This window comes from Pseudundibacterium arcticum (genome assembly GCF_042646465.1).
Lineage (GTDB): Bacteria > Pseudomonadota > Gammaproteobacteria > Burkholderiales > Burkholderiaceae_D > Undibacterium_A > Undibacterium_A arcticum.
The window spans coordinates 1-45,638 of record NZ_JBHRTP010000089.1 but is presented as its reverse complement, the minus strand read 5'-3'; the positions used below and the strand labels follow the sequence as shown (position 1 = coordinate 45,638).

General features: G+C 57.3%; 40 protein-coding genes. 23 read left to right on the top strand and 17 right to left on the bottom strand.

Annotation, left to right across the window (positions count from 1 at the left end):
• Positions 1 to 563 (bottom strand): PAS domain-containing protein (locus tag ACFOFO_RS23090; RefSeq protein WP_390333014.1); only part of this gene is annotated, 563 nt, incomplete at its 3' end.
• Positions 564 to 1,156: 593 nt separating this feature from the next.
• Between ACFOFO_RS23090 and ACFOFO_RS23085 the strand changes: the two genes are divergently transcribed.
• The 7 genes from ACFOFO_RS23085 (at position 1,157) to ACFOFO_RS23055 (ending at position 12,348) form a co-directional block, all read left to right on the top strand.
• On the top strand, positions 1,157 to 2,419 hold the full coding sequence (locus ACFOFO_RS23085; RefSeq protein WP_390323924.1) for an exonuclease SbcCD subunit D C-terminal domain-containing protein: 1,263 nt from the start codon (positions 1,157 to 1,159) through the stop codon (positions 2,417 to 2,419).
• Complete coding sequence (locus ACFOFO_RS23080; protein WP_390323923.1) at positions 2,416 to 6,282, top strand: AAA family ATPase; 3,867 nt, start codon at positions 2,416 to 2,418, stop codon at positions 6,280 to 6,282. Before ACFOFO_RS23085 ends, ACFOFO_RS23080 begins: the two co-directional genes overlap by 4 nt.
• Positions 6,283 to 6,397: 115 nt before the next feature.
• On the top strand, positions 6,398 to 7,165 hold the full coding sequence (locus tag ACFOFO_RS23075) for a putative phage abortive infection protein (RefSeq protein ID WP_390333012.1): 768 nt from the start codon (positions 6,398 to 6,400) through the stop codon (positions 7,163 to 7,165).
• Positions 7,141 to 8,154, top strand: a complete 1,014-nt coding sequence (locus tag ACFOFO_RS23070; protein WP_390333009.1) for an IS30 family transposase — start codon at positions 7,141 to 7,143, stop codon at positions 8,152 to 8,154. The genes ACFOFO_RS23075 and ACFOFO_RS23070 overlap by 25 nt, the downstream gene beginning before the upstream one ends.
• A 516-nt stretch (positions 8,155 to 8,670) precedes the next feature.
• Positions 8,671 to 9,513 carry a DUF2971 domain-containing protein gene (locus ACFOFO_RS23065; RefSeq protein ID WP_390333007.1) on the top strand — a complete coding sequence of 281 codons (843 nt, stop codon included), beginning with the start codon at positions 8,671 to 8,673 and terminating at the stop codon, positions 9,511 to 9,513.
• Positions 9,514 to 10,115: 602 nt separating this feature from the next.
• Positions 10,116 to 10,886 (top strand): hypothetical protein, encoded by a 771-nt coding sequence (locus tag ACFOFO_RS23060; RefSeq protein WP_390323919.1) that lies wholly within the window; start codon positions 10,116 to 10,118, stop codon positions 10,884 to 10,886.
• Between the two features lie 772 nt (positions 10,887 to 11,658).
• A complete protein-coding gene (locus ACFOFO_RS23055) occupies positions 11,659 to 12,348 on the top strand; it encodes a DUF4197 domain-containing protein (RefSeq protein WP_390323916.1) in 690 nt (229 codons plus the stop codon).
• A gap of 366 nt (positions 12,349 to 12,714) precedes the next feature.
• Here ACFOFO_RS23055 and ACFOFO_RS23050 read toward each other — a convergent pair whose 3' ends face one another.
• A complete protein-coding gene (locus ACFOFO_RS23050) occupies positions 12,715 to 12,930 on the bottom strand; it encodes a VOC family protein (RefSeq protein WP_390323915.1) in 216 nt (71 codons plus the stop codon).
• Positions 12,931 to 13,369: 439 nt separating this feature from the next.
• A complete protein-coding gene (locus ACFOFO_RS23045; RefSeq protein WP_390323913.1) occupies positions 13,370 to 13,987 on the bottom strand; it encodes a TetR/AcrR family transcriptional regulator in 618 nt (205 codons plus the stop codon).
• A 136-nt stretch (positions 13,988 to 14,123) separates the two neighbouring features.
• Between ACFOFO_RS23045 and ACFOFO_RS23040 the strand changes: the two genes are divergently transcribed.
• Positions 14,124 to 15,155 (top strand): MBL fold metallo-hydrolase, encoded by a 1,032-nt coding sequence (locus ACFOFO_RS23040; RefSeq protein WP_390333005.1) that lies wholly within the window; start codon positions 14,124 to 14,126, stop codon positions 15,153 to 15,155.
• Positions 15,156 to 15,777: 622 nt separating this feature from the next.
• Here ACFOFO_RS23040 and ACFOFO_RS23035 read toward each other — a convergent pair.
• From ACFOFO_RS23035 to ACFOFO_RS23025, 3 genes are all read right to left on the bottom strand, one after another.
• Positions 15,778 to 16,314: a peptidylprolyl isomerase gene (locus ACFOFO_RS23035; RefSeq protein WP_390333002.1), complete on the bottom strand. Its 537-nt coding sequence runs from the start codon at positions 16,312 to 16,314 to the stop codon at positions 15,778 to 15,780.
• Between the two features lie 404 nt (positions 16,315 to 16,718).
• Complete coding sequence (locus ACFOFO_RS23030) at positions 16,719 to 17,369, bottom strand: glutathione S-transferase family protein (protein ID WP_390323911.1); 651 nt, start codon at positions 17,367 to 17,369, stop codon at positions 16,719 to 16,721.
• 255 nt (positions 17,370 to 17,624) lie between these two features.
• Positions 17,625 to 17,864, bottom strand: coding sequence for a hypothetical protein (locus tag ACFOFO_RS23025; RefSeq protein ID WP_390323909.1), 240 nt, complete (start codon positions 17,862 to 17,864; stop codon positions 17,625 to 17,627).
• Between the two features lie 471 nt (positions 17,865 to 18,335).
• On the opposite strand from ACFOFO_RS23025, the gene ACFOFO_RS23020 reads away from it, so the two are divergent.
• From ACFOFO_RS23020 to ACFOFO_RS22980, 9 genes are all read left to right on the top strand, one after another.
• On the top strand, positions 18,336 to 18,905 hold the full coding sequence (locus tag ACFOFO_RS23020; RefSeq protein WP_390323908.1) for a hypothetical protein: 570 nt from the start codon (positions 18,336 to 18,338) through the stop codon (positions 18,903 to 18,905).
• A 226-nt stretch (positions 18,906 to 19,131) separates the two neighbouring features.
• The gene (locus ACFOFO_RS23015) at positions 19,132 to 19,821 is read left to right on the top strand and encodes a hypothetical protein (protein WP_390333000.1); all 690 of its coding nucleotides are present in this window, start codon (positions 19,132 to 19,134) and stop codon (positions 19,819 to 19,821) included.
• 273 nt (positions 19,822 to 20,094) lie between these two features.
• A complete protein-coding gene (locus ACFOFO_RS23010; protein ID WP_390332998.1) occupies positions 20,095 to 20,799 on the top strand; it encodes a dioxygenase family protein in 705 nt (234 codons plus the stop codon).
• Positions 20,800 to 21,101: 302 nt separating this feature from the next.
• Complete coding sequence (locus ACFOFO_RS23005) at positions 21,102 to 21,566, top strand: DUF3617 domain-containing protein (protein ID WP_390323903.1); 465 nt, start codon at positions 21,102 to 21,104, stop codon at positions 21,564 to 21,566.
• A gap of 250 nt (positions 21,567 to 21,816) precedes the next feature.
• Positions 21,817 to 21,990 (top strand): DUF6726 family protein, encoded by a 174-nt coding sequence (locus ACFOFO_RS23000; protein WP_390323902.1) that lies wholly within the window; start codon positions 21,817 to 21,819, stop codon positions 21,988 to 21,990.
• 8 nt (positions 21,991 to 21,998) lie between these two features.
• Positions 21,999 to 22,613, top strand: a complete 615-nt coding sequence (locus tag ACFOFO_RS22995; protein ID WP_390323900.1) for a DUF1003 domain-containing protein — start codon at positions 21,999 to 22,001, stop codon at positions 22,611 to 22,613.
• A gap of 223 nt (positions 22,614 to 22,836) precedes the next feature.
• Entirely contained in the window at positions 22,837 to 23,661 is an 825-nt protein-coding gene (locus ACFOFO_RS22990) for a M90 family metallopeptidase (RefSeq protein ID WP_390332996.1), read from the top strand.
• 46 nt (positions 23,662 to 23,707) lie between these two features.
• Positions 23,708 to 24,013: a hypothetical protein gene (locus ACFOFO_RS22985; protein WP_390328022.1), complete on the top strand. Its 306-nt coding sequence runs from the start codon at positions 23,708 to 23,710 to the stop codon at positions 24,011 to 24,013.
• Between the two features lie 104 nt (positions 24,014 to 24,117).
• A complete protein-coding gene (locus tag ACFOFO_RS22980; protein WP_390332993.1) occupies positions 24,118 to 24,696 on the top strand; it encodes an NnrU family protein in 579 nt (192 codons plus the stop codon).
• Between the two features lie 128 nt (positions 24,697 to 24,824).
• Here the strand turns inward: ACFOFO_RS22980 and ACFOFO_RS22975 are convergent, their stop codons facing one another.
• Entirely contained in the window at positions 24,825 to 25,193 is a 369-nt protein-coding gene (locus ACFOFO_RS22975) for a hypothetical protein (RefSeq protein WP_390323895.1), read from the bottom strand.
• A 313-nt stretch (positions 25,194 to 25,506) separates the two neighbouring features.
• On the opposite strand from ACFOFO_RS22975, the gene ACFOFO_RS22970 reads away from it, so the two are divergent.
• Positions 25,507 to 25,659 (top strand): hypothetical protein, encoded by a 153-nt coding sequence (locus ACFOFO_RS22970; protein ID WP_390323894.1) that lies wholly within the window; start codon positions 25,507 to 25,509, stop codon positions 25,657 to 25,659.
• 70 nt (positions 25,660 to 25,729) lie between these two features.
• A complete protein-coding gene (locus tag ACFOFO_RS22965) occupies positions 25,730 to 25,921 on the top strand; it encodes a Thivi_2564 family membrane protein (protein WP_390323893.1) in 192 nt (63 codons plus the stop codon).
• Positions 25,922 to 26,113: 192 nt separating this feature from the next.
• Here ACFOFO_RS22965 and ACFOFO_RS22960 read toward each other — a convergent pair whose 3' ends face one another.
• The 5 genes from ACFOFO_RS22960 to ACFOFO_RS22940 all read right to left on the bottom strand — a co-directional run bounded on the left by ACFOFO_RS22960 (position 26,114) and on the right by ACFOFO_RS22940 (position 33,951).
• Entirely contained in the window at positions 26,114 to 26,941 is an 828-nt protein-coding gene (locus ACFOFO_RS22960; protein WP_390332992.1) for an NYN domain-containing protein, read from the bottom strand.
• Positions 26,942 to 27,176: 235 nt separating this feature from the next.
• Positions 27,177 to 27,833: a MarC family NAAT transporter gene (locus tag ACFOFO_RS22955; protein WP_390332990.1), complete on the bottom strand. Its 657-nt coding sequence runs from the start codon at positions 27,831 to 27,833 to the stop codon at positions 27,177 to 27,179.
• A 128-nt stretch (positions 27,834 to 27,961) separates the two neighbouring features.
• Positions 27,962 to 31,591, bottom strand: coding sequence for a hydantoinase B/oxoprolinase family protein (locus tag ACFOFO_RS22950; protein ID WP_390323891.1), 3,630 nt, complete (start codon positions 31,589 to 31,591; stop codon positions 27,962 to 27,964).
• Between the two features lie 20 nt (positions 31,592 to 31,611).
• Complete coding sequence (locus tag ACFOFO_RS22945; RefSeq protein WP_390323890.1) at positions 31,612 to 32,898, bottom strand: MFS transporter; 1,287 nt, start codon at positions 32,896 to 32,898, stop codon at positions 31,612 to 31,614.
• A 279-nt stretch (positions 32,899 to 33,177) separates the two neighbouring features.
• Entirely contained in the window at positions 33,178 to 33,951 is a 774-nt protein-coding gene (locus ACFOFO_RS22940; RefSeq protein ID WP_390332988.1) for a putative hydro-lyase, read from the bottom strand.
• Between the two features lie 140 nt (positions 33,952 to 34,091).
• Here ACFOFO_RS22940 and ACFOFO_RS22935 point away from each other — a divergent pair, with 140 nt between their 5' ends.
• A complete protein-coding gene (locus ACFOFO_RS22935; protein ID WP_390332987.1) occupies positions 34,092 to 35,027 on the top strand; it encodes a LysR family transcriptional regulator in 936 nt (311 codons plus the stop codon).
• Here the strand turns inward: ACFOFO_RS22935 and ACFOFO_RS22930 are convergent.
• Positions 35,024 to 35,296, bottom strand: coding sequence for a GIY-YIG nuclease family protein (locus ACFOFO_RS22930; RefSeq protein WP_390323888.1), 273 nt, complete (start codon positions 35,294 to 35,296; stop codon positions 35,024 to 35,026). The genes ACFOFO_RS22935 and ACFOFO_RS22930 overlap by 4 nt on opposite strands.
• 233 nt (positions 35,297 to 35,529) lie before the next feature.
• Here ACFOFO_RS22930 and imuA point away from each other — a divergent pair, with 233 nt between their 5' ends.
• From imuA to ACFOFO_RS22915, 3 genes are read left to right on the top strand one after another with little or no spacing between them, the layout of a single operon-like run.
• The gene (gene imuA, locus ACFOFO_RS22925; RefSeq protein WP_390323886.1) at positions 35,530 to 36,249 is read left to right on the top strand and encodes a translesion DNA synthesis-associated protein ImuA; all 720 of its coding nucleotides are present in this window, start codon (positions 35,530 to 35,532) and stop codon (positions 36,247 to 36,249) included.
• Positions 36,182 to 37,681 carry a Y-family DNA polymerase gene (locus tag ACFOFO_RS22920; protein ID WP_390323884.1) on the top strand — a complete coding sequence of 500 codons (1,500 nt, stop codon included), beginning with the start codon at positions 36,182 to 36,184 and terminating at the stop codon, positions 37,679 to 37,681. Before imuA ends, ACFOFO_RS22920 begins: the two co-directional genes overlap by 68 nt.
• 13 nt (positions 37,682 to 37,694) lie before the next feature.
• Positions 37,695 to 40,847: an error-prone DNA polymerase gene (locus ACFOFO_RS22915; protein ID WP_390323883.1), complete on the top strand. Its 3,153-nt coding sequence runs from the start codon at positions 37,695 to 37,697 to the stop codon at positions 40,845 to 40,847.
• Positions 40,848 to 40,877: 30 nt separating this feature from the next.
• On the opposite strand, the gene ACFOFO_RS22910 is transcribed toward ACFOFO_RS22915, so the two are convergent.
• The 4 genes from ACFOFO_RS22910 to ACFOFO_RS22895 form a co-directional block, all read right to left on the bottom strand.
• On the bottom strand, positions 40,878 to 41,618 hold the full coding sequence (locus tag ACFOFO_RS22910) for a Mut7-C RNAse domain-containing protein (protein ID WP_390323882.1): 741 nt from the start codon (positions 41,616 to 41,618) through the stop codon (positions 40,878 to 40,880).
• Positions 41,619 to 41,770: 152 nt separating this feature from the next.
• Positions 41,771 to 42,022, bottom strand: a complete 252-nt coding sequence (locus ACFOFO_RS22905) for a hypothetical protein (protein WP_390323880.1) — start codon at positions 42,020 to 42,022, stop codon at positions 41,771 to 41,773.
• Positions 42,023 to 42,221: 199 nt separating this feature from the next.
• Positions 42,222 to 43,472: an Hsp70 family protein gene (locus ACFOFO_RS22900; RefSeq protein ID WP_390323877.1), complete on the bottom strand. Its 1,251-nt coding sequence runs from the start codon at positions 43,470 to 43,472 to the stop codon at positions 42,222 to 42,224.
• 397 nt (positions 43,473 to 43,869) lie between these two features.
• On the bottom strand, positions 43,870 to 45,303 hold the full coding sequence (locus ACFOFO_RS22895; RefSeq protein WP_390332985.1) for a DHA2 family efflux MFS transporter permease subunit: 1,434 nt from the start codon (positions 45,301 to 45,303) through the stop codon (positions 43,870 to 43,872).
• Positions 45,304 to 45,638: the final 335 nt, after the last annotated feature.

Here is a 45,638-nt window from a genome sequence, read left to right as displayed (position 1 = left end):
GGCGTCGGCGGCGGGGAATCGGACGCCATCAGCTGCGTGAAACCGAGGATCGCATTCAGCGGACTGCGCAGCTCATGGCTCATGCCGGAAAGGAAATCCGATTTCGCGCGGTTCGCGCTTTCGGCTGCGGCCTCCGCCTGCTTTTGGTCCTCGATATCGGTGCTGGTCCCGACCCAGTTGACAATATGTCCATTGGCGTCTTTGACCGGCACTCCCCGGGCAAGATGCCATCGATAGGTGCCATCGGAGGCCCTTTTCAAGCGGTATTCACCTTCATAAGCTTCACCGTTCTCTAATGCGCGCGTCCTGCGATCGAGGAAAGCTTGCAAATCATCCGGGTGGAATATTAGACTCCGAAAATCCCCGCTTTGGATTTGTTCCAAAGTGAGTCCGGTATAGGTGATGAACCGTTGGTTGACGTACTCGTACCTGCCATCCGGATTGGCTGTCCACAGGTTTTGGGGAATCGCATCGGCAAGCGATCTGAAGCGTCGTTCGCCCTCATCAATTTCGCCCGCTAAGGAGGGCAATTTTCCCGGGGCATTGGTATGTTGTTTTCGCATGTTCGCCTACCTGAATAAGCGTAAATCACCTTGTTTGGCACCGCGCCCACGCTTTGCGAGCCGGGGCCCGCCGACCAAGGCGCCGTACAGTTCCACCACCCCCCGCAAACGGCATTATTCACCCGTTCACCGATCACCGGATCTTGTACAGCATAGTGTGTGCGGTGATCCAGGACACGTCAAGCTGCGCGGACCAGCGCAAAGCGGATAGGCGCCCTGATGCGAGACCATCAGGCAGGCGGCCGAGAACGATTTCTGCGGGGGGCAGTTTGCTGGCGGGAAACAAGGTGCTAGCGGTGACCGAGGCCTGATGCCGGCAGTGGGTACACTGCACGCACGGCAGGCACACCTGGAGGCTATTATTGATATTTATATAAATCGTGACATCACCACAGCTCAGCCTGCTGCCAACATGCCATGATGATGGACGCGCGGTGCTGCGCACTCTTGAGTATGTTGCGAGCAGTCACCCGCATCTTGAGGTGCGAAACGTGGCCGAAGTCGCAGCGGACGAAGTTCACTTCCCGATCTAACGGCCAATACAATACATCACCACATTCCCACCGTACAAACGGCGATAAAAGGACACCACCTTGCGCTTCATCCACACCTCGGACTGGCATCTGGGCCAGACCCTGCATAACTTCGAACGCGGCTTCGAGCATCAGTGCTTCCTGGACTGGCTGCTCGACACCATCGCTGTCGAACAGGCGGAAGGCCTGCTGATCTCCGGCGACATCTTCGACAATGCGAACCCGTCCGCCGCCTCGCAAAAGCAGCTGTACCGTTTCCTGCAGCAGGCCAAGATGCGCGTGCCGCATCTGAACATCGTCATCATCGCCGGCAACCACGATTCACCGGGACGGCTGGAAGCGCCGGGGCCGCTGCTGGAAACCTTGGACGCGACCGTGATCGGCTTCGTGCCGCGCCTGCCGAACGGCGCGATCGACCTCGCACGGCTGGTGGTGCCGCTGAAAAACCGGCTGGGCGAGACCGCCGCCTGGTGCCTGGCAATCCCCTTCCTGCGCCCCGGCGACGTGCCGCGCGTTGAGAAAAATGCAGAGACAAATACGGAGACCGAGGCCGATCCCTATATGGAAGGCATCGCGCTGCTGTACCGTCAGGCGCTGGACCATGCGTTGAGCCTGCGCCAGCCCGGCCAGGCGATCATCGCGCTGGGCCACTGCCACATGGTCGGCGGCGAAATTTCGGCAGACTCCGAGCGCCGCATCGTCATCGGCGGCACCGAGGCGCTGCCGGCCGGCATCTTCGACGCGGCAATAGCCTATGCCGCACTGGGTCATCTGCACCTGGCGCAAAGCGTCGGCAAGCAAGCGCACCTGCGCTATTGCGGCAGCCCGCTGCCGATGTCGTTTGCCGAAGTCGGCTACCCGCACCAAGTGCTGCGCGTCGATCTGCATGGCGAAGCGGCTGCCGACATCACCGCCCTGCCGGTGCCGCGTGCGGTCGAACTGCTGCGCGTGCCGAAACAGCCGGCGCCGCTGGACGACGTGCTCGCTGCGTTGGCAGCTTTGGCCCTGCCGGCCAATGACGACCCGCAACGGCAACCGTATCTGGAAGTGCGCATCCGCCTCGACGCGCCCGAACCCGGCCTGCGCGCCCGCGTCGAAGCGGCACTGGAAGGCAAACAGGTGCGCCTCGCCAAGATTGAAACCAGCTTCACGCCAAAGAATGTCAGCAACACCGCGCTGGCATCGCTGGAGCAACTGGAACGGCTGCAACCGGACGACATCTTCAACCGGCTGTATCGCAGCAAATACGACGACGACGCGCCTGCCGAGCTGCGCGCGGCCTTTGCCGAATTGATGCTGACGCCAAGCGAGGCGGCAGCATGAAAATCCTCGCAATCCGTGGCAAGAACCTGGCCTCGCTGGCGGGCGAGTTTGAAGTCGATTTCGAGCAGGAACCGCTAAAATCTGCCGGCCTGTTCGCCATTTCCGGCCCGACCGGCGCCGGCAAAAGCACCCTGCTCGACGCGCTCTGCATGGCGCTGTATGAAAGCACGCCGCGCCTGCTAAAGGCCGGCAACAAAACGCTACCCGACGTCGGCGACTTCATCGTCACGCAGCAGGACGCGCGTAACCTGTTGCGGCGCGGCGCCGCAGAAGGCCATGCCGAAGTCGATTTTGTCGGTAACGACGGCATCGGCTACCGCGCCCGCTGGAGCGTGCGGCGCGCCCGCGGCAAAGCGGAAGGCAGCCTGCAAAAAACCGGCATGAGCCTGAAACAATTGCCCGACCTGCAGCCCATCGGCGGCACCAACAAGGAAGTCTTGGCCGAAATCGTCCAACGCATCGGCCTCTCGTTCGAACAATTCACGCGCGCGGTGCTGCTGGCGCAAAACGAATTTTCCGCCTTCCTGAAGGCCGACGACAACGAACGCGGCGAGCTGCTCGAAACCCTCACCGGCAGCGCCATCTACAGCACCCTGTCGCAACGCGCCTATGCCCGCGCCAAGCAGGAACAGCTTGAACTGCAGCGCATCAATGACCGTCTGGCCGACCAGAAACCTTTGAGCGACGAAGCGCGCAGCCAGCTGGAACAGGACAGCAGCGCCGCCAGCGCCGCCGTCGCCGCGCTCGACCTGCGCAAGACCAGACTCGATGCCCAACTGCGCTGGCATCAGGACGACGACAAATTCCAGCAAAACGCACAACTGGCGCACGCGCAATTGCAGCAAAGGCAAGCGGACCAACAAGCCGCCGCAGCGCGCCGCACCGACCTGCAGCGGGTCGAATCGGTGCAAGCCGCGCGCCCGCTGGTGGCCGAGGTCGACCGGCTGGCGCGCAGCATCGCCCAGGACCATGGCGCGATCGCCGAGTGCCAGACCAAGCTGGCCAGCGCCGACCAAACCCGCCAGCAAGCCGATGCCGCGCTGGAGATCGCGCAACGCACGCTGATTGATGCCGAGCAGGCACAAGGCGTCGCCGCCCCCGCGCTGGATCAGGCCAAGGCGCTCGACGCCCGTATCGACACCTTGCTGCCGGCGCATCGCGTGGCGCAACAGGCGCAAGCCGACGCCGACAAAGCCGCCTCACTCGCGCAACAAGACCGCCAAGCCAAACAGGCCGAACTCAGCGCCGCGCAACAAGAGCTGCAGGCCACCGAGCATTGGCTGGCGCAACACGCGCCGCTGCAAACGCTGTCGGAAAATTGGCCGCGCTGGGACATACTCCTCAAACAGTCATGCACTCACCGCAATGAAATATTGCATCATGAAGCCATACTGGCAAGTATTGCGCAAAACGAAGCAAAACAGAACGCGCTGCTCGACGCAACGGCCAACGCACTCGCTGCAGCCGGCACCGCACTGGCAGCAGCTGACACGCAGCGCCATCACGCCACACAACAACACGCCAGCATCGACATCAGCGCGCTGCAGGCACGCAAACAAAGCGCCGACACCCGCCGCGACCAACTAGTCAGCGCCGAGCATCTGTGGCGCACACTGGCCGAACAGCAGACCCGCCAGCAAGCGCTGGATGTGCAATCCCGAGACAGCCAGCAAGCCGCCGTGCAAGCCGATGCGGCGCTGGCCAAAGTCAGCGCACAGATTCCGACACTCACCGCCGCACTGGCGCAAGCCGAGCGCTCGCTGAAAGGCGCCGAAGCCGCCTGCGCCGACAGCGTCGAAACCCTGCGCGCCGCGCTGGAGATTGATGCGCCCTGCCCGGTCTGCGGTGCCATCGAACATCCGTACAGCATAGCCAACCCGCAGCTGCACGCGATGCTCGCCAGCCTGCAAGCCGAAGTGGCAAACTGCCGCCAGCAAACCCAGCACGCGCAACAGCAGCAAGCCACCCACATCGCGGACGCCGCCAGCCACCGCCGCCAGCTCGGCGCGATCGCGCAAGAACAGCAGCAATTGCACGCCGCCATCCAGCGCCAGCGCCAGGACTGGCAAGCGCATCCAATTGCAGCGGAACTGGTCGGTATCGAAGCCACGGAACAAGCCGACTGGTTCGCCAGCCAGCGCGCCACCGTGCAGGCGCAACTGCTCAGCATCAACCAGATCGATGCCGCGTGGCGCAGCGCCGCGGAAGCCAAGGACCAAGCCCAGACCGCGTTCGACCGCGCCACGGCAGACCACAACAAAAAGAAAGAAGCCGCCAGCGCCGCCCAGACCGCGCTAACCGAAACCAAGGCAAAACAACGGGCCGTCGCCGAACAATTAACCCAAAGCCAGCAACGCTTAAGCGCCAGCCTGGACCAACTCGACGCTGCCTTCGGGGCCTCGGATGGCGCCGAAAAAGGTCATGCCGATGGGCAAATCGGCTGGAGAAGCGACTGGCAGGCGGACCCGGAAGCCTTCCATGCCCAATGCGCGCAAAACGCCCAGCAATGGCTAACCCAGCGCAACGCCCGTGAGCAAAGCCAGCAACGCAGCGCCACCCTGACATTGGAACTCGCCGGATTGCTCGATACGCACACCAAGGCCGAGGCCGAGCGGCAACGCGCCAGCAGCGCCTTCGTCGCCAGCGATGCAGCGCTAAAAGCAATGCAAGCAGAGCGCCAGGCACTGTTCAACGGCCAGTCGGTGCAGAAAATCGAAGCGCAATTGGCCAGCGCGATTGCCGCCGCCAAAACCCTGTTGTCCCAGCACACCCAAGCCAGCAACGACGGCAAGCAGGCCCAGACCCGAACGTCCGAAGCGCTGGAGCAGGCCAAAGCGCGCCTGACCAGCCACAGCAGCGAAGCGCAGGCCGCCGCCGAACATTTGGCCGACTGGATCAACCGCGTTAATGTTGCAAAAAGTTCTGCCGACAGCGCCGACCCACTAAGCGCGGAGCAGCTGCACACGCTGCTGGCCCACCCCGCCGACTGGATCGCCAACGAGCGTGCTGCGCTGCATGCGATCGACGCCGCCGCCCAGCAAGCCGCCACCGTGCTGCAGGAGCGCAGCAGCCAAAGGCAAGCGCACCAACAACAGCGCCCGCCGCACGACGACGACACCGCCGGCACGGCCAACACGCCGGCTAAAGCCGACGCAGAAGCAGACAACAACACGCCCCAAGTTGCAGCCGACATCAACGCCAAGCCGATAGACGCACTGCAGCAAGCGCTGCACACTTTGGCCGCCGAACGCCAGAGCGCCCACGCCAAAGCCACCGAATTGCAACTGGCACTGGCACAAGACCAGGCGCGCCGCGCGCATGCCGCCGACATGCTCGGCACCATCGCCAAGCAGGAAGCGACACACCGGCTGTGGGCGCAACTGAACGAGCTGATCGGCGCCGCCGACGGCAAGAAATTCCGCAACTACGCGCAGCAATTCACACTCGACGTGCTGCTCGGCTACGCCAACCGCCACTTGAATGAACTGTCGCGCCGCTACCGGCTGCAACGCATCAACGACACGCTGGCGCTGATGGTGGTCGATCAGGACATGGGCGACGAACAGCGCTCGGTCCACTCGCTATCCGGCGGCGAATCCTTCCTGGTCTCGCTCGCGCTCGCGCTCGGCCTCGCATCGCTATCCTCCAACCGCGTGCGGGTCGAATCCCTGTTCATCGACGAAGGCTTTGGCAGCCTGGATGCCGACACCCTGCGCGTCGCGATGGATGCATTGGACGGCCTGCAATCGATGGGCCGCAAAGTCGGCGTGATCTCGCATGTGCAGGAAATGACGGAACGGATCGCGACCAGGATATTGGTGCAGAGGACGGCGGGGGGACGGAGTTTGGTGGGGGTTGGGTAGGTGAGCGCCTCAGGGGTTACGCTAATAAAGTGGACGAGTAGTTCCTGCAACTACTTCAATATAAAAAAATCCCTATGTTGGAAGTCCAGTGTTTTATCCAAAAAAGAGCTCAAAAATGAATACTGAAATCGAAATCGCAAATAAACAGCTTAAAAAGCAAACCAAAAATACATTGTTCGTGGCGTTAGCTTTCACAGGTATTTTGCCAATTTCGTACCTTGTTTGGTTCGGCATTATCAACAAGGTTCCAATGGAGACAAGCAACGCCGCGACATGGGGGGCATTCGGTGATTTTGTCGGTGGAATACTCAATCCACTAGTCGCCTTCTTTGCACTTTACTGGCTAACCAGATCGATCGAGATACAGCGAGAGGAGCTCAGCGCAACAAAAATAGAGCTAGCGCAGGCGAAGCTTGCTCAGCAGGACCAGGCAAGGACACTAGAGAAGCAACGCTTTGAGGACACGTTTTTCTCACTGTTGAACCAGCATAATGCGGTGCTCACATCATTTACCTCCGTCAATCCAAAAAACTCGGGCGGCAAGAGTGATGCCGAGTACATAAGAGATGCAATTTTTTGGAAAAAGTCTAGTCTTCAAGAGTCGAATGCAGCACTAAAGAAACACGATGATCGCTGCGGTCATTACTTCAGGATTCTCTATCAACTCCTCAAACTAATCGCCACTAGGAACCCTAATACGAGTTTTATCGGCCCATATAATGGTGCCAACATATTGAGCCCGACAGTATCCGATGATGAGAAACTCTATTCGAATATCGTCCGGGCATTTCTTAATATCGAGGTAACGCAGGGCGTTCTCAAAAACCAAGTGCAACACCTTTGCTGTAAGGTGCTGCCATGCCAAAAATCTACAAGCATTTGACCACCCAGGAGCGCGCCGTTGTCATGACCATGCGCACCGACCTGTGCTCCATCCGATCTATTGCTAAACGCCTTTGCCGTTCTCCCAGCACGATTGGCCGCGAACTCAAGCGCAGCAGCGGCGTGGGCGTCTACGATGCCAATCTGGCGCACCAGCAATGCCAAGCTCGCCGCATTGCGCCGCGCCGTGTTCTCAAACTGCACACGGACGGCGTCCTGTTTCGGGTAGTGCGCAATCAGCTCAATGAACTCTGGTCGCCGCAGCAAATTGCGCGGAAACTGCGGCTCCTATGGCCCAACAATCCGGAAAAATCCGTGTCCCACGAGACCATCTATAACGCCATCTATCTGCACCCGCGCGGCGAGCTCAAACGCGAACTGATTGCCTGCCTGCGCCACCATAATCAGACGCGCAAGCCGCGCAGCCGTGGCACCGACCGCCGCCAGATCCCAGACATGCAGAGCATCCATATCCGGCCGCCGGAGGTCGAGGATCGCCTCATCCCTGGGCACTGGGAGGGAGACCTGATCAAGGGCGCTGGCAACCGTTCCTCAGTGGGCACACTGGTCGAACGCACAACCGGCTTTGTGGTGCTCGCCAAGATGGATAACGCGACCACCAAGGCCGTGGTCGACAGCTTCGCTGCCGTGCTCAACCGGGAGCCTGCGGCCATGCGCAAGACCATGACCTACGATCAGGGCCGCGAGATGCACGGCCACAAAATCCTCACCGCACGCACCGGCGTCCAGATCTATTTCGCCGACCCGCACAGCCCCTGGCAGCGCGGCTCGAACGAAAATACCAATGGCTTGCTACGCCAGTACATGCCAAAGGGTTCCGACCTGTCAATCTACTCGCAGGAAGAGCTCGACGCCATCGCCCTGTCGCTCAACACACGCCCACGAGCAAGGCTCGGCTATGAGTCACCACTCGTCGTTTATACTCAGCACATCACGCTGCTACAACATTCGACAAACACTGTTCATTAACCCAGTGTTGCGCTTGGTAATTGAAACCGCCCAGCTTCTGGCTGTCAACTGCTATTGTCAGTCAGATAGCACTTATTGGAACTATAAGTGTTTAGTTGAGAGGTATGCTTTTCTAGAGCATATGCCGTTTGAAATTTCCAACTTGACCCCCGCTATGACCGACTTGAGCAATAGCGTTATTGTCCAGACTAAGGAATATTTTGATCGCCGAGCGTTTGGAAATAGTGAATTTCTAGAATAAATAAGAAGCCTCTAAGCCGCAAGGCCGTAAGCCGCAATTCATAAGGCGTCAATAAGCGCAGCGAATTGCGCCGCATGTTCCTAAACATACCTGCCAGTGTATTTTTAAAACCACACGCGATACGAGCGGGGACATGCCTATTTTTCTGACATCCCTATTTTTATAAAACCAAGAAGGCTGGACCGCGCAACTCATCAGCTTGCGGCGCTACATGGCTAATAATTTAAGAACCAATAGTTGACTCAGCGCTATTGATTATTTATATATAAAAAAATATGACCCAAAATATTTACAGGTATTTGTCATTAAACACTGAGAAGCATCTTGAATGGTTTTTAGGGTACCTGGAGGGACAAGCATATTTCTCCTCACCATTAAACTTTAATGACCCATTTGAAATGGGTGCCACAATATCACCACCAAGTATTGAAGCATTGATGATTGCGATTCCTGAAGTTCACGGCAATTACCTTTCAAAAAACAATCAAAGAAAAGTTGCAGAAAATGTACACTCTAAATTCAAATCAGATCCACAAAAAGTAGTTTCAGAAGAAAGAATGCAAAACATAGGTGTGATGTGCTTGAGTGAAGATAAAAATAACAAGCTTATGTGGTCCCACTACGCAGATTCCCATCGGGGAATATGCATAGGCTTCAGCACTGAATATCCTCCTTTTTCCCTAGCAAAGAAAGTGATTTACAGTAATCAAAGACCTGAAGTACCTTTTGCAAGAAGTGATACGTTATCCGCAGAAGTAATTGGAAAAATATTACTCACAAAATCTTTGGATTGGGAATACGAAAAAGAATGGCGAATTATCAAGAGAAAACTTAGCGAGAATGAAAAGCTATTTTACAAAGAGAGTCTAAATAAAAACTCTGATTCAATCGATGATATTGTTGACTTACTGGCAAATCATGACGGCCCAGGCTTATACAATTTCAATGAGTCAAGCATTAAAAGTATTTATTTTGGATCTAGAATTGATGAAAACAATAAAAAAACAATATTAAGTAGAGTTAATAAACTACCATTCAAAATTAAAATATTTCAATGTGAAATTGATAGAAGATATTTTCTTATTAATTTCAATAAAATTAATAAGAATGACAAATAAAGGCTGTAAGCCGCAATTCGTAAGGCGTCAATAAGCGCAGCGCATTGCGCCGCATGTTCCTAAACATACCTCACAGTGTATTTTTAAAACCACAAGCGATACGTGCGGGAACATACCTGGGTAGCCTCAAAAACCAAGTGCAACACCTTATACTGTAAGGTGCTGCCATGTCAAAAAGTTATAATCATTTAACTGATACTCCCATTTTTTTATAAAACCATGAAGGTTTGACGGCGCAATTCATCCGCCGCACGCACGTCATCAGCTTGCGGCGCAATGCGCTTCGCTTATTGCGCCCTATAGACTATTATTTATTGCCATAACGCATTCAATCGCAAATGACCATCTTGGGTTTTTCAGACATTCATGATGTTAGGAATTAGATGCAATCCATATCAGGCTCTTTGAAGGAGATAGTTCTCCGCGCAATTCCTCCTTTGAGCGTAAGAGCAGATGGCCAACTCACCATGCCGCGCTCGTATGGTGTCTATGCGCTACCGGCTACCGCTGGGACAACTCGGCGTTTCCGTGTCGGGAATCATCCAATCCGTATGCGTGAGCTTGAGCATGCGTTTTCTTGCTGTACTTTGGAGTATTTATTCTTGTCCAAGGCCGATGCCGTGAAAGTGGCATCGGCACTAAATGCCGGTGAGACTGAATTATTCAGTCCAACAGAACAAAGCTGCGCTGTTGTTGCATCGCCTGAATTCGAATATTTTCCATCGAAGAGCAAATACCTCGTTCATCCAAGTCCGGAACTGAATGCATTGTTCGCTCATAAACCATATCAAGGAGCCGCACCTGAGCGAGCACGCTTTCTATTTATCGGTCTGGATGCAAACTATGACGCAGAGATAGAAACGAAGCCGATCTTCTCGAAGGTTCGCGAGTACCACGACGATGGTGTCGCATTCTGGCGCAAGCATGGTGTTCATCACCCGTTCTTGCTCCCCGAGTATTCAGGTGACGGCCGACGTTACCATCAGAGTTTCTCGCGCATCGGCTTTGGTCCAGAGCATGCAGACTTGGTATCGTTCATCGAGTTGCTTCACGTCCCTACCGTAGGTCGCAACATTTTGGCTGCGAACAACCTCGACGCAACGCACCTGAACATGTTGAACGCCGCAATACTTGGAGGGAACCCCACGCACATTTTCATTCCCCGCAGTGTCGCCGGCTTGATGCGCGCCACAGGTGTTTTCCCCTGGTTAGCGAAGGTGCCGCAAGAACAAGCAGGATCACTGGACCTCTTATTTCGCACAGGTACAAAAACGGTATATTCACATCTGCATTTTTCGGCTTACGGAAAATTTACGCAACGAAAGGCGCAAGAGGCCACGGCAATACGCGCTCTGCTACCGCGATTTTCTTAAGGCCGTAAGCCGCAGCGAATACGGGGTCAAGGCCGTAAGGCGCAATTCGTAAGGCCGTAAGGCGTACCCCGTAGGGCGTCAATAAGCGCAGCGCATTGCGCCGCATGTGGTGCGTGTGCGTCGCGACGAACGTGGCATTTGGCAGCGCCGTCATTGGGAACATCTGAATCGTGACGACCACGATTTTTCCGCGTACATGGATTACGTCCATATCAATCCGCTCAAGCATGGCTTGGCTCGCAAGGTGATTGACTGGCCGTATTCGACGTTTCACCTGTTGGCAGGTCAAGGCGTTTGACCTGCAGATCGGGCTGGCGGCGATTAAGGTCAGGCGAATTATCAGGAGTAGGCATGCGGCGCGATGCGCTGCGCTTATTGACGCCCTACGAACGTATTGCCGCTTGTAACGATTGGCGCAATGGTGACGCAGATTCCATGTCGGCATGGGCCTCTACAGAGCCCACCATCGATGCCGGATATACGACTGCAGGTTTATCCTTCATGCCAAGTCTATCGATCAGCTCGGTAGGTTGGGCTACAAAGCCCAACATTTGGTACGCATAGATTTCGCTACCGAATGTTGGGCTTCGCAAGCTCAGCACCAACCTACCGATAGCCCACGTACGCGGTATTGTTTAAATTGAAAAGACGCGCCACGTCGCCATCCACATCGCAGGCATGAGCGATTGCTACGCGATCCGCGGGCATCGGGTATATTTTCCAATCTTATTCAGCGCGCATACCGCGTCATGTCAACGAACTGGAGTCCGCCATGCCAATACGTCTTTCCGCAAAATCACTGTTCTTACCGCTGTGCCTGGTTGCATCGGGCGCGCTGGCGTTTTCGTTGGCAGATCTGTCGAATCAGGATGCCAGCAGCGGCCTGAAGGCAGCGCTGGAAAAGGGTTCGGTTGCGGCGGTTGCCAAACTCGGTGTCGAAAATGGTTTCCTGAATAACGACAAGGTGAAGATCCAGTTGCCGGGGATACTGGAACAGGCACGGCCGTTGTTGAAGATGACCGGTCGTGGCCAACACCTGGATGACTTGGTGGTGTCGATGAATCGCGCGGCCGAGGCGGCGGTGCCGATGGCCAAACCGCTGCTGCTCAAGGCAGTGAAGTCAATGTCGGTGACCGATGCAAAAAATATCCTGACTGGCGGCGACACCTCGGTCACCCAATTTTTTCGTGAAAAGACGTCCGACCAGCTCAGCGTCACGTTCCTGCCTGTGGTGAAGAAGGTCACCGACCGCTCCGGCCTGTCCGCCCAGTACAACGGCGTGATGGGTCAGATATCGAAGCTGGGCCTGGGACAACAGCAAGCCACCGTTGAAAGCTATGTAACGCAACGCACGCTAGATGGCCTGTATACGATGATCGGAGAGGAAGAAAAAGCGATTCGCCAGGATCCGATCGGCAGTGGTAGCAAGATCATCGGCAAGGTTTTCGGGGCGTTGCGTTGAATCGATTGCATCGCTGAATTTTCTTACCGAAAAAATACACGCTGGAATAACGACGCCGTGTTGCGTAGATGAAGACTTTAAGCCGCAATTCGTAAGGTAATTAGCGCAGCGCTTGCAAGCGGATACCGTTCCGCAGGCGCCGGGCAGTGCCCCACGAAATCCCTGCTGCACCATTGCGCCGCATGCTCCCCAAACATACCTCCCTGTGTATTTTTAAAAGCACAGGAAATACCTGCGGGAGCATGCCTATTTTTGCTGATACTCCCCTATTTTTTTGCAAAACCATGAAGATCGGACGGCACCGAGGTCGTCATGGGCTGTCCGCCTGATTTGATGGGTTAGGCGGCGCCAGCATAGGTCAAAGAGTCAGCGCGTCGGCCGCGCATAGCTGACTGTCAGCATCTCCCACTGGTGCCCGTCGGGCTCGTTCCAGTAGATATTGCCAAATTGCGTGTTGACCTGCATATCCACGGGGCCGCGTACCGTGCTGCGATACTTGATTCCAGCCGCCTTGATGCGCCCAAGAATGGCATCGAACTCTTCCTGTCCGACGCGAAAGCAGAAGTGGTAGATAGGATTCATCCGTTTCTATGAAGTCGAGCGTCAATCCATCATTAACGTAGACAGGGGCAAATGGCCCTTCTCCCGTTTCTGCCCAAGCCACCCCAAGAAGCTCGGCCAGGAGCTTTGCAGAAGCAGTCTTGTTGCGTGATGGCACTATGGTGTGATCGAGATGAATGGTCATCGCAGATATCCTGATTCTCGTATGGTCGGCGAACGCTCACTCGCGAGTGCCGCCACTTGATGGTCGTCAGTTTAGTAGCATCCGGCGCACTTGCATTGATCAAATACATGAACGTGGGCGCGGGGACCTTGAGCAATTGCACCGGCCAAGCGCTGCTGAAATCACAGGTGGCAGCCTGCTCGCCGGGCTCATGGGCGAAATTCGCATCGTCCATGCTGCGCTCGAGTCATAGTTAGCCCATCGTTCCTTCATGCATCGCTTTCAGGACAACCCGCCTCAGCTTGCTTTAGTCCAGAAATAACCCAGGAACATATCCACTGCAGTTTGCACGACTGCCGCTTGCTGGGGCTCATCGAGCGGCGCTTGTCCCATCGCGATCTGCGGCCAGAAGGCGAAAGCCTTCAATTGCCCTTGCAGCAGATGCGCGGCGAACTCCGGGTCCACTGACTTAAGTTTTCCATCGGCCTGCGCGGCGCGTATCCAGGCAGTGACGCCTTCTTCGCGTTTATCCATGCGGGCTATCATTTCCTTGGCACGTTCCGGTGAATGGATGGTCGCTGCGATGGCTACCCTGGCCAGGTCCATGAAATATGCATCGTTCAGCATGCGCATTTTTTGCTGCATCAATTCCAGCAACTGCGCGCGCAAGGGCACGTCTGCCCGATAGCAGAGCTCGGTGATAGCAGCGCTGCTTTCCCAAAGCTGCTGCAAGATCGCCGCGAACAAATCGTCTTTGCTGGGGAAATGGTTGTACACGGTACGTTTGGAGACTGCGGCACTGGCGGCGATCTTGTCCATGCTGGTGGCCTCGAAGCCGTGGCTGCGGAATTCAGTGATGGCGGCCTGCAATATGGCTTCGCGCTTGCGATCGGTCAGGCGTTGTGGATTTAACATTGTATGGGTCGAGGCGGGGCCTTTATTCAGGATGCAATTATTTTACACTGAGGAGTTTACTTTTTGGCGAGTGCAAACTATACTTCACGAAACTACACTGTGCAGTGTAATTTATATTCATAGGAGATTGACCATCATGGCTACCGGCGTACTCACTGCTTGTAACACTCCTCGCTACTCTGAATCGCCACAGCAAGAAGCGGGCAAATTCAAAAATCCGGCGGCCAAGCACAAGCCCGGCTTCGCGAAAACCGTGCAACTGATATGGCAATTCATTTTTAATAAACCGGCCAATACCGTGCCGGCCCAGCCCATACCGGTACAGGCATTGAGCCGGGCAGCTTTGCTGGCGGCACCGGACCGCTCCTTGTATCGCCTTGGGCATTCGACCATGCTGCTGAAATTGCGCGGCGAGTTCTGGCTGACCGATCCGGTATTTTCCGAGCGCGCTTCACCGGTGCAGTGGATGGGGCCGCAGCGCTTCCATCAAACACCTATCGGCATCGCCGATTTGCCGCCTGTTAAAGGCGTGATACTGTCGCACGACCATTACGACCATCTGGACTACGCTGCCATCATGCAACTGGCCGACAAGGTAGAGCATTTCCTGACGCCACTGGGCGTGGGCGATACGCTGATCAAATGGGGGGTCCCGGCTGCCAAAGTGCAGCAACTCGATTGGTGGCAATCTACCAGCATCGCTGGACTGCAATTGGTGGCGACGCCCTCGCAGCATTTTTCAGGGCGCGGACTGTTTGACGGCAATCAGACCCTGTGGGCTTCCTGGGTGATACAGGATGGCGATATGCGGGTGTTCTTCAGCGGCGATACCGGCTATTTCGACGGTTTCAAAGCCATAGGCGAAAAATACGGCCCGTTCGACGTCACCTTGATGGAGACCGGCGCCTACGGCCAAGACTGGCCCGACATCCATATGCAGCCGGAGCAGACTTTGCAGGCGCACCTGGATTTGCGCGGCAAGCACCTTATGCCTATCCATAACGGCACTTTCGACCTTGCCATGCACGCCTGGCAAGAGCCATTTGACCGCATCGTCACGCTGGCGGAACAGGCCGGCGTGGCCATGAGCACGCCGCAGATGGGTGAACAGCTGGACCTGGTTCAACCGCAACCTGGCCAGCGCTGGTGGCAGCGATATGCTGAATAAGGCCCGAAAGCCGCGCGCCGTAAGCATGCGGCGCAATGGTGTAGCAGGGGTTTCGTGGGGCACTGCCCCACGCCTGCGAAACGGTATCCGCATGCAAGCGGATATGCGCCCTGCAAGGGCTGCGCTTATTGACGCCCTACAACTTAGCGTTACGGTCTTAATACACGCCCACAAGGCCGTAAGACGTAATTCGTAGGACGGCTTGCGGCGCGATGCATTTAGGACGGTAAGGCGCACACTTTAAGCATGCGGCGCAATGCGCTGCGCTTATTGACGCCCTACGAGTTGCGTCTACGGATTTGATACATCCCAGTGTATTTTTGAAGCCGCAATCAATACGTGCGGGAACGTCCTGTTTTAACCGATACTCCCACGTTTTGTTACAAGCCATTGAGGCAAGAGCGTTGAAAACTGTCAGACGTACCGTAGGGCGTCAATAAGCGCAGCGCATTGCGCCGCACGCCGCATAAGCGACGTCGTTAGCTTGAGGAAAGAGAACTGAGTCAGGTAAATCACGCAGGTCAGGCAGTAGTTGTGCCGACGGACTTACCCGCCGCGTGGGCACGGAAGCGTGCCCACGCCACGATACGCGAAGGCAGTGATTGCCCCCGTTATTGACGCGTTAAGCCGCGTTCGGCTTGAGGTTGGGGAATTTTTTGTCGATGATCTGATTCCACTTTGTCAGCTTGTCTTCGACCTGCTTCATCAACTCGGAAGCATCGCCTTCAATCGTCACTTTTTCGATGATGTCATCCTTGGCGATACTGTTGACCACTTTCTGGTCTTCGCTGCTGACCACGGCGCCGAACACGGTGTGCTTGCCGTCGAGATGCGGCGTCGGGCCGTGGGTGATGAAGAACTGGCTGCCGTTGCTGGCCGGTCCGGAGTTGGCCATCGACAATATTCCGGCCTTGTCATGACGCAGTCCTTTCGCAAATTCATCTTCAAAATCATAGCCAGGGCCACCCGTTCCAGTGCCTTGCGGGCAGCCGCCCTGGATCATGAAATTGGCGATGACGCGATGAAACTTGAGCCCGTTGTAGTATCCGCGATTAGCGAGGTTGACGAAGCTGGCAACCGTGACCGGTGTCTGATCAGCAAAAAGGGTGATGTTGATAGTGCCCTTGCTGGTTTCCATGATGGCTTTTAAGGTAGTCATTTTTCTCTTTCTGTGTTGCGGGTTGGTGTATTGATGGGGTATGACTGATAGAGGGCAGACGAGGTTGTCAGCACTGCATTGCGCCCTGCCCTCCATTATTCCTTATTTATCGACCCGGCACTCATTGCGAGGAAGGAAGCTGATGGCCGCGAACTTGCCATCGACCGTTGCCGGGTCTGGCTGAAGTCAGGCTAAAGTCAGGCTCATCTTGCACGCACAATCACGTTCGTGAGGCGCAATTCGTAGTGGGTCAATCAGCGCACGACGATTTACGCCTTACGGTCTTGAACGCTGACACAGCCTCAATTTTTGTCTGGATTGCGGGGCCACAACGATGGAGAACAATCGCGCGACCAAAGCAAGAGCAACAACCCATCCTGCTGACTGGCTGCAGGCCATCCCCCTCACGACGACTTCCAATGTGGCGGGTAGGTCCTGGCGAAATAAGGCAGCGCCTCCACGCGTTGCATCCACGCGCCAAGCTTCGGACCGACGGCGCTGCGCAGCGCCAGGTCGGGTTTTCGGAGTTCCATGCGTAGCGCAAGGGCAATCAGCGGGTAAAGCGTAAAATCCGCCGCCCCGGCGCCCTCGACCAGGAAATCGCTGTTGAGCGCGCACTCGAAATGGGCGAGTTCTTGCGCGAATGTGTCTCGAGCGTGCGCAATCGCTGCCCCGTTCCATTCGGCAGCCGGCTTGAACAGGATCTCGTCGACCATCGCTTCCAGCGCCCGTGCCAGGTACTCATCGGCTTCGCGCACCAGGCGCCGGACCAACGCCCGCGACTTCGCCCCGGGTGGAAATAACCGGCCGCCCGAATCGGGATAGGTATCTTCCAGATATTCCAAGATCGCCGCCGACTCGTATAGCGCGAAGCCGTGGTCCACGATCACCGGCACCTTGTGCCGCGGGTTGAGGACCAGGAACTCCGGTTTCTGCAGGTCGCCCGCGGAGAAGGAAAGCATTTTCAGATCGTAAGCCAATGCCTTGTGTTCAAGCGCCAGCCATACTCGCCATGCATAGGGGGAACCAGAGGCGCAGTGGAACTCGATTTCCATCTCCCAACTCCTGTAAGGGGCTCGCGTTCAAGTTTAACGAGCCAAGGTGAGCGGCGGGCCGGCACCGGCGCCGACCGAAACCCCGAAGTTTCAAGATAGCACACGCTGACGAAAAGGCAGTGGTCGGCCTCTCCTGGCTGGGCCTTTCCTGGCTGGGCCGGTCTTGGCTGGGCCCCACCGAGCCACCTACTGCGAGTTGGGTGCGCCATACGCACCATGGATGCATAACGCTGGCCCTATTCCAGCATCGGCTTGTCAGGCCTCATCGATCTTGCGGTACAAACGCGCCAGCTCCACTTCCAGGCTATTCTTCGGCAAGACGGTGCCACCCCGCCCATACCAGTATGTTGCGTTGCCGATATCGCCTTCTACCCGATGTAGATAACCATGAATCTGGCAAGACAATTCGTCGGAATGAGACTGCACCAATACGTGGGCCGCATCCCATTTTCCTGCGTTAGCTAAATCCAGTGCTTTTTTGTAATCACACGCCATATCACGCTCCAATGTCCAAAGTCTAATGTGGGAATACAGGCACGCTAACGTGCCCATCTTCAATTGCAGGTTATCCCCTACCGCCATTCACAGCGATCAGTTTCTTGAATTTGGGCCGCGGCATTGAGCTTCAACTCAAGCGACCGCTTCACCAAAGGCCATTCCGCGCCAGTTACCTATCTTTCTTGCGGCACTAAATTGCCATAAAAACCTGCAGGCCAACTTAGTTGCATTTTATCAATCTTATCGGTCCTGTAAGATCAGCGATTCGCTATAAGCATTAGCGCTTGCGCACAGCGGAGCTATCGCGGTAATGGTGCCGTTTTCACGCAGCAAAGAACATAAAGGCAAACTCGCAGCGCGCTTTTGACATTGTGCTGCGATTGACGCCGGAGGCTTGAGTTTGCGCATTGTTTATTTAGCCTGCGGGAATAAAATTCAAATTGTTCAGTTCCGGTACCGGAGAATAATATGAATAGGTTTCTGCACAATCGAGTGGCAATCCGCTCAAAGGGATGGATCACTGCGGCGCTGTTCGTTGCCCTCGCCGGTTGCAGCTTTGGACATCTGAAGGGGCCGCAGAATGCGGGCTTTTCCGGCCATGAGCTGTTCGACGGGAAGCGCGCCGGGAATAGCGTGACAGGCGTGGTCTTTGCGGGTACGGACAATAAGGCCTGTGATTGCTGGACGAACGACAGCACTGGCGGCACCTGGACCGCGAGCATCAATTACAAAGGCCAAGGCGGACTCGGTTCCGCCGTGACTGTCGTGGGCGGCAGTTGGTCCTGGCTGCACGCTGACGGCACCATTCAGACGGGCCGGATCACGGGCGGTGCGGTCACGTGGCCGGCGGCACTGGACTCCAACGCGATGGGTTGCGGCAAAGGGGTGGCGCGCTTTTCCATCACGCTGTCGCTGGCGGGCCAATCGGATGGCGGCAGCTTTAAAGGTTGTCTCGATGACACCCATCTCGACCCGAGACAGCAGCCGTTTGTCTTCCCGTTCAAGATCTGGGGCACGCTAAACCTCGCGCTCAATTAGCCAGCCTTATCCTGGGTTGGTGGGTGCGCCATGCGCTCTGCTTCAGCCTGGCAGCACGTAGCGCGTAGGTTGGGCTGGAAAGCCCAACATTTGGACCTTACAACGTTTTCGCCAACACTCCAGGGTGCGCTTCACCGACTTGCTATTGAAACCGCATCGGCTAGACTAAAAATTTGATTCAGACGCTGCCAGCAAGAATAACCGCGAAAAACAACAGGAGACTGCCATGCGCACCCCGATCAGATTACCGCTACTTGCCTGCGCCGCTACGGCCCTGTTGGGCCTGTTGACAGCTTGTTCGCAGATGCAGAGTTCGGCGCAAAGCCAGGGCCAAAATCCGATGACGTTCTTTGTCAGTAGCAGCAACCCCGGCAAGGGTGGCGATCTGGGGGGCTTGGCGGGTGCGGATCAGCATTGCCAGGCGCTGGCCAATGCAGTTGGTGCCGGCAGCGGCCATACCTGGCATGCCTATCTCAGCACCAGCGCCACTGCGGGTGCGCCTGCAGTCAATGCGCGCGACCGCATCGGGTCGGGGCCGTGGCAAAACGCCAAGGGTGTGGTCATTGGCAGCAGCGTTGATGAACTGCACAGCAGCAACAAGATTGACAAGCAGACGGCTGTCACTGAAAAAGGCGAAGTGGTCAATGGCCGTGGCGATAAGCCCAATATGCACGACATGCTGACCGGATCACAGCCCGACGGCCGGGCTATAGAGGGCGACGCGGACATGACCTGCGGCAACTGGACCAAGAGCGGCGAAGGCGCAGCCATGCTCGGCCATCATGACCGCCTCGGCCTGAAAGACGACGAAGCATCCAGATCGTGGAACGCTGCCCATCCGTCCAAGGGCTGCAGCCTCGATGCGCTGGCCAGCACCGGCAGTGCGGGCTTGCTGTATTGTTTTGCAGTCAAGTAAGTCCGTAGGACATATCCCGTAGCGCGTCAAGCGCGAAGCATATTGCGCCGCATGTTTGATATTTGCCTGATACTACATATACATCCTGGTGTATTTTTAAAGGCACAATAAAAACGTGCGCAAACCTGCATGTTTTAACGAATACCCCCTGTTTTTTTCAAATCAACGCGGCGTCGTGGCGGCATCCTGCGCATCGATTCGTCTCAGCACGATGGCAACTTCGACGGTTTTTTCGACTCTCAGATCAAGTGACGAACAATCAAGGGCAATGCGATGCCTGACGCCGAAACCGCACCATCCGAACCGCGCCAATCGCTGCCGCGTGATAGGGATGATAGTAAAAATAAGCGCCGCACCTTGCTGAACGGTCTGTTGCTCGGTGCGCTGGCATACAACGCGCACGGGGCATGGGCGCAAAGCCTGATCACGACGCCGGCGCAGACGGAAGGCCCGTTCTACCCTGACAAGCTGCCGCTCGATCAGGATAACGATTTGCTCATCATTAACGGGCACAAGACGCGCGCCGCGGGCGAGATTACCCATTTGACCGGGCGCATTCTCGATCTGCACGGCAATCCCTTGGGCGGGGTGGTGATTGAAATCTGGCAGGTCGATCACAACGGCCATTACATTCATTCGGCCGATGCCAGCGCCAGAAACGATGCTAATTTCCAGGGTTTTGGCCGCTTCGAGACCGGCCGGACCGGCGAATACCTCTTCCGCACTATCAAGCCGGTGCCGTATCCCGGCCGCACGCCGCATATCCACGTCAAGTTGCGCAAGGGCGGCCGGGAATTGCTGACCACCCAGCTGTACGTGCAGGGTCACCCGCTAAACGAACGCGATGGCGTATTGCGCAGCATCCGCGACCCCAGGCAGCGGGCGTCGGTGATGGTGCCGTTTTTACCCAGCCAGGAACATCAGGGCGAACTCGCAGCACGCATTGACATTGTGCTGGGCTTGACGCCGCAGGCTTGAGGCAGGAGCGCAAGAGCGTTTCATCAGGTATGCCGGTAGCCGAATCCCGGATTGCATTGGCGTTCATGCGCATGCATCAAAGCGCATTCTCCCCCTTGAACTTGGCGTTCTCACGCCGAGCCGCGTCGACTATTGGTATCCGCTTTGGTGCGACCAAAAGGTGACATTCACGGAGTCGCCTGCCTCGCCCGATAATTACATATGGCAACAATAAACATTGTGTGAATCCGACAATATTCTGAACTTCCTCGGTGATGCGCTCTCTGAAAGTTGTGTCACATCAATTGCCTTCAGGAGATTTAATGCGCAGGACCCTTGCTCCCCTTGTTTTCGTATCCGCATTGTTGGTGTCAACTGCAAACGCGGCAGACCACCACATGCGCCCCGGATTATGGGAAATGACAACGACGTCAGATCTGTTGAACCTGGTGCCGCTGATTCCGCCAGATCAAATGCAAAATTTGATGGCCCTGGCCAAACAGAACGGATTTGAGCTACCCGACATTCAAAATGGCGCAGCAATGTCCAAGGCTTGCGTTACCCAGGCAATGGCGGACCAAAAGAACCCGCTCGATTTTTATCAAAATCGATCAGGATGTACTGCTAAGAACGCGAGCCATATCGGAAACAAATACAGAATGGACTTCGTTTGTTCCAGCGCCAGGCTGAAGGGGAATGGCACCGCGGAAGGAACTCTCACGAGCCCGGAAAGCTTCTCAGGGCGAACTGAATTCGATGGCCTTGTGCAAGGCAATCCCGTTCAATGAGCATGCCGATATCAGCGGTCGATGGATCAGTGCAAGCTGCGGAACGGTGAAACCACCGCAATGATCGCGCATATCCGTAACGGGCCCTGCACGAACGGCGCATCAAGCATCGCGATCGCTACAAATAAGATTCCATTCCTTCGTTTTGCATGCAAAGCCCTTCATTGAGGCAATACAACGACCAAATCCCGCTTGAGAAGCGAAAATCTGCGTAACTTCACTCAATCACACGTAAATTGCTTCCTGGATGATGACTATCATAAAAACTATAATTTGCGCGCTGCTAATCCCGCTGATATTGTCTGGTTGCGGTGTCTTGGCCGCGCCATGTCGAATAGCGTCTGCCGGCCTCAAGATGGTGCCTCTGATTGGACATATTGCGGCGGCACCTACCGATGTGTGTGCCGCGGTAATTGACCCCTAACCTGGCTAATGAACACTAAAACACCCCCTTCGACGGCCGCACCTGCAGATACCCCGGCGCAATCATCTGCACGGGATCTGGATCCGATTGGCCAAAATATCGAAAGCATTCTGGCGTTCTACTTGGACGAAGAACAACATATCACTCGCTCCCAGCGAACGCTCGAAACCATCAGCGGTTCTCTGGGACGCCCGTTGTATCTTGGTGCCATTGTGCTTTTTGTCGTGCTCTGGATATTGGCTAATGTCTGGTTGCACCAGTTGGGTTTCGCGACCGTTGATCCACCGCCATTTCCTTGGCTGCAAGGCATTGTCGGACTAGGCGCGTTTTTGACCATGATAGTGGTTCTGATTAAGCAAAACCGTCTGGCCAAGCTTGAGGAACGGCGAACGTATCTGGAACTACAGGTAAATTTGCTAACCGAACAGAAAACTACCAAACTAATTAACCTGATAGAAGAGTTGCGACGCGATTTACCTATCAAAGATCGCCACGATCCCGAGGCGACGGCATATCAGCAGCCGACCGATCCTAAATCGGTCCTTGCTGCGCTGGACGAGCGGCTCGCAACGGGGGAGCGCGCACCAGATCTCACAGAAAATAAAAAGAAAGAAAGCGAATAACGCGGATCTACACTCCTGGAACGTTCCGCATTTCCAAGTGAGCAGGCGACCAGCCACGCTCTCATGCAGGTTTGCTCAATCAAGCACTGCCATTGGCGCACACCAATGAAGGTTTGGCCGTCTATTGCTTTTCGCTTCGCCCGTCCCATCTATTGATCATTCACCAGAACGGAAGGGAATTCATGGAGGCGGCAATGGACAACGCAGAAGGTCGGGCAGTGTAATGACGTTCATCCTGCTGACGATGCTGTTGATGCTGGGGATCGGGCTCCTGTTCTGGCTACCGAAATTTCGCTTGCAACGCGCCATTGCGCGCCCCTTTCCGCGTCATTACGCGCAGATTCTGCGCATGAATGTGCCGGTCTTTACCAAAATGCCGGCCGATCTTCAGCTGCAGCTCAAGCGCCTGATACAACAATTCCTGCACCAGAAAAAGTTTGTCGGATGTGATGGCTTGACCATCACCGATGAGATCAGGGTAACGATTGCCGGCAAGGCATGTCTGTTGCTACTGAATCGCGCCACGCGGGTGTATCCCGATCTCGCATTCATCCTGGTGTATCCATCGGCCTTCATTGTGCCGCGGTCCGAGGTCGCTGCTGGCGGGTTGGTCACGCGTCGCAATGACGCCTTGCTGGGCGAATCCTGGAGTGATGATCGCGTGATCCTGGCATGGGATCATGTCAAGCGCAGCAACGCCGACCTTGGCGTTGGCCACGAGGTTGGGCACGACGTGGTGCTGCATGAATTCGCGCATCAACTCGATAGCGAATCCGGCAGCACAAATGGTGCACCGTACCTGATGAGCAGGGCACGTTATGAACGCTGGTCCGCGGTCTTTTTGCAGGAGTTTGCACTCTTGCAAGAGGCTGCACGGCATCAGTCCGTGAGCGTCATCGATCATTATGGCGCCACCAATCCTGCAGAATTTTTTGCCGTGGCGACCGAGGCTTTTTTTGAAAAATCCGTGGCGTTGGGGCAAGAGCACCCAGCCCTGTTTGCTGCTCTCAGAGAATATTACTGCGTTGATCCACGTGAATGGCAGTGAGTGCCCTGATCTAGAATACACTTGCCTTTCTGACAGGAGCCATAGCATGCCGATTACCCCGCAGCAACTGGAAGCGCTGATCCAGGAAGTCGAACGGGAAGACCCGATCGACTTTGCCGACCTGCCGTTTGAAGAGGATGCGCTGCGCGCGCTGGTCGCCAATCATTTGTGCGAGATGGCGGCGGCAATGGACGGCTTTAGCGACGAAGACCGTCATCTGGCACTGTTGGCGGTGGCCGCCAAGCTGGTGCTGGAAAACCTGGTGCTGCACGTGCAACTACTGCGCCAGCATGGCGTGCCCATCAGTGACAGCGTCGAAGCCTTGTTGCGGCGTCTGCGTGACACCAAGTGATTCCTGACCTATCGTGCTTTCTGCTTTCTGCTTTCTGCAATGCAAGCAAGGGATCGGATTTTTTGTCGATCTTCAGTCAAACGTCTCACTTTTAGGAAACTGCCATGACCATTCTGATTCTCGGCTTGCTGCTTTTTCTTGGCGTGCATTCGGTACGCATGGTGGCTGACGGCTGGCGCGCGCGGCAGATCACCCGCCTTGGCGGGAACCTCTGGAAGGGTGCGTATTCGCTGCTGTCGGTGCTGGGCTTGGGCTTGATCATCTGGGGTTATGGCCTCAGCCGGGCACAACCGGTGGTGCTCTGGGAGCCGGACCTTGGGATGCGCCATCTGACGGCACTGCTGACGATGCTGGCATTTATCCTGCTCGCTGCGACTTATGTTCCGGGCAGCCGGCTCAAGGCGGCTGTGGGCCACCCGATGATGCTGGGCGTGAGCATCTGGGCGCTGGCGCATTTGCTGTCGAATGGCAGCCTGACCGACGTGTTGCTGTTTGGCGCCTTCCTGATCTGGTCGGTGCTGGGTTTTCGGGCGGCGCGCAGGCGCGACCGGGCCGCCGGCGTGGTCTATCGCGCCGGTACTCTGGCGGGCGACGCGAAGGTCGTGGTGGTCGGATTGCTGGCGTGGGGACTGTTCGCCGAATTTCTGCATGGCTGGCTGATCGGCGTCAAGCCGTTCGGCTGAGCACTCGGTGCGAACTACTCGGTGCAGCCACTTTATTGCCACAGTGCATTTAACTCGGCGCGCGACCACACATTAGACGAAAAAAAAGCAGGCGAGCCTGCTTTTTTTTTTTACCGCAACAAAAACAATTACTTGGCAGGCGCTGCTTTTACATCTGCTTTGCCTTCTGCTTTAACAGCCGCGGTGTCAGCTTTCGCTGCCGCTTTGTCAGCGCCGGCATCCACTTTAGCTTCTGCAACTTTAGCATTGGCTTTGGATTTTGCTTTGGCCGCTTTTGCACGTGCTTTTGCTTTGCTCTTAGCGGCGTTGGCTTCGGCCTTATCTACTTTTACGTCAGCCTTAACATCGGTTTTGACTTCGGATTTTTCAGCCTTAACATCCGCACTGGCAGCTTTTGTCTCAGCCTTAACAACCGCTGGTGATGCAGGAGCAGGGGCCTGTGCGAAAACGGAAGTGGCAAACAAGCCAGCGATCAGAGTGGCGAATAATTTATTCATGGAATCCTTTTAAATAATTAAGTTGAAAAGCTCGGACTTTTCATAGTCACTAAGCCAATAACGTTACGGGTAGGAATTGGTTGACCTGCGCACGAATGGCTTTTGTGAAAAACCGATTAGCGACAGATTTTCGAATTTTATTGAGCGCTAATCCACTCAGAAAAAAATAATGTGCCGCTATGTACGCTATCGCACCGAACTGATGGAAGTGGAAGTGGACAATCTTTACATTGAGTGGGATATTAGAAACCTGCTTTGCCGCTACAACAGTGTGCGGCGTGTTTGAGAAGTCCAACCATGATAGGAATTCGCCATGCGATCCGCCACCAAACATTTCCCTTCCTTGCACCTGATCATTACAGCCGCCGCAACCGTTTTGTTCTGTGCAGCTGCGGTATCGGCCATCGTCGCCTGGGCGCCTGGTACATCCTGGCTGCCTGCTGATAACGTCGCTGTCCAGGAATAAGACTAGAAACGGCAATCTGCCGGCAACGCAGGTTGGGATAACGTTTACTTAACCACGCTAAAGGAAAAAAATGAGCTTAATAATTAGCCTGATTGTGTATCTGATTGTCTTTGGATTGATCTGGTGGCTCATCGGTATGCTGCCGTTGCCGGCGCCGATTGGGCAAATCGTGCGCGTGCTCTTCATCATTTTGTTGATCTTGGTGATACTGGCAGTGGCTGGCATTCTGCCCGGGATATCTGTGCCGCTGATACGCTGGTAAATCGATAAAAATTTTACAGATGTATTAACGAGCAAGTTCGTCCAGCCGGGCAAGTACACAGGATAGGAGATTCACCACCTAACCACGTCATGAACACGGCCGCATCAAGTGCGCTCGTGTTCATGGTGGATGGTGAACGCCTGCTTGGATCAGAATCGGACCGTCGATGTCGCGCTTGGCTATTCCGCTCGACTATTCGTCAGCGGCCGGCAAACGCACCGTATACTGGCCCGACTTCTCGTCGCGTACCATCTGCAGAAGATGGTGTTTCTGTGCATCCTCTACCAGTTCCCTGAACGATCGGTAGCCGTATGCCGATTCGGTGAATCCGGGCCTGCGCCGCTTCATCGTTTGTTTCACCATCGATCCCCACATCTTGTCCTCGCCACGCTCGGCGCTCAAGGCTTCAATGGTTTCGACAATGAAATCGAAGGCTTCCTGCCGCTTGTCGTCTTCGCTCTTCGGCTGCGTTGCTTTTACCGTGCCATTGGCAGCGGCCTTTGCCGGCGCTTTTTTCTCAACCGGTTTGCGTTTGGGCTTTTGCTCGCGCACCAGGTCATCGTAAAAAATGAATTCGTCGCAATTGGCACTGAGCAGATCCGACGTCGAATCCTTCACGCCGATACCGATCACGTATTTATTGTTCTCGCGCAGCTTCGATACCAGCGGCGAAAAATCGGAGTCGCCGCTAATGATGACGAAGGCATCGACATGGGATTTGGTATAGCACAGGTCGAGCGCGTCGACGACCATGCGGATGTCGGCTGAATTCTTGCCGGACTGGCGCACGTGCGGTATCTCGATCAGTTCGAACGCCGCTTCGTGCATCGTGCCTTTGAATTCCTTGTAGCGATCCCAGTCGCAATACGCCTTCTTGACCACGATGCTGCCCTTGAGCAGCAGGCGCTCGAGTACGCGCCGGATATCGAACTGCGCATATTTCGCGTCGCGCACCCCGAGCGCGACGTTCTCGAAGTCGCAGAACAAGGCCATGTTCGAGATCTCAGTTTGTCCTGCCATGATGGTTCCCGCGTCTGATTGGTGGAGAGCACCGAGGATAACATTGAACGATCTCTAATTCGCGTTGCACCGCCCCATTCATGTGCGGCCGACTTTCCCGGAACTGCCATGACCGATCCGGTGGATTTCCGGACCCGGCGCCAATTGAGAAGATAGCTCCTTGTGAACGCCAGCAGGAAAATGAAAAAGAGTCGATGCAGCAACGCACCAATTGCGTGGATTGTTGCGCCTGGTCTTAGGCCCCCAGCATGAACGTACGCACGCCGGAGCCAACGAACTGAACGCCAATGCAGATCATCACAAAGCCCATTAATCGATTCAATGCGTCCATACCCTCCTGGCCCATCCATCGAGAAAAGAGTTGTGCGAACCGCAGAGTGCACCAAATTAATATGCATGTCAGCAGTATGCTTGCGACTGTCGCGAAATAGGCGGCCGCCTCTCTCATGCCAATCTTGAGCTCGGCAATTTCCGTCGAGATGCCAATCACCACGGCAATGGCGCCCGGCCCACTGATACCCGGCATGGCCAGTGGAAAAAATGCAATATGCTGCCCCGCCCGTCCGCTAGCGGAGAAAGTATCCGCACTCTGAAACAGCATCCGATAGCCGAGCAGCGCAACGGTCAAGCCGCCGGCAATGCGTAACGCGCCAAAAGATATCCCGAATCCCTTTAAGATAAGCACGCCGCCGAACAAGCTTACTGTCAGGATGATGAAGGCATAGATGCATGCTTTTCGCGCCTGCTGGCGCCGCAAGGCAGCGTCCATATCGCTGGTCAGCGCTAGAAATAGCGGGATCTTCGACAGCGGATTGGTAATAGTCAACAGGCTCACTAAACCGCCAAGGAAATACGAGGCCAGAGTCTGCTGGATAAAACCGTCAAATAGCATGGGTGAACTCCATTTCTCCCGCAGTGCCACCACCACAAAATCGTGGTGCTGGCATGGTGGTGGCACTGAATACGATCAAGCTATCACCAACACTCTTCAAGCTGGTGTCTACCGATGCTAACGCAAATTTACCCGGCGGTCCAAGCGCCGTAGCCACCGCCGCCCGGTGTTTCAATCACGAATACTTCACCTGGCTGCATGGCGGTGGTGGCGACAAAGCTCAGCTCTTCCTGCTGACCGTCGACGCGGACTACGTAGTTTCGTCCGCATTTCCCAGGTTCGCCGCCAGCGGCGCCGAACGGCGGAACGATCCGGTTATTCGACAGGATCGAAGCCGTCATTGGTTCGAGAAACCTGAGCTTACGGATGGCGCCGCTGCCGCCATGCCATTGACCTTTGCCGCCGGAATCGGGGTTGATTTCATAACTGTCGAGTCGTACCGGGTAACGCCATTCGAGTATTTCCGGATCGGTCAGACGCGAGTTGGTCATGTGCGTTTGCACCACGTCGGTGCCGTTGAAGCCGCTGCCGGCACCCGAGCCGCCGGCAATGGTTTCGTAATACTGGTACTGCGCGTTGCCGAAGGTGAAATTGTTCATTGTTCCCGGTGCCGACCCAAGAATGCCAAGTGCTCCGTACAACGCATTGGTGATGCAACTGGATGTCTCGACATTGCCCGACACCACGGCCGCCGGATAATGTGGGTTCAACATCGAGCCTTCCGGAATGATCACGTTCAACGGTTTAAGACAGCCCGCATTGAGTGGAATTTCCTCATCGATCAGGGTGCGGAAGACGTACAATACGGCCGCCATGCAGATAGAGCTCGGCGCATTGAAATTGTTGTTCAACTGTGCTGACGTGCCGGTGAAATCGATGTCGGCAGTACGTGTTTTGTGATCGACGCGGATCGCGACCTTGATGACGGCGCCATTGTCGAGCGCGTATTCGTAGCTGCCATTTTTCAGTGCCGTGATCGCGCGACGTACTGCCTCTTCGGCATTGTCCTGTACGTGCGTCATGTACGCTTGCACCACGTCGAGACTGAAGTGATCGACCATCTTCAGCAACTCCTCCACACCTTTCTGATTGGCGGCAATCTGCGCCCGCAGGTCGGCCAGGTTGTGCGGGATGTTGCGAGCCGGATATTTACCGTACGACAGCAGCGCAACCGTTTCCTGTTCGAGGAAATGGCCGCCACGCACCAGCTGGAAGTTGTTGATCAACACGCCTTCTTCTTCGACCACGGTACTGTTGGCCGGCATCGAACCCGGCGTGATGCCGCCGATATCGGCGTGATGGCCGCGCGAGCCGACGTAGAACAGGATGTCTTTCCCTTCCTTGTCGAAGGCCGGCGTGACCACCGTAATGTCAGGCAAATGGGTGCCGCCATGATATGGGTCGTTCAGCATGAACACATCGCCGGGCTGCATCTTGCCGGCATTCTCGGTGATGATGGTCTTGATGCTGTCGCCCATCGACCCGAGATGGACTGGGATATGCGGCGCATTGGCGATCAGGTTGCCGTCGCGGTCGAACAGTGCGCACGAGAAATCGAGGCGTTCCTTGATGTTGACCGAGACCGCGGTGTTTTGCAGCCGCAGGCCCATCTGCTCGGCAATGCTCATGAACAGGTTATTGAACACTTCCAGCATCACCGGATCGGCCGTGGTGCCGATCGCCTTGCGCTGCTGGCGGGCTTCGACGCGATTGAGCACCAGGTGGTTGAGCGGGGTCACCTCGGCTTGCCAGCCGGGCTCGACCACATTGGTGGCATTTTTTTCCGCGATGATTGCCGGGCCGTGGATGATATCGCCGGGCCGCGTATCTTCGCGCAAATAGAGCGCGGTGGCATGCCATTGACCGCCCGAAAACAGGCGGACGATTTCGGCTGGCTGCAACGCACCGACGCGCGGCGGCAGTTCTTCGATCACTTCGGCGCCGTCGGCGGACTGGCCGATCGCTTCGACCGAAATCGCTTCGACCACCATCGCCTTGTCGCTCATCAGGAAAGAATAGCGTTTTTTGTATGCGGCTTCGAACTGTACGGTCATGTTTTCGACCGAATCGAACGGCACCACGATCACGGAATCGGTACCGTCGTAACGCAAATGTACACGCTCGATGACGTCGATTTGGCCCGAATTGACACCCTGTGCCAGCAAGTCCTGGCGCGCTGCAGCGGCCAGCGCCTGCAGACTGGCTTGCAGTGTGCTAATCACGGACGGCGCCAGGATGAATTCGAGCGCCTGCTCGCGCATCGCGGTCTGATCGGCCAGCCCCATGCCGTAGGCTGACAATACGCCAGCAAAAGGATGGGCGAACACGCGAGTCATGCCCAGGGCATCGGCCACCAGGCAGGCATGCTGGCCACCGGCGCCGCCGAAGGTGGTGAGCGTATAGTCGGTGACATCGTGGCCGCGTTGTACTGAAATGAATTTGATCGCATTGGCCATATTGCCGACTGCGATTTCAATGAACCCTTCCGCGACTTCTTCCGGGGTTCGGCGGTTGCCGGTGGCGCGGCAGATGTGTTCTGCCATCTCGGTGAATTTTTGCACGACTGCAGCGCGGTCCAGCGTCTGGTCTGCCTGCGGGCCGAATACTTTGGGGAAGTAGCCGGGCTGGATCTTCCCCAGCATCACATTGCAGTCGGTGACGGCCAATTGGCCGCCGCGGCGGTAGCTGGCCGGGCCGGGATTGGCGCCCGCGCTATCGGGCCCGACGCGATAACGCGTGCCGTCGAAATGCAGGATCGAGCCGCCACCGGCTGCCACGGTATGGATACTCATCATCGGCGCGCGCATCCGCACTCCGGCGACCTGGGTTTCGAATTCACGTTCGAACTCGCCGGCATAGTGTGAAACGTCAGTCGATGTGCCGCCCATGTCAAAGCCGATAATCTTGTCGAAACCGGCGGTTTTTGCGGTGCGTACCATGCCGACAATGCCGCCCGCCGGACCCGACAGGATCGAGTCCTTGCCCTGGAAGCGGTGGGCATCGGTCAGACCGCCGTTGCTTTGCATGAATAACAGGCGCACGCCGTCCATCTGGCTGGCGACCTGGTCGACGTAACGTCGCAGGATCGGTGACAGGTAAGCATCGACTACCGTGGTGTCGCCGCGCGACACCAGCTTCATCATTGGACTGACCTTGTGCGATACGGATATTTGCGTAAAGCCGCATTCAGCGGCAATGCGGCCGATGATTTCCTCATGCTGCGTGAAGCGGTAGCCGTGCATCAGAACGACGGCGACCGCGCGATAGCCTTCGGCATACAGTGCGGTTAAATCCTGCCTGACCTGTGCCGCGTCGATCGGTTGGATGATGTCGCCGTGGGCACCGATCCGTTCGTCCACTTCCACGACTTTTTTGTACAGCAGTTCCGGCAGCACGATATGGCGGTCAAACAGGCGGGGGCGGTTTTGATACGCAATACGCAATGCATCGCGGAAGCCTTTGGTAATCAATAATACGGTCGGATCGCCCTTTCGCTCAAGTAAGGCATTGGTCGCGACGGTGGTACCCATCTTCACAGCTTCGACCAGTTCCGGCGTAATGTTGTCGTCCGGCTCGATACCCAGCAGCCGTTTGATGCCGGCGACTGCCGCATCCTTGTATTGCTCCGGGTTTTCCGATAACAATTTATGGGTTAACAGCTTGCCACTGGGATGGCGCGCGACGATATCGGTGAAAGTGCCGCCGCGATCGACCCAGAATTGCCAGCGTGGATCTGAAATGCAGGTTTCGTTATTCATGTCCATATCTCTATTCTTTATCATGCTTCAAGTTGCTTGCCGCGGGTTTCCGGGAGTGTCAGTGCGGCAATGATCATGACGCCGTACGCCATTGCCGCGAAGATGCCAATCGCGTAGCCGAGCGACATATCCTGGCTGGCCCAGCCAATCAGGAACGGGAACAATGAACCGATGGCACGTCCCATGTTGTAACAAAACCCTTGCCCGGAGCCGCGTATCCGGGTTGGGAATAGCTCGGTGAGGAAAGCGCCCATACCGCTGAAAACGCCGGCGGTGAAGAACCCCAGCGGAAATCCGAGCAGCAGCATGACCGAGTCCGTCACCGGCAGGTGGGTATACGTCCATGCGATCGACATTGAACCCAGCGCAAACAGGATGAAATTCTTTTTGCGTCCGAGTCGATCGGTGAGAAAGGCGCTGACGATATAGCCGATATAGGAACCCAGGATCACCATCGCCAGATAACCGCCGGTACCGAGCACGGTCAGGTGGCGCTCGGTCTTCAGGAACGTCGGCAGCCATGTCGTGATCGCGTAGTAACCGCCCTGAGCGCCGGTTGTCAGCAGCACGGCGCGTAACGTCGTGCTGATCATGTCCGGGGAAAAAATCTCGGCAAAGGATGCTTGCGCTGCGCCGCTGTCCTGTTTGCGCTTCTGCTCGACAAATACCTCGGGCTCGTCGACGAAGCGACGAATGAAGATAACGAAGATGGCGGGCAACACACCGAGTAAAAACAATGAGCGCCACGCGATTTCCGCTGGAAGCAGCGAAAACATGAGCGCATATAAAATTGCCGACATGGCCCAGCCGACAGCCCATCCGGCTTGTACCATGCCTACCGCCTTGCCGCGGTCCTTGGCCCGGATCACTTCCCCGATCAGGATCGCGCCGGCGGTCCATTCACCGCCCATGCCAAACCCCATTAATCCGCGCGCGATGAGCAATTGATGATAATTCTGGGCGAGACCGCAGAGGACGGTAAAGAAGGCAAACCATAATATGGTGAGCTGCAATGTTTTTACCCGACCGATCCGGTCGGAAAGAATACCGGCAAGCCAACCACCCAGCGCCGACGTTAGCAGCGTGACGGTGCCGATCAAACCGGCGTCACCCTTCGTGATGCCCCAGGTAGCGATCAGGGTCGGTATGACGAAGCTGAGAAACTGCGTATCCATTGCATCCAGCGCATAGCCGATCTTGCAACTCCAAAATGTGCGGCGCTCTTTGGGTGATAGTTCATAAAACCAGGAAAAGAACCGGCTATCGGATCCCGGGTCGGTTGCAATGATCTGCTCTTGGCCATTCATGTATGTCTCCTAAGTTCGTGTATTTCTTCTTAGGACTTGCGCAAACTTAACCAGCTAAAAAATTCCGTTCGTGCTGAGTAGCCCTTTAGGGCGTATCGAAGCATACACAGACTTCGGCGAGCCTTCGATACGGTGCTGCGCACCTACTCAGGACGAACGGATAGACGATATTTTTCTTGTTTGCGTAAGTCCTACTTTTCATTCTGACCATCTATCAAATCGTGGTCTTTTTTGCAATTGTCTTGCCCAAAAAATTGCAGCAAGATCTGATCACATGGGCTAAAACACAGCCAATGTTGAATTGGGAATATCAGTAACCAGCATATAGCCAGGCTTGTGCGTGATCGCAATCGGCAGACAGGCAGTGCGTATCGCCTCCTGCGGTGTCACGCCGCAAGCCCAAAATACTGGCAGTTCGTTTGGAAGGATCGACACGGCATCGCCAAAATCAGGCCGGTCGATATCGCCTATTCCAATTTCTGCCGGATTGCCGATGTGAACCGGAGCCCCATGTATTGCGGGGAATCGACTGGTAATCTGAATCGCCTTGATGGCATATGCCGCCGTCATCGGCCGCATGGACACCACCATGTCGCCGCCAAACGGTCCCGCCGTTTTGTTTTTGATATTGGTGCGATACATGGCGACATTCTTTTGTTGCTCGATATGTCGCAACCGGATACCGGCCTGTATCAGCATCTGCTTGAACGAGAAGGAACAGCCGATGGCAAAGACGACGAAATCGGGCTGCCATATTTCTTGCAGCGAAGTTCGTTCCTCGACCATCCTGCCATCGCGATAGACGTAATAGCCGGGGACATCGGTGCGGATGTCGATATCAGTGCCGATAGCCGCCATGTCCCATTGGCCCGGCTCACCAACCGCCAGCACCGGACAGGACTTGGGATTTAGGAAACAGAAGCGAAAAAAGTCATCCGCGTAGGCCTTCGCAACAATGACCAGATTGGCCTGCGCAAAATCACCGCAATGGCCAGCCGTGGGCTCTCGAAATTGGCCGTTTCGGACTTTGCTTCGAAATTCAAAGGGTGTCATGAACTGTTCTCGCGAGGTGTGAGGAAAGAGAATGCGATAAGAATAGGTACAGAATAGGCACGATCAAGAATTGACACAAACTAGTTTTTTTGCACACTGATGTATAGTTTTACTTAACTCAAAAATCATCCGAGACCACCGTGAACACGCGCTTTGTTGAAACTTTTGTGATACTTGCCCAATTGCGAAGCTTCCGCGCAACGGCGCGCGCGGTACACGCGACCCCGGCAGCGATATCGTTGCGCGTCAAAAGCCTGGAAGAGGAGCTACAGACCGAGCTTATCGACCGTGCATCCAAAGAGTTCCGACTGACCGCCGCAGGAGAGTACCTGTTGAGTTACGCCAAGTCGGTCGTTGACGCGACCCGGAGCATGCAGGCCGCCGCGCGCAAAGAGAGTGTAATTCGGGGACGCCTGCGACTAGGTGTGATCGAATCGGTGGTGCATAGCTGGCTCGCGCACTACGTAAAACAGCTCAATGCCGACTATCCCGAGCTTGAAATCGATCTAACCGTCGACATGAGCAGCGTTCTGGAGAAACGTCTGCTTGCCAGAGAATTGGATCTCGTCATTCGCGTGGAGGGCATCAGCAGCAGCGAAATCGTATCGGATGCACTGGCGATTTATCCGGTCCGATGGATCGCAAGAAAGGATTTATTGTCGCGGCGTAAAAATGATTTGATTAAGCGCGTTCTCCAGCTACCAATATTGACATTTGCACGCGGCACCGTACCGCAGCGGGTGCTGGAGGAAATTGTGGCAAACCTCGCCAACCAGGCCGGAATACCAACGACGAAAACACGGATCACGTGCTCACCTTCGGTGGCAGCGATTGTTCAACTGGTGAAAGATGGGTACGGTATTGCCGCAATCCCCAGCCTGTTCGTGACAAGCTATCTGGAAAGTGGCGAATTCGTCGAATTACCGGTGGAGCCAATCCCCCCTGCGATCGTTGTTTCCATGTGCCGACCTGCCAATGCCGAAATGATGGTCCACGCTGCGGCAACCGCGGCACGCGCTGCGTGTTCAAAATATTGCGCACAGTTTGATCGGCGCCTCATTGAGGCGTTGTGTTAATCACGCCAGATTGTTGCACCGCCGAGCGCGGCATCACTAGCCGGATTTGGCCGGCACAATCCGTAATTCAGATGCGACAGCACGCGGCTGCGGATGTTGACGCTTTTGCCGATGTACAACGGGGTGTCGTGCTGATCCCGAAAGATGTAGATCCCCGGCCGCGGCGGCAGCGCATCGAGGCTGGCGCGATCGATATGGTCCGGATAGACAAAGAGATCGCTGGGATCAGGCTGGATCACCAGTCCGACCGAGGTAATGCGGGCTTGCATGAAAGAAAAAGGGTCGGTTTATTGAGGCTAATGGATATAAGGGCGCGTCGGTTCTATGACGAACTTGACTAACGGAGGCGCATAAATTACTGTATATTTATACAGTATAAAATCAATGAATAGCGAATCAACAATGTTTTTTGCAGTAGCTTTGCAACGACTTCGTAGCAAGCGAACAGGAATGTGACATGCCCGCGCCCTCGGCAAGTATAGCGTCAAGCACTCATCAGCTTGTGGCCCAGTTTCCACACGCACTGTGGCGCGCGAACCAGATGGGTTCTTACCAGGGGGCGGTGATGGCCTCCGGTTACAGTGAGCTCGATCAGGAATTGCCGAACCGCGGCTGGCCGCGTTCTGCCTTGATCGAATTGCTGGTGCAGCAATCAGGCATTGGTGAAATACAGCTGCTGCGGCCGGCCTTGGCCCGGCTTGCGCGCACACGCCGCATCGCCCTGGTGCAACCACCCCACTCGCCCCAGATCGCCGCCTGGTCGGGCTGGGGATTGGCGGTCGAACAGCTGCTGTGGATCAGGACCCAACGCAGTGCCGATGCATTGTGGAGCGCCGAGCAGATCTTGCGCAATGGCAGTTGCGGCGCCCTGCTGCTGTGGCAGTCGCATGTCCGTTCCGAATCCCTGCGTCGCCTGCATCTGGCGGCGCAAGGATCGGACACCCTGTTCTGGATGATCCGGCCGCTCGCCGGCGCGCAGGACTCCTCCCCTGCACCGCTGCGGCTGGGCCTGCGCCCGGCCCGAGCCGGCATCACGATCGACATCGTCAAGCGCCGTGGCCCGCAGTGCGATCAATCGTTTTATGTACGTCTGGACGAGATGCCGGCGTCTTTTTCCACTTCAGCCTTACCAGGCTTACCAGGTTTACTCCGCGATGCAACTCTGGATCGGCGTGTATCTGCCGTTATTACCGCTCGAAACCTTTCGGCCGCTCTGGTGTGATCCCGGGCCGCATGCGGTCGTCGACCGTGAGCAGGTGCTGGTGATGACGCGGGAGGCGGCCCGCTCCGGTGTGCGCGTCGGCATGCGGCGCGGCGGCGTGACGGCGATGGCGCCCGACGTGATACTGCACGAGCGCGATCCGGCAACAGAGCAAGCCGCTTTCGACAGCGTGGCGATGACGCTGTTGCAGTACACGCCGGAAGTGGCGCAGGTCGAAGAAGCGTCGATCTTGCTGGATGTGACGGCCAGCTTGAGCGCATTTGGCGGCCGGCTGGCGCTGTGCCGCCGTGTACGTCGCAGCATCGATGCGCTGGGATTCACTGCGCAGATCGGCGCCGCGCCGACCGCGCAAGGTGCATGGCTGCTGGCGCACGCCAGCAGCAGGCGGCGCCGGGCAGTCCGGATGTCAACGCTATCGCGCCGGCTGGACGCGTTACCGTTCGAACTGTTGCCGCCGACGCGTCCGTACCATGAACTGCTGGAAGGCATCGGCTGCCGCACGCTCGGCGACCTGCGCAAGTTGCCGCGCGCCGGTCTGCAGCGGCGCACCAGCAAGGAGGTCCTGGCCGCACTCGATCGCGCCCACGGCAATGCACCCGAACTGTTTGACTGGATACAGACGCCGGCCGCGTTTGTCGCCAAGCTGGAACTGCCGAACCGGATCGATCATGCGGAAGCCTTGCTGTTCGCCGCACGCCGCCTGATCGTGCAAATGGTCGGCTGGCTGGTGGCGCAGCAGCTCGCCGTGTCGCGCTTTGTGCTGCTGCTCGAGCATGAGCGTGGCCGCGCGGCCGTCGCGCCCACCGCGGTGGAAATCAGCCTGGCCGAACCCGCCTGGCACGACGAACATCTGGTGCGCCTGCTGAAAGAGCGGCTGGGCCGGATCGAATTGACGGCGCCGGTGATCGCGCTTGGCCTGTCTGCGACGCAGCTGGCACCGATGGCGCCACCCACCGAATCGCTGTTTGCCGAACCGGGCGGCTCGCCCGAGGATGACAGCCGGCTGCTGGAACTATTGACCGCCCGCCTCGGCGCCGACCATGTGCTGAGCCCGGCGCCGGTAGAAGACTTCCGGCCGGAACTGGGCAATGGCTGGACCGCAGCCAGCGCGAAAAAAGCGCCCGCTGCCAATCGGGTAAATAACCTGCCGAATAACGCACCGAATGACACCCCGACTACCGCTGCAATGCCGCGACCGTTCTGGCTGCTCGACAAGCCGATCGCGCTGCTGGTGCGCAATCACCGGCCGTTCTACGGTTCGCCGCTCAGTATGATCGGCGGTCCGGAGCGGATCGAATCTGGCTGGTGGGATGGCGGTCTGGCGATGCGCGATTATTTCATTGCACAGGGAGAAGACGCGGCCTGCTACTGGATCTATCGCGAACGCGGCCGGCAGGAAATCCAATGGTTCCTGCATGGACTGTTCGCCTGAGTGGTGAAGCGCGATGGCGACCTCTTCTTCCAGCGGCACACTGCCGGCCTATGCCGAACTGCAATGCCTGTCCAATTTCAGCTTCCTGAAAGGCGCATCCCGCCCGGAGGAACTGGTGGCACGGGCGGCGCAACTCGGTTACTCGGCGCTGGCCATCGCCGACGAATGTTCGCTGGCCGGCGTGGTGCGAGCCCATGTCGAGGCCAAAGAGGTCGGCCTGAAGCTGTTGATCGGCAGCCAGTTCGTGCTGTCCGATCCCGACGGCACGCCCAGCTTCTCGCTGCTGGTACTGGCGCAGAACCGTAACGGCTACGGCAATCTGTCGGAACTGATCACCATTGCCCGGACCCGCATTGCCAAGGGCAGCTATCGCTTGATGCCGGACGATCTGGCGGCGCCGCCGGCCGAATACGCACACCTGCGCGGATTGCCGGATTGCCTGGTCATTTTATTGCCGCAATACGGCATGCCGGCCGAGTCATTGACCCGGCCGGCGCAATGGCTGGCAGCGACCTTCCCCGGTCGTGCCTGGATCGCGCTGACGCTGCTGCACCGCGCCCGCGACGAACGGCACCGCAGCGCCGTCGAACAGGTGGCGCATGCGCATGGCCTGGCGCTGGTGGCCAGCGGCGACGTGCGGATGCATGTGCGGTCGCGCAAGCCCTTGCTCGATACCGTCACCGCCATCGGGCTGGGCAAACCGGTCGCTTCCTGCGGCTACCAACTGACACCGAATGCCGAACAGCATCTGCGCTCGCGCATCCGGCTGGCCAACCTGTATCCGTCTGACGCACTGGCGCAGACGCTGCGGATCGCCGAGCGGTGCACGTTTTCGCTGGACCAGTTGCGTTACGAATACCCGGATGAACTGGTGCCGCCGGGCCAGACGGCGGCGGCGTATCTGCGTGCCGAATCCTATAGCGGCGCCCACCGCCGCTTTCCCGCCGGGATTCCGGCCAACGTGCAGGCCCAGCTGGAACATGAACTGGCGCTGATCGCCGACATGTCGTACGAGCCGTATTTTTTGACGGTGTACGACATCGTGCGCTTTGCCCGTCGTGAAAACATCCTGTGCCAGGGTCGCGGTTCGGCGGCCAACTCGGCGGTCTGCTATTGCCTCGGCATCACCGAAGTCGATCCGGCGCGCGGCAACCTGCTGTTCGAGCGTTTCATTTCGCGCGAACGCAACGAACCGCCGGACATCGATGTCGATTTTGAGCATCAGCGCCGCGAAGAAGTGATCCAGTACATCTATAACAAATACGGCCGGCTGCGCGCCGCCCTGACCGGCGTGGTGATCAGCTACCGCCCGCGCAGCGTGATGCGCGATGTCGGCAAGGCGCTCGGCATCGATCTGGCCGTGGTCGATCAGATTGCCAAGGCGCACAACTGGTGGGACGGCAAGGCCGATCTGATGCAGCGCATGGCCAGCAGCGGACTCGATCCGGCGTCACCGCTGGCGCAGCTATGGTGCGAGCTGGCGACCACCCTGATGGGATTTCCGCGGCATCTGTCGCAGCATCCGGGCGGCTTCGTGATCTCCCGCGGCAAGCTGTCGCGCATGGTGCCGATCGAGAACGCCGCGATGGCCGATCGCAGCGTGGTGCAATGGGACAAGGACGATCTCGATGCGCTGGGTCTGCTGAAGATCGATATCCTGGCGCTAGGCATGCTGTCGATGATCCGGCGTTGCCTGGATCTGGTCTCCGAACAGCGCGGTGAGCGCTTTGAACTGCAGGACATACCCGGCGAGGATCCCGCCACCTACGACATGATCTGCGCCGCAGATACGGTCGGCGTGTTCCAGATTGAAAGCCGGGCCCAGATGAGCATGTTGCCGCGGATGCGGCCCAGGACCTTCTACGATCTGGTGATCGAAGTGGCGATCATCCGGCCCGGGCCGATCCAGGGCGGCATGATTCACCCCTATCTGCGCCGACGCAGAGGCATCGATCCAGTCGACTACCCGAGCGCGGAGATGGAAAAAGCACTGGAACGTACCTTGGGCATTCCGATTTTTCAGGAACAGGTGATGCAGATCGCGATGATGGCCGCCGGTTTCTCGGCCGGCGAAGCCGACCGCCTGCGGCGCGCGATGGCGGCATGGAAACGCAAAGGCGATCTGGGACAGTTTGAAGACAAGCTGATGTCCGGCATGCTGGAGCGAAATTATTCAGCGGAATTTGCGCAATCGATCATCGGCCAGATTCGCGGCTTTGCCGAATACGGCTTCCCGGAAAGCCATGCGGCCAGCTTCGCCCTGCTGGCCTATGCCAGTTCCTGGCTGAAATGCCATGAGCCGGCGGCTTTCCTGACTGCGCTGCTCAATAGCCAGCCGATGGGATTTTATTCGCCGTCACAACTGGTGCAGGATGCCAAACGCCACTGCGTGCAGGTACTGCCGGTCGATGTTTGCATCAGCCACTGGGAGGCCGCGCTGGAACGGGCCGACGACGGAACCTTGGCGGTGCGGCTGGGCATGAACCTCGTCAAAGGCATGGCGCGGGAAGTCGCCTTGCGCATTGAAGATGCACGGGCGATCCGGCCGTTCGCCGAGCTGCACGATTTGTCGTTGCGGGCTCAACTGAACCGCCACGACCTGCAGGCGCTGGCTGCGGCCAATGCACTGGCGCCGCTGGCCGGCCATCGCAGGCAGGCGCTGTGGCAGGCGGTGGTCAGCACGCCCGAAAAAGGTCTGCTCAAAACGGCCAGTGCGCGCGAGGAAAAACTGCTGCTGCCGCCGCCATCCGAAGGCGACGATATCGTCGGCGATTACCGCTCGACCGGATTGACGCTGGGACGGCATCCGTTGGCGCTGTTGCGACCGATGTTGAGCGCCAAACGCTTTCTCACCGCGGAGGTGATGAATACCTTTGTCAACGGCCAGCCGGCGCGCGGCTGCGGCATCGTCACGGTAAGGCAACGGCCGCAGACCGCCAACGGCGTCATCTTCGTCACGCTGGAAGATGAGACCGGTCCGCTCAATGTGATCGTCTGGCCCGCGCTGGTCGAACAGCAGCGCAAGGAGCTATTGACGGCGTCGCTGCTGGGCGTCTACGGCATCTGGCAATGCGAGAGCGGCGTGCGCCATCTGGTGGCAAAGCGGCTGGTGGATTTGTCGGCCATGCTGGGGCGGCTCACTACCAGCAGCCGGGATTTTGCGTGATGTCGGTTCATCCGGCCGGATACGCACCGCTCATGAATGCAGCGTCCGCTCCAGCAGCGCCTGCATGCAGCGCCAATGCGAACCTTCCCAGAACACGCGGCGGCAGCTATCGCAGGTACTGAAGCGCTCGTAATGCGCGCGCACTGCCGGCGGGATGCGCTGCAGCACCTGTTCCTTGTCGATCGCATGCAAGGGTATGTTGCAGCTCAGGCACAGGGTGAATGGCAGGACGCTGCGCGCCAGATCAAGGCGCTCGACGATTTCGCGCAATTGCTCGCTCGATTTCAGCGCATGCACGTAGCAGCCGTGGGTGATGGTGCGGCGTTTCAGCAGATCACGGTCGCGCGTCAGCACGATGCGACCCTCGCGTGCGGCGATGGTCTCGATTTCGCTGTCCTCAAACTGGTTGTCGTACAGCGTGTCGAAGCCGCACATGCGCAGCAGTCGCGCCAGTCCGCCGAGATGCGCATCGGCCACGAAGCGCGTCACCCTGAGACTGTGATCACGCACGCGCAGCAGCGGGGTGATGTCGAAACTCTCGAATTTGGGATAGACGGCGATGCGGTCGCCATCCTGCAGCAGCCGATCAAAGCCGACCGATTCGCCATTGACCAGCACCAGCTCGACCTCGGTATGGGGTACGCCGAGTGCCTCGATCATATGCTTGGTGGTGGCCGCGCGCGCGCACGGCCAATCGAACGCGTGCCTGCGCCGTGCGGGCGCCAGGAAATCGTTCAGTTCCTCGTAGAAGCGGAATGTCGCCATCACCATTGCGACAGTATTGCACCGTCCCGCGGATGCTGCAGCCGGCAGACACCCACCGACGCCAACGACACCAACGACACCAACGGCAGCATCGACACCCGCTCACAAGAAAGATTCTGTCAGTGTCAGTGACGGCAATGTCAGTGACGGCAGCGGGCTCAGACATTGCCGCGGCTGGCGGCCTTGCGCGTTGCCAGCCTGCCGTTTTGCTGATCGTACAAGGCCTTCTCCGCTGTCGTCAGCCGTTTGCCGACCACCGTGACGGTCGGGATGGCGGTGTCGGCGGCGGCACTGCCGGCGCTTGAGGCAACTGGTGTGGCGGCATGGTCGCGCGTCAGCATTGCCGCTGCAGCACCCGCCAGGCAAATGGACAGGATGGCTACCGCTTTGAAGTGTGCTGTGGTTTTCATTTGCATTCCTTTCGGTGGTTGGCGTTGCGTAGTGCTACTTTAGGTAAACACCCAAAGCGTTGCCAACGGAATGCGACGGAGTGCGTTTTTGACGGATCAGACTACCGATTTTCAGGATTGAGCGTCGTAGTTATTTCAGGAAAAGGCCCGGCCACAGTCTGGCAGAGGCTGCAATTTTGCGACCAGTGATCTTATTTACTCAGCCAAATTTCCGCAAAGCATCGAGCGCCAGACCGGCACCGATACTGCCGAACAAATCGCCCTCGACCCGGCGCGCATTCGGTACCAGCGCCGCAATCTTTTCACGCAGCAGGCACACGCCGCTGGAGCCGCCGGTGAAGAACACGGTGTCGATCTGCGCGGCGCTCACACCGGCATCGCGCAGCAAGTCGGCGACGGTGGATTCCACACTATCGGTCAGATGCGCGATCGCCTGTTCGAACTGCAGGCGCCCAATCTCCAGCACCGGGCTGGACGCGAGGCGGTCCAGTTGCAGCTCGGCACGGTCGAGGTCGGACAGTGCGATCTTGCCCTCTTCCACTTTCAATGCCAGCCAGTGGCCGGCGCGGCGGTCGACCAGGTCGAGCAAGCGGCCGAGTTTTTCACGGTCGGCGGCCTCGCGATGGATATCCTGCAGCTGCGCCCGCACCTTCTGCGTGTAGGCGAGATTGATCGTGTGCCAGGTGGCGAGATTGAAATAGTAGCTGGACGGCACTTCGGTCTGGTTCTTGAGCCGGCTGCCCAGACCGAGCAGCGGCATCACGCAGGCCAGGCTCAGGTATTTGTCGAAATCGGTACCGCCGATATGGACGCCGCCGTTGGCCAGGATATCGTGGCGCCGATCGACCTCCCCCGCGCGTTCCGGCGCCAGTCTGACCAGCGAGAAATCCGAGGTACCGCCGCCAATGTCGGCGATCAGCACCAGTTCCTCGCGTTCAATCTGCGATTCATAGTCGAACGCGGCGGCGATCGGTTCGTACTGGAAGGAAATATGCTTGAAGCCAACGGCGCGCGCCACCTCGGCCAGCGTGTCCTCGGCGATCCGGTCGGCGCCGGCATCGGCATCGACAAAAAACACCGGTCGACCCAGCACGGCACAGTCGACATCGCGCCCGGCGGCCTGTTCGGCCCGTCGTTTCAGTTCGCCGATAAAGTGCGTCAGCAGCATCCGAAACGGCAGCGCGCGGCCATTAACCTCGGTCTGGCCGTCGATCAGGCTGGTGCCGAGCAAGCTCTTGAGCGAGCGCATCAGCCGCCCTTCATGCCCCGCCAGATAGCTGACCAAGGCGGCACGACCGTAACTGATCGCGTCGTCCTCGGCGTTGAAGAAGACCACCGACGGCAGCGTGAACTTGCCATCTTCCAGCGTCAGCATGGTGCTCTGACCCGGCCGCTGCCAGCCGACCGTGGAATTGGAAGTGCCGAAGTCCACGCCGCATGCGTTTGCCATTGCGATCTGTCCTGATTCTAAAAAAGGGCCGCAATGATATGCGATTGCCGCGCGCATGTCTGTAGTTTCCTGAACATCACTGCGCAGTCGTATGTTTGCGGTAGCCGGGGCCGCTCAATATTTATCAAAAATGCAATAAATAGGGGGTATAGGCAAAAAATGGCCTATTGCCCGCGTGTTTATTGCGCTTCTAATAATACAGGATGGAGTATTTTTAGCACTCCAAGACGGGAAATTGACAGCCGAACCGGATAATACCAGCCTCGAACCTTAGTCCCAAACTACGCATACCGGGCCCGCAATCCGCCTACCCTGAAGCCCTGCTGCGCGCCCGCAGCGGCGCGGGCCCCATTACATCGACGCTATCGCACAGCTTGGGCGATCGCTGGCGTCATCCCTACTTGCCCTGTCCATACCGACTGACGCTCTGTCCGTCGGTCGGGCGCAGTCGACTGAATAGCAGCGTCGACATCACCGTCACCGCCCCCAGCACGATGAAGGCGTAATGAATCGCGCGCGTCATCTGCGGTACCGCCGCGTCCGTCGCACCACCGAGGAATAGCCCGGTAATCAGCGACGCCAGGGCAATCCCGAAACTGATCGACAGCTGCTGTACCGTGCTGGAAATACTGCTGCCCATGCTGGTATCGGCGTCGCCGAGATCGGTGAACACCAGCGTGTTCACGCTGCTGTAATGCAAGGACGAGAAGAAGCCGAACAGGAAAGCCTGCAGCACGATCAGCCACACCGGCGTGGCGCTGGTAACGGTCGCAAACAGCGCAATGGTCAACCCGATCAGGCAGGTATTGACGATCAGCACCCGTCGATAGCCGAAGCGCGTCAGGATGCGCTGCACGATCATCTTCATGCTCATCGCAGCCAGCGCCTGCGGCATCAGCAAGAGGCCGGCTTGCCAAGCCTGGAAGCCGAGCCCGATCTGGTACAGCAGCGGCAACAGAAACGGCATGCCGCCGACACCCAGCCGTGTCAAGAAACTACCGATCACGGCGACCCGAAACGTACGTGTGGCAAACAGATCGAGCCGCAACAAGGGCCGCGCCAGACTCATCGCATGCCGCCAGTACAGGGCCAGCAAGGAGATCGCCACTGCCAGCAGAAACAGCACGCCGCCGGTACCCATCCCATGCTCGCCGAAAACTTCCAGCACATACGACAGCAATGCGATACCCAGCCCAAACAGCACAAACCCGGTACCGTCGAGTGGCGCCGGCTGCGCCAGCCGGTAATCCGGCATATGCCGGAGGATCAGGTACAGTCCGAGCAGGCCAATCGGGATATTGACGAAGAAGATCATGCGCCAATGCAGAAAATGCACGATCAGGCCACCGACCAGCGGCCCCAGAGTCGGCCCGATCAGGCCGGGGATGACGACGAAGCTCATCGCCTTCAGCAGTTCCGACTTCGGAAAGGTGCGTACCATCGCGATGCGACCGACCGGCATCATCATCGCGCCGCCAAAGCCTTGCACGATACGTGATCCGACCAGCATCGGCAGACTGACCGACAAGCCCGACAGCAGCGAACCGAGCGTGAAGATCACGACCGCCGCCGCGAACACCCGGCGGGTGCCGAACCGATCCGCCACCCAGCCGCTGACCGGGATGAATACCGCCAGACTCAAGGTATAGCTGGTGAGCGCTGCCTTCAGGCTGAGCGGCCCCACCTCGAGCGCGCCGGCGATGGTCGGCACAGCGGTATTGATGATCGTGGTGTCGAGCGCTTCCATGAAGAAGGCCACCGCCACCAGCCACGGCAGCAGGCGCTTGACGCTGTCGGCGCTGGTGGCGGACGGGGAGATCGCGGGCATCATGGCGTTGGCAGAGGAGAATGAAGTGATGAAACTGAAAGCGATACAACGCGGTCAATGTTGCGTTCCATGAAACGCTACATGCAGCGCGCGATAAAAAATTCGCGCGATTCCGTAGCAGGTGACCGAAGGCTCCAGTGTAATCGACGCCGACAATTCTCACAGGGAAGTCGGCCGGCGCCGGCGCGACATAAGGAACCTTGACCAAATACAATAGTCAACCCTACACACGGGTCGAATTTGACGGGCTTTTGATGAAATCGGTGCAATTAGTGGACGCGGATTCAACTATGAAGTGCAACTGACGATGGAATTTAGTGGGAGTATCTGGAGGCCAA

Bases quoted from the DNA above. Each gene is read 5' to 3' on its own strand.
- ACFOFO_RS23080 (WP_390323923.1), top strand. From the start codon at position 2,416: ATGAAAATCCTCGCAATCCGTGGCAAGAACCTGGCCTCGCTGGCGGGC.
- ACFOFO_RS23075 (WP_390333012.1), top strand. From the start codon at position 6,398: ATGAATACTGAAATCGAAATCGCAAATAAACAGCTTAAAAAGCAAACC.
- ACFOFO_RS23070 (WP_390333009.1), top strand. From the start codon at position 7,141: ATGCCAAAAATCTACAAGCATTTGACCACCCAGGAGCGCGCCGTTGTC.
- ACFOFO_RS23065 (WP_390333007.1), top strand. From the start codon at position 8,671: ATGACCCAAAATATTTACAGGTATTTGTCATTAAACACTGAGAAGCAT.
- ACFOFO_RS23055 (WP_390323916.1), top strand. From the start codon at position 11,659: ATGCCAATACGTCTTTCCGCAAAATCACTGTTCTTACCGCTGTGCCTG.
- ACFOFO_RS23050 (WP_390323915.1), bottom strand. From the start codon at position 12,930: ATGAATCCTATCTACCACTTCTGCTTTCGCGTCGGACAGGAAGAGTTC.
- ACFOFO_RS23045 (WP_390323913.1), bottom strand. From the start codon at position 13,987: ATGTTAAATCCACAACGCCTGACCGATCGCAAGCGCGAAGCCATATTG.
- ACFOFO_RS23040 (WP_390333005.1), top strand. From the start codon at position 14,124: ATGGCTACCGGCGTACTCACTGCTTGTAACACTCCTCGCTACTCTGAA.
- ACFOFO_RS23035 (WP_390333002.1), bottom strand. From the start codon at position 16,314: ATGACTACCTTAAAAGCCATCATGGAAACCAGCAAGGGCACTATCAAC.
- ACFOFO_RS23030 (WP_390323911.1), bottom strand. From the start codon at position 17,369: ATGGAAATCGAGTTCCACTGCGCCTCTGGTTCCCCCTATGCATGGCGA.
- ACFOFO_RS23025 (WP_390323909.1), bottom strand. From the start codon at position 17,864: ATGGCGTGTGATTACAAAAAAGCACTGGATTTAGCTAACGCAGGAAAA.
- ACFOFO_RS23020 (WP_390323908.1), top strand. From the start codon at position 18,336: ATGAATAGGTTTCTGCACAATCGAGTGGCAATCCGCTCAAAGGGATGG.
- ACFOFO_RS23015 (WP_390333000.1), top strand. From the start codon at position 19,132: ATGCGCACCCCGATCAGATTACCGCTACTTGCCTGCGCCGCTACGGCC.
- ACFOFO_RS23010 (WP_390332998.1), top strand. From the start codon at position 20,095: ATGCCTGACGCCGAAACCGCACCATCCGAACCGCGCCAATCGCTGCCG.
- ACFOFO_RS23005 (WP_390323903.1), top strand. From the start codon at position 21,102: ATGCGCAGGACCCTTGCTCCCCTTGTTTTCGTATCCGCATTGTTGGTG.
- ACFOFO_RS23000 (WP_390323902.1), top strand. From the start codon at position 21,817: ATGACTATCATAAAAACTATAATTTGCGCGCTGCTAATCCCGCTGATA.
- ACFOFO_RS22995 (WP_390323900.1), top strand. From the start codon at position 21,999: ATGAACACTAAAACACCCCCTTCGACGGCCGCACCTGCAGATACCCCG.
- ACFOFO_RS22990 (WP_390332996.1), top strand. From the start codon at position 22,837: ATGACGTTCATCCTGCTGACGATGCTGTTGATGCTGGGGATCGGGCTC.
- ACFOFO_RS22985 (WP_390328022.1), top strand. From the start codon at position 23,708: ATGCCGATTACCCCGCAGCAACTGGAAGCGCTGATCCAGGAAGTCGAA.
- ACFOFO_RS22980 (WP_390332993.1), top strand. From the start codon at position 24,118: ATGACCATTCTGATTCTCGGCTTGCTGCTTTTTCTTGGCGTGCATTCG.
- ACFOFO_RS22975 (WP_390323895.1), bottom strand. From the start codon at position 25,193: ATGAATAAATTATTCGCCACTCTGATCGCTGGCTTGTTTGCCACTTCC.
- ACFOFO_RS22970 (WP_390323894.1), top strand. From the start codon at position 25,507: ATGCGATCCGCCACCAAACATTTCCCTTCCTTGCACCTGATCATTACA.
- ACFOFO_RS22965 (WP_390323893.1), top strand. From the start codon at position 25,730: ATGAGCTTAATAATTAGCCTGATTGTGTATCTGATTGTCTTTGGATTG.
- ACFOFO_RS22960 (WP_390332992.1), bottom strand. From the start codon at position 26,941: ATGGCAGGACAAACTGAGATCTCGAACATGGCCTTGTTCTGCGACTTC.
- ACFOFO_RS22955 (WP_390332990.1), bottom strand. From the start codon at position 27,833: ATGCTATTTGACGGTTTTATCCAGCAGACTCTGGCCTCGTATTTCCTT.
- ACFOFO_RS22950 (WP_390323891.1), bottom strand. From the start codon at position 31,591: ATGAATAACGAAACCTGCATTTCAGATCCACGCTGGCAATTCTGGGTC.
- ACFOFO_RS22945 (WP_390323890.1), bottom strand. From the start codon at position 32,898: ATGAATGGCCAAGAGCAGATCATTGCAACCGACCCGGGATCCGATAGC.
- ACFOFO_RS22940 (WP_390332988.1), bottom strand. From the start codon at position 33,951: ATGACACCCTTTGAATTTCGAAGCAAAGTCCGAAACGGCCAATTTCGA.
- ACFOFO_RS22930 (WP_390323888.1), bottom strand. From the start codon at position 35,296: ATGCAAGCCCGCATTACCTCGGTCGGACTGGTGATCCAGCCTGATCCC.
- ACFOFO_RS22920 (WP_390323884.1), top strand. From the start codon at position 36,182: ATGCAACTCTGGATCGGCGTGTATCTGCCGTTATTACCGCTCGAAACC.
- ACFOFO_RS22915 (WP_390323883.1), top strand. From the start codon at position 37,695: ATGGCGACCTCTTCTTCCAGCGGCACACTGCCGGCCTATGCCGAACTG.
- ACFOFO_RS22910 (WP_390323882.1), bottom strand. From the start codon at position 41,618: ATGGTGATGGCGACATTCCGCTTCTACGAGGAACTGAACGATTTCCTG.
- ACFOFO_RS22905 (WP_390323880.1), bottom strand. From the start codon at position 42,022: ATGAAAACCACAGCACACTTCAAAGCGGTAGCCATCCTGTCCATTTGC.
- ACFOFO_RS22900 (WP_390323877.1), bottom strand. From the start codon at position 43,472: ATGGCAAACGCATGCGGCGTGGACTTCGGCACTTCCAATTCCACGGTC.
- ACFOFO_RS22895 (WP_390332985.1), bottom strand. From the start codon at position 45,303: ATGATGCCCGCGATCTCCCCGTCCGCCACCAGCGCCGACAGCGTCAAG.